This window comes from Mesorhizobium sp. CU3 (genome assembly GCF_006442965.1).
Classification (GTDB): Bacteria; Pseudomonadota; Alphaproteobacteria; order Rhizobiales; family Rhizobiaceae; genus Mesorhizobium.
The window spans coordinates 1-55983 of record NZ_VFWX01000026.1; the positions used below are offsets into that span (position 1 = coordinate 1).

The following is a 55983-nucleotide window of genomic DNA, read 5'->3' on the forward strand; positions in this document are numbered from 1 at the left end:
CGGGGTGTGCGCCGGGGCGCCCTTCTTGCGTTTGCCTGGCCCCCTACCCATCTGCGCCCGGCTTATCAGGCCTTTTCCTGCCGGGAAAAACCGATTAGACAGCGCCCAACAATCAAAGATGCGGACAGATTCCGCCCGCAACCGAAGGAAGAGCCTCTTGTCCACCACGTTCGAGAAAGTCGCCAAGATCATTGCCGACACCAGCGAGATCGATATCGACACCATCACGCCCGAGAGCCACACCATCGACGATCTCGGCATCGACAGCCTCGATTTCCTCGACATCGTGTTCGCCATCGACAAGGAATTCGGCATCAAGGTGCCGCTGGAGAAGTGGACGCAGGAAGTCAATGACGGCAAGGCTTCGACCGACGACTACTTCGTCATGAAGAACCTCTGCGCCAAGATCGACGCGCTGGTCGCGGCCAAGAACGCCTGAGGCAGTCGGGCGCACCTTGACGCGCCCGGCCTGCTGACCCAAAACAGCCGCCCATGAGCAGCCCGCACGACGTCGTCATCACCGGCATAGGCCTTGTCTCCTCGCTTGGAGAGGGTCCGGACGCGCATTGGCAAAAGCTGACCCAGCCCGGCCTGGAGCCGGTGCTGGAGGCGACGCGCTTCGCGCCCTATACCATCCATCCGCTACCCGAGATCGACTGGAACCTGCAGATCGCCAAGCGCGGCGACCAGCGCCAGATGGAGACCTGGCAGCGGCTCGGCACCTATGTCGCCGGCCTTGCGCTGGACGATGCCGGCATCAAGGGCAATGACGAGCTTTGCGCCACCATGGACATGGTGGTGGCGGCCGGCGGCGGCGAGCGCGACGAGGCGGTCGACGCCGCGATCCTCGCCGCTTCCGAGGCCCGCAACGACCGCGACGTGCTGCTCAACGAAAAACTGACCACGGAATTGCGGCCGACGCTGTTTTTGGCGCAGCTTTCCAACCTGCTCGCCGGCAACATCTCGATCGTCCACAAGGTCACCGGTTCCTCGCGCACCTTCATGGGCGAGGAAGGCGCGGGCGTCTCGGCCGTCGAGACCGCCGCCGCGCGCATCCGCTCGGGGCAGTCGACCCACGTGCTGGTCGGCGGCGCCTTCCAGACCGAACATTCCGACATGCTGCTCGGCTACGAGCTTGCCGGCTATCTGCATCGCGGCCCGTGGAAGCCGGTCTGGCAAAGGCAGGGCGGCGAAGGCGGCGGCGTGGTGACCGGTTCGGGCGGCGCCTTTCTGGTCCTCGAGCAGCGAGAGCACGCGCAAAGCCGCGGCCGCAAGATCTACGCTGAACTCGGCCCCGTGGCCTCCGGCCGCGCCCGGCGCCGGCGCGGCGAGTTGAACGCCGAGATCGCCACGCTGCTGAAGCAGGCAGCGTTGCCGAGCGGCGAGTTGCTGACGATTTCCGGCGCCTCGGGCGCCCATGCCGCGACGGCGGCGGAAAAGGCCGCGCTCGATGCCAACCCGGCCCTGGCCGTGCGCGCCTTCTCGACGTTGACCGGCCATATGAAGGAGGCGCAGTTCCCGTTCGCCGTGGCGCTGGCGGCATTGGCCGTCGATCGCAAGGCCGCCTATCCTGTCTTCGATGCCACAGTGGAGCGGGCTTTTGCAGGCGCCCCGACTTCCGTCCTTGCAACGGCGATCGGCTATCACCAATTCGAGGGCCTCGGGCTGGTTAAAGCCGCTTAGAAAGAGATAAAGCATGGCCAATCTCCGCGACCACATGGGCAGGCCGATCGTCGCCGTGACCGGCATCGGTGTCGTCACCTCGCTCGGCGTCGGCAAAAAGGACAATTGGGCAGCGCTGACCTCCGGCAAGTCGGGCATCCATCCGATCACCCGCTTTCCGGTCGATCACTTGAACACCCGCATCTCCGGCATGGTCGACTTCTTGCCGTCGAGCACGCAGGGCGCCAGCCCCCTTACCTATGAGCTGGCCGAGACGGCCGCGCAGGAAGCGGTGTCTGAGGCAGGCCTCGATTCGAGCGACTTCGGCGGTCCGTTGTTCCTGGCCTCGCCGCCGGTCGAGCTCGACTGGGCCGACCGCTTCTCGCTCTATAACTCCGACAACAAGGACGCCGGCGCCGAGCGGCTGCTGCGCGTGGCCCGTGCGCTGAAGGAGCTCGACGTTTTCGAGACCACGCAGTTCGGTTCGATCGCCGATCGTCTCGCCGACCGCTTCGGCACGCGCGGCCTGCCGATCACGCTCTCGACCGCCTGTGCCTCCGGCGCCACCGCCATCCAGCTCGGCGTCGAGGCGATCCGCCGCGGCGAATGCGACAAGGCGCTGTCGATCGGCGCCGACGGCTCGGCGACCGCCGAAGCGCTGATCCGCTTCTCGCTGCTTTCGGCGCTGTCGACCCACAACGACATTCCGGAAAAGGCATCAAAGCCGTTCTCCAAGGACCGCGATGGTTTCGTCCTCGCCGAAGGCTCCGGCGCGCTGGTGCTGGAATCGCTGGAGGCGGCCCTTGCCCGCGGCGCCACCGTCCTCGGCATCCTGCGCGGCTGTGGCGAAAAGGCCGACGATTTCCACCGCACCCGCTCCAAGCCCGACGGCTCGCCGGCGATCGCCGCCGTGCGCGCCGCCCTTGCCGATGCGGGCCTCGGCGAAGACGAGATCGATTACGTCAACGCCCACGGCACCTCGACGCCGGAAAACGACAAGATGGAGCATCTGTCGCTGTCGACCGTTTTCGGCGAGCGCATCGGCTCGATGCCGATCTCGTCCAACAAGTCGATGATCGGCCACACGCTGTCGGCCGCCGGCGCCGTAGAGGCCGCGTTCTCGCTGCTGACCATGCGCGAAAGCGTCATTCCGCCGACCATCAACTACGACAATCCCGATCCGGCGATCGTGCTCGACGTGGTGCCGAACAAGAAGCGCAATGCAGAGGTCGGCACGGTTTTGTCGAACTCCTTCGGCTTCGGCGGCCAGAACACTTGCCTTGTCATGGCGCGGGAACCGGTCTAAGCGACCTTTTTCAGCCCCACTGAACCGACAGGCCCAATGCGCGCATTGCAACTTATCGAGGACCGCCGTCTTGAAACGGTGGACCTGCCGCCTCCCCCGCCGCCTTCGCTCGGCGAAGTGACGCTCCGCATCAAGGCGGTGGCGCTCAACCACATCGATGTCTGGGGCTGGCGCGGAATGGCCTTCGCCAAGCGCAAGCTGCCGCTGGTCGTCGGCGCCGAAGCCTCCGGCGAGGTCGAGACCGTCGGACCCGGCGTCTCCAACCTCTTGCCCGGACAATTGGTGTCTATCTATGGCGCCCGTACCTGCGGGCTTTGCCGGGCCTGCCGCGAGGGCCGCGACAATCTTTGCGAGCACGTCTCCGGCGTCCACGGTTTCCATCTCGATGGTTTCGCGCAGGAGAAGATCAACCTGCCGGCCCGCCTTCTGGTGCCGGCCCCGCCCGGCGTCTCCGAAATCGGCGCCGCCGTGGCGCCCGTCACCTTCGGCACCGTCGAGCACATGCTCTTCGACAATGCCAAGCTGGAACCCGGCGAGACCATCCTCGTCCATGCCGGCGGCTCCGGCATCGGCACCGCCGCGATCCAGCTAGCCAAGAAGATGGGTTGCACCGTCATCACCACGGTCGGCTCCAACGACAAGATCGACAAGGCCAAGGCGCTCGGCGCCGACCATGTCATCAACTACCGCGAGGACCGTTTCGAAGGCGTCGTGCGCAAGCTGACCAAGAAAAAGGGCGTCGACGTCGTCTTCGAGCATGTCGGCGCCGACACGTTCGCCGGCTCGATGCTGTGCCTGAAGCGCGGCGGCCGGCTCGTCACCTGCGGCTCGACCTCCGGCGTGTCGACGCAGGTCAATCTGATGCAGCTTTTCCAGCAGCAGTTGAAGCTGCTCGGCTCCTTCGGCTGCCGCATGGAGAACATGGCCGATGCCATGCAGAAGATGGCGGCCGGCCTCGTCGCTCCGGTGATCGATACCGAGGTGGGTTTCGACGACATCGATGCCGCGCTGAAGCGCATGGAAGGCCGCGACGTCTTCGGCAAGATCATCCTGCGCGTTTCCTGAGCAATTCCGGGAAAAGCGGATGGTCGGCAAGGTGTTCAAGAAAGCCCGCCGGGACTTCATGTTCCGCTACGGCCGGCGGCTGCGCCAGATGGAGCACTGGCTGGTCGCCAAGCTGGCCATCGTGCTGCTCTCGCTGCTGCGCCTTCTGCCGGCGGATAGCGCGCTGAACTTTGCCGACCGCGTCGCCCGCCGCGTCGGCCCGAAGGTCGGGCGCCACCGCGTGGCGGTCGACAATCTGCGCCTGGCCTACCCTGAAAAGAGCGACGCCGAGATCGAGGCCATCGCGCTCGACATGTGGGGCAACATGGCCCGCCTCGCCGCCGAATACATCTTCCTCGATGCGCTTTTCGACTTCGACCCGAACGCGGCCAAGCCCGGCCGGGTCGAGGTGCGCGGTATCGAGCATTTCGTCGAGATCGCCGGCGAGAAGAAGCCGCATATCCTGTTCACCGGCCATCTCGGCAATTTCGAGCTGCTGCCCGTGGCCGCCGCCACCTTCGGCATGCAGATCACCGCGTTGTTTCGCCCGCCCAACAATCCCTATCTTGCCGACTACATCCACTCGACGCGCCGTTCCTCGATGGGCGGGCTGCTGCCCTCCTCCACCGGCGCATCCTTCGCACTGGCCGCCATCCTGGAAAACGGCGGCAATATCGGAGTGCTGGTCGACCAGAAATTCACCGGCGGCGTCGAGACGAATTTCTTCGGCCGTCTTTGCCAGAGCAATCCCGTGCTCGGCATGCTGGCGCGGCACTATGATTGCGACGTCTATCCCGCGCGCTGCGTCAGGCTGCCCGGCAACCGCTTCCGCCTGGAAATCGAGGACAAGCTTACTTTACCTCGCACCGAGGGTGGCAGCGTCGACGTCGAAGCCACCACCCAACTTCTCGCCGACGTCGTCGAGCGCTGGGTGCGCGAGGACCCCGGACAGTGGATGTGGTTCCACAAGCGCTGGGAAATCAGCGGCCGTCGCCGCCGCAAGCGCGGCCAGGCGAAACAAACCAGCCAGGACGCTCAATAGGGCCTTATGCATGTCTCCCAAAAGTGATCTCGGTTTTGGGGAGAACGACATGCATAAAAACAAGGACCTGAAGCGCGTCGCCTGACCCCGTTTCAACGCGACGCGCTGTAGTGGATCGCGCTCAGGAAATACGCGGTGCTCGCCTCCAAAAAGAAGGCCGCGAAGATTGGTCTCCGCGGCCTCGATTATTGGAATGTTGCGCGTCGATCTCAGAAGAGCGGCACCCCAAAATTCGGGCGATAGGTGTCCATCGTGGCGCCGCTGCGATCCTGGGAAAGCAAGGTATCCGAGCCGAAGCTGGCACTTAAGCCGACGACATATTTATGGACGTTCACGCTACCCGACGCCTCGGATATCGTCAGGTGATCCCATTGGTAGCGGCCAAACACGGACCAGGGCGTGCCCGCGAACCTGTATGTCGCCTGCAAGGCGCCGGTGACGGTGTCGAGATGTCCGCCTGTTGCCGACAGCCTGGAGAAGCCAAGCTCGCCATCAAAGCGAAGATTGTCCTGGGCAAAGAAGCGCACCACGCCGCGGCCGCCCCAATTGTCGAAATGCTCGGACTCGCCACTGGCCCGCAACTGGCCGTAGTAAACCTGACCGTAAACGGTCACGTTGCCGAAATAGGCCTGAGCTTCCGGGCCGATGGAAAAGCTGTAGAGGTTCGCGTCACTTAGGCCTTCGTCGCCGCCATATCCGTTAAGCGTGGCAAACCCGCCAAGCGCATAAGAGCTCGGATCGCGCCAGTAGGCATGCACGGCTCCGCCATAGCTGTAGATATTTGTGCCCTGCACCCAAAGCGAATCGACGACAGCATCGGTCTGGATGTTCCAGCGGGCGTCGATCGGGAAATTGACGCGAACGGCACCGCCAGCTCCGGTGCCGGTCTCATGATCGCCGGGGACTGAAAAATAGAGACCGCCGAGATAAAGCTCGCCATAGCCAGAGATATGCGGCTGTGCGAGTTCCTGATCCAGAATGACCGGCGCGTCGGCAGCGAAAGCCGATGTCGCTGTTGCGGCGAGCGCGGCGCCTAGAAAAAGTCGGTACATTTTTAATCCCCAAGCCATTGCACTAAACAACTCGCACTTAACATTGCAGCACCGGACAAACCAGCCTTTGTCGAGGTCCGGCAGGCCTAAGCCGTTGTTTTTCAGAGCTTGTGAGGTTTTGCTGCAACGCTCGACACGTTGCGCAGGCGGACAGCGCCACCTGCGCCTTCCTGATCACCGATCCTACCGGAGCTCAGTCGGTCACGACGATCCGCGTGTTTCCGTAGCCGGCTTCCTTGACCATCGAATAGAAGGTCGCGGCGTTGGCGGTGTGCAGGCGCACGCAGCCATGCGAGGCCGGACGTCCGAGATATTTCACCGCGCCGGTGCCATGGATGGCATAGCCACCCCGGAAAAACACCGAATAAGGCATCGGCGAATTGTCGTATTTGCGCGAATACCACATCCGCGCCGTCCATTGCGGCCGGTAGCTGCCGCGCGGCGTGAAGTAGCCTTTGCGCGCGGTCGAGACGCTCCAGCGGTAGAGCACCTGGCCGTATTGGCTGACGGTCATGGTCTGCGTGGAGACGTCGATATTGGCGACCAGCGTGGCCGCCCTGCTTGCGAGAGATGTGCCGAGCAGCGTGGTTGCCAGCACGGCTGCCATGAGAACGATTTTTTTCATGCGATCAAACCCCTTTGATTGCCCCTGCCATTCGCGCGGTTTTTCCATCTTTCTGTCGGCAGATGCGTTAAGTACCACACACTCCTTGACAATTTCGCCAATCCAATGCCGCGAATTTGAACGATTTTCCCGCCATAGTTGCCACTGCAACACGCGCCATCTGGAAGTATAGGCGCGGCATTGGGCCATGGACGTATGGCCGGTTGGCAATCAGCGAGAGGCTGCTTGCAAAACCCTCGCGTTGCTTCTTCAATCCGCCGAATGAATGAAAGCCTCCTCAAGGCGGTCGATGACCGGGTCGACGACCTGGTCCAGCTCACCGCCGACCTGATCCGCTTCCCGACCGTCAACCCGCCAGGCGAGGCCTATGGGCCTTGCGCCGAATTTGTCGGCGAGCGGCTGAGGAAGCTTGGCTTCGAGACCGAACTGATCCGCGCCGAAGGCACGCCGGGCGACACCGACCGCTACCCGCGCATCAATGTCGTCGCGCGCCGTGAAGGCCGTTCGCCGGGACCTTGCGTGCATTTCAATTCGCATATCGACGTGGTCGAGGCCGGCGAAGGCTGGACCGTCGATCCCTTTGCCGGCGTGGTCAAGGATGGCCGCGTCTATGGCCGCGGCGCTTGCGACATGAAGGGCGGGCTGGCGGCCTCGATCATCGCCGTGGAGGCTTTCATGGCGGCCTATCCCGACTTCCCCGGCGCCATCGAGATTTCCGGCACGGCGGACGAGGAATCCGGCGGTTTCGGCGGCGTCGCCCATCTGGCCCGGCTCGGCTATTTCTCCAAGCCGAGGGTCGACCACGTGATCATTCCGGAGCCGCTCAACAAGGACCGCATCTGCCTTGGCCATCGCGGCGTCTGGTGGGCGGAGATCGAGACCAAGGGCGAGATCGCGCATGGCTCGATGCCCTTCCTCGGAGACAATGCGGTGCGCCACATGGGCGCCGTGCTGCAGACCTTCGAGGATGAGCTCTTCCCGGCGCTCGACCGCAAGATGACGCGCATGCCGGTGGTGCCGGAAGGTGCGCGGCGTTCGACCATGAACATCAATTCCATCCATGGCGGCCAGACCGAGGATTTCCGGCCGGGCCTGCCCTCGCCCAACGTGCCGGATTCCTGCCGGCTGACCATCGACCGCCGCTTCCTGCTGGAAGAGGATATCGGCGCCGTCAAGGGCGAGGTCACATCGATCTTGGAGCGGCTGAAACGCGAGCGCAAAAAATTCGACTACGAGATCCGCGACCTGATGGAGGTGCTGCCGCTGATGACCGAGCGCGACGCGCCGGTGGTCAAGGCCGTCGCCAAGGGCATCATGGAGGTATTCGACCGTGAGCCTGACTATGTCATTTCGCCCGGCACCTACGACCAGAAGCATATCGCGCGCATCGGCCATCTCTATGACTGCATCGCCTACGGCCCGGGCATTCTCGATCTGGCGCACCGGCCCGACGAATGGGTCGGCATCGCCGACATGGTGGAATCGGCCAAGGTGATGGCGATCGGCCTCAACGTGCTTTTGAGAGGAACGACGGACTGAGCGGATCGACCGTGGGAAAAACATTTCCCCCGGCGCGCCAAGCCAGCACGAAACGCAATTTACTCGCGTGCAAAATCACGCTTCTATCCGCCACGCCTAGCTGAGTTGAGCAATGGGAGTTCAGCGATGAAACTGTGGAAGACCATCCTGGCCGCGAGCGTTCTGTCGCTTGCCGCCGCCACCTCGGCCTTTGCCGCGCGCACCGATCTCACGCTCGGCATCGTGCTCGAGCCGCCGCATCTCGATCCGACCGCCGGTGCGGCCGCGGCCATCGGCGAAATCACCTATGCCAATGTCTTCGAAGGGCTGACACGCATCGACGACAACGGCCAGGTTCAGCCTGGTCTCGCCGAGAGCTGGGCCGTATCCGACGACGGTAAGGTCTACACGTTCAAGCTGCATTCCGGCGTGAAGTTCCACGACGGCTCGGCCTTCAGCGCCGACGACGTGAAATTCTCGCTGGACCGGGCGCGCGCCAAGGATTCGCTCAATCCGCAAAAGCCGCTCTTTGCGCATATCACCGATGTCACGGCGGTCGATCCGGCGACGGTGAAGGTCACGCTCGACGGTCCGCAGGGCGATTTCCTCTATGACATGGGCCAGGTTGCGGCGGTGATCGTGGGCAAGGCATCGGCCGACGGCAACAAGGACAAGCCGATAGGCACCGGTCCGTTCAAGCTCGATCACTGGGCCAAGGGGTCCGAGATCACGCTCGTCAAGAACCAGGATTACTGGGGGACACAAGCCGCGCTCGACAAGGCAACATTCCGCATCGTTCCCGACGCCGCCGCGGCTGTGCCCGCCCTGCTCTCGGGCGACATACAGGCCTTCGCCAACATGCCGGCGCAGGACGCGCTTGCCCAGGTCCAGTCCGATCCGCGCTTCACCGTCGTGATCGGCGCGACCGAGGGCGAGACGATCCTGTCGATCAACAACAAGAAGCCGCCCTTCGACAAGCTGGCGGTGCGGCAGGCCCTCGCTTCGGCGATCGATCGCAGTGCCATCATCGAGGCAGCCTCGAACGGTCTTGGAAAGCCCATCGGCTCTCATTTCTCGCCTGGCGATGCGGGTTATGTCGACCTGACCGGCGTCTATCCGCACGACATCGCCAAGGCCAAGGCGTATCTGAAGGAAGCGGGGCTGGAGAACGGCTTCTCGGCCACGCTGAAGCTGCCGCCCGTGCCCTACGCGCGCGACGGCGGCCAGGTTATCCAATCCGAGCTGAAGGAAATCGGGGTCGACCTGCAGATCATTCCGGTCGAATGGGCGGAGTGGCTGAGCCAGGTCTTCACCAACAAGGACTACGACCTGACGATCGTTTCCCATGTCGAGCCGAACGACATCGATATCTATTCGCGGCCCGACTACTATTTCCAGTACGAGAATCCGAAATTCAACGACGTCATCAAGGAGCTCGGCAGCACGGTCGACAAGGACAAGAGGCTGGAGCTGCTGGGCGAAGCGCAGAAGATCCTCGCGCACGACGTTCCCGCCGTCTACCTGTTCGAGCTGCCGAAGATCGGCGTCTGGGACGCCAAGCTGCAGGGCATGTGGACGAACTGGCCGATAGAGGCGGATGACCTGACCAAGGTGAAGTGGACGGACTGAGGCCGGCGCGATCGGCCGATCGCCTCCCATGACCGCCTACCTCCTGAAACGCCTGATCATAGCGGCCCTCACTTTGGTGCTGGCCTCGATGGTGGTGTTCGCGGTGATGGAAATCCTGCCCGGCGATCCCGCGCGCCTGATGCTTGGCCTCAATGCCAGCGCCGATCAGGTCGAGGTGCTGCGCAACCAGATGGGGCTGAATGCGCCGCTTGTGCTGCGCTATCTGCACTGGGCAGGCGGGCTGCTCAGCCTCGATTTCGGCCGCTCCTATACCTATTCGGTGCCAGTCATCGATCTGGTGCGCGAAAGGGTGGCTGTGTCCCTGCCGCTGGCGCTGATTGCGCTCGCGCTGTCGACGATCATCGCCATTCCGGTCGGCGTCTTTTCCGCCAGCCGGCAAGGCCGCGCCGGCGACACGCTCACCATGGGCGCGGCACAGCTCGGCGTCGCCGTGCCGAATTTCTGGTTCGCGCTGATGCTGATCTATCTCTTTGCCGTCTGGCTCAGACTGGTGCCGGCCGGCGGCTTTCTCGGCTGGAGCGCCGGCATTTGGCCGGCGCTGAAATCCCTGATCTTGCCGGCGGTCGCGCTTGCCCTGCCGCAGGCGGCGATCCTCGCACGCGTCGCGCGCTCGGCACTGATCGAGGTGCTGAACGAGGATTACATCCGCACCGCCCGCGCCAAGGGCCTGCCCTATCGCACAGTGCTTTGGCGCCATGCGCTGCGCAACGCCATGATCCCGGTTCTCACCATCCTCGGCCTGCAATTCGCCTTCCTGCTTGCCGGCACCATCATCATCGAAAACGTCTTCTACCTGCCCGGCCTCGGCCGGCTGGTGTTCCAGGCGATCACGCAGCGCGACCTCATCGTCGTCGAGGGCGTGGTCATGCTGCTGGTCGCCGCCGTCATCCTCATCAACCTCCTCGTCGATTTCTCCTACGCCATCGTCGATCCGCGCCTCAGAGGCCGGCAATGACGGCGCGTATTTACCTCCCCGAGGAAACGCTGGCTGGCGTCCTGGCAAAAGCCTTCGGCAACCGATCGTTCCTGATCGGCTTCGCCATCACGCTGCTGGTGGCGGCCATCGCGCTGTTGTCCTTCGCTTGGACGCCCTACGACGTCACCAAACTGGTGATCGCCGACAAGACGCAGCCGCCCTCTTGGGCGCACTGGTTCGGCACCGACCATTTCGGCCGCGACATCCTGTCGATGATCATGGTCGGTGCTCGCAACTCGATCGCGGTTGCGCTGGTCGCGGTCGGCATCGGCATGGGGATTGGCGTGCCGCTCGGCACCTTCGCCGCGGCGCGCGGCGGACTGGCCGACGAGGCGCTGATGCGCCTCAACGACCTCGTCTTCGCCTTCCCGGCGCTGCTGTCGGCGATCATGATCACCGCGATCTTCGGCCCCGGCGCCGTCAACGCCATCATCGCCATCGGCATCTTCAACATCCCGGTTTTCGCGCGTGTCGCCCGCGCCGGCGCGCTGGCCATCTGGCCGCGCGAATTCATCCTCGCCGCGCGCGCCGCCGGCAAGGGCGCCACGCAGATCACCGTCGAGCACGTCCTGCCCAACATCGCGACGCTGCTCCTGGTCCAGGGCACGATCCAGTTCGCGCTCGGCATCCTCGCCGAAGCCGGGCTTTCCTATGTGGGCTTGGGCGCGCAGCCGCCGATGCCGAGCTGGGGTCGTATGCTGTTCGACGCCCAGACCCGGATGGTGACGGCGCCCTGGATGGCGATCTTTCCCGGCATGGCGATCGTCATCACCGTGCTGGGCCTCAACCTGCTCGGCGATGGCATCGCCGACATCCTCGACCCGAAATCGCGGCGGCGCCGATGACCCTGCTCGAGATCGAGAACCTGTCGCTGACGATCGGCGCCACGCCGATCCTGAAAGACGTCGATCTGACAATCGCGCCCGGCGAAGTCGTCGGCCTGGTCGGCGAATCAGGGTCGGGCAAATCGATGACGGCGCTCACCATCATGCAGTTGCTGCCGCATCTTGCGCGCGCCGAAGGCCGTGTCGCCTTCGACGGCATCGACATCCTCGCCGCCACCGAGGACCAGATGTGCGCGCTACGCGGCGACGACATCGGCATGGTGTTCCAGGAGCCGATGACGGCGCTCAATCCTGTGAAGACCATCGGCGAACAGGTTGCCGAAGGCATCCGCTGGCACACCAAGGCGAGCCGCGCCGAAGCCGAAGACCGTGCGCGGAAGATTCTCGACCGGGTCGGTTTGCCGGAGACAAAATTCCCGCTGTCGCGCTACCCGCATGAACTGTCCGGCGGCCAGCGCCAGCGCGTCGTCATCGCCATTGCCTGCGCGCTGAAGCCGAAGCTTTTGATTGCCGACGAGCCGACGACGGCGCTCGACGTGGTGCTGCAGGCGCAGATCCTTGACCTCTTGCGCGACCTCGTCCGCGAGAACCGCATGGGCCTGCTGCTCATCTCGCACGACCTCGCCGTCGTCACCGAGATGGCCGACCGACTGACCATCCTGCGCCGCGGCGAGGTGACGGAGGCCGGCGACACCGCCCGCACCTTGTCCGAACAGCTGCACCCCTACACGCGCGAGCTGGCGCTGGCCTCCATGCATGTGCCGGCACGCCCGAAAATTCACCAGGCGGGCTCGGCCAAGCCGCTGCTCGAGGTCGAAGGCGTCAGCCGCGACTATCCGGGACGGCGCACATCCCTGTTCCGGCGGGCGCCGCCGGTCCGCGCCGTCGACAATGTTTCGCTCGCCATCGAGCCTGCGCAATCGGTGGCGCTGGTCGGCCGATCCGGTTGCGGCAAGTCCACGCTCGCCCGCATGATCCTGGCGCTGGATAGGCCGACGGCCGGCGCGATTCGCTTCCGCGGCGAGACCGTCACCGGCAAGGCGGAGGCTGAGCTGAAACCGGCGCGGCGCGACATGCAGGTGGTTTTCCAGGATCCCTATGGCTCGTTCGATCCGCGCCAGAAGGTGGAGAAGCTGGTCGCTGAGCCGCTGCATCTCCTTGAGAAACAGCCGACCCGGACCGAGCGCCGGGACATGGTCGCGCATGCGCTGCAGGAAGTCGGCCTAGGGCCGCGCGACATGGACAAATACCCGCATGAATTCTCCGGCGGCCAGCGACAGCGCCTGTCGATTGCGCGGGCCATCATCACGCGGCCGAAACTTGTCGTCGCCGACGAGCCGGTCTCGGCGCTGGATGTCTCGATCCGCGCCCAGATCCTCGACCTTTTCGCCGAGCTCAACCAGAAGCTCGGCATCGCCTATCTGTTCATCACCCACGACCTGACGGTCGCCCGCGCCATGGGCGACGAGGTGCTGGTGATGCATGAGGGGCGGATCGTCGAGCGCGGCAAGGCGAGCGAGGTGCTCGATCATCCCCAATCGGAAGCGGCCAAGGCGCTCGTCTCGGCAGCGCCCGATCTGCACCGCGCCATCGCGCGGCGCATGCAGGAACAGGGGTGATAAACCTGTTCGCCCTATTCAGCCTTCGGGCTTCACCGCGTCGACAGGGCTGATGTCCAGCAAGTCGAGCGTGCGGCGCAAGAGCCGGATCTCGTTCTCGGCCAGCTTGGAATCCGCCTTGGCGATCTCGGCCATATGATAGGCAAGCAGCTTGCGGCGCTCGACATCGAGGTCGCGAAACAGCGCGATCGCCTGCGAGCCGTTTGTCTCGTAGCCATAGTCGTTGAGATATTCGATGACGCTGTCGATGCTGCTCTCGGGGATGCCGAAGGCTTCCTTGCAGATGCGCCGGAAGACGACCATCTCGCTCTCCGAGACCGAGCCGTCGGCCAGGATCATGCGGAACAGCATCAGGAGTTCCGCCGACAGCACCGGATCGTCCGCTACCTTGCGCACGCCCGGATCTCCATCGAAGATCGAGCGTATCTGATCGAGCAGCGCCATTGCCATCGGCTTCCCCTTCGCGATTCCGTGAGATTGTTAGCTCGGATTCGCCCTTGCGCAAACAGGGCCAGCGTGGTGGAAGCTCCAGTTTCCTTCCAAACCGCCCCTCCCTGATGATCGACCTTACCCTGCAGACTGTCCTTATCCTCGTCGGCGCCGCTTTTGCCGCGGGCTTTGTCGATTCGATCGCCGGCGGCGGCGGACTGATCACCATCCCGGCCCTGCTTATCGCCGGCTTCTCGCCGGTGGCAGCGCTTGGCACTAACAAATTGCAGGGCATGTTCGGCTCCGGCTCCGCCACCATCCATTACGCGGCGAACGGCCAGGTCGACCTGCGCCACCAACTGCCGTCCGCCGCCCTGGCGCTTGCCGGCGGCGCGATCGGCGCGCTGCTGGCGACGGTCGTGCCCGGCGATGTGCTGCGCGCCATCCTGCCGCTGCTCCTGATCGCGATCGCGCTCTACTTCGCCCTGAAACCCAACATGGACGACGTCGACCGCGCCGAGCGGCTGTCGCCTTTCCTGTTCGGATTGATCATCCCGCCGCTGGTCGGATTCTATGACGGTGTCTTCGGACCCGGCGCCGGCTCTTTCTACATGCTCGCCTTCGTCACCCTCGCAGGCTATGGCGTGCTCAAGGCGACCGCCCACACCAAGCTGCTCAACTTCGCCTCCAACATCGGCGGCTTCATCGTTTTCGCCGCCGTCGGCGTCATCGACTGGAAGATCGGCCTGATGATGGGCGTGGCGCAATTCCTCGGCGCCCGCGTCGGCTCGGGCCTTGCCATCAGGATCGGCGCCAAGCTGATCAAGCCGCTGCTGGTCGTCGTTTGCCTGGCGCTGGCGGTCAAGCTGCTCGCCGACCCGGCCAACCCCTTGCGCCAGCTGATTGGTGTGTGAACGCATCTCCTGCTAGACTTGGCCCATGTCCGACGAGACCGAGCGCCATCGACAGGACAATCGCTCACCCGCCCTCCATTTCGAGATGGTCCGGCGCAAGCCCGCGGCTGCGCTGGCCGGCGTCGTCACCGATATCTGCGGCTATCGCGAAATCTGGCCCGGCCATTTCCGCATCGTCGAATATGCCTCGCTGACCGTGCCGCTGGTGATCAGCTTCGCCGACGCCTTTGCCATCGGTCTCGGCCGCGCTCCGGGCGACAATGACCGCTACGCCAGCTTCGCCGCCGGGCTCTACGCCGGCCCAGTGATGATCGAATCCTTCGGCGGTTGCTGTTGCGTCCAAGTGAACTTGACTCCGCTCGGCGCCAGGCGGTTCTTCGGCTTGCCGATGAGCGAACTGCGGGACCGGATGGTCGGCCTCGACGATGCGCTGGGCTTTGAAGGCGTGGCCCTGCGCGAGCGACTGGGCGATGCGCGGGATTGGGACAGCCGCTTCGACATCGCAGAAGGCTTTGTTGCCGGCCGGCTCGCGGAAGCCAACGGGCTGTCGCCCGAGATCGCCTGGGCCTATCGCACGGTCATCGCCTCGGGCGGACGCACGCGCATCTCGGCGCTCGCCGGCGAGATCGGCTGGAGCCGCAAGCATCTGGCGCAAAGATTTTCAGACGCGATCGGCATCGGCCCGAAAACGCTGTCGCGCATCGTGCGCTTCAACCGCGCGCTCTCCCTGTCCAAGCGGCAAGACGACAATTGGGCCGGCATCGCCGCCGATTGCGGCTATGCCGACCAGGCGCATCTGGTGCGCGAGTTCCGCCAGCTCGCCGGCGAAACGCCGACGGCGCTTGCCGCTTTGATGTAGGCCTCGCGAGGTAACATTTCTTCAAGACGCCGGAACGGCCTTGGTCGAGACTGGGCTCATCGACCGAACAAGGAGGTTCTCATGCCCACGGAAGCACCGCGCATCTACCCGGCCCTGCGCTACAGGAATGCACCCAAGATGATCGACTGGCTCTGCGATGCCTTCGGTTTCGAAGTCCACGCCCGCTATGGCGAGGGCGACGTCATCCATCACGCCGAACTGACCTTCGGTTCCTCGATGATCATGCTGGGCAGTGCCCGCGACGACGACTACGGCAAGATGGTCGGCGATCCAGGCAGCGGCGGCGGCAAGTCGATCTACATCGCCGTCGACGATGCAGACGCCGCTTACGCGCGCGCCAAGAAGGCCGGCGCGACCATCATCCAGGAACTGGTCGACCGCGATTACGGCAGCCGCGAATTCATCTGCCGCGATCCCGAGGGCAATGTCTGGTCGTTCGGCACCTATTGGCCGAAGGCGGGTGAGAAGGCGTAGGTCTTCGCCGGCGCTCGATGTTGGCGAAAGCATCCCAACTTCGTCATCCACGGGCGGAGCGGCAGCGAAGCGGACGCGGAGACCCGAGGATCCATTCCGTGACCTTAATCGGAGGGCGCAGCGGAGCAGAATTCTGCATCGTTGCAACGCCTCAGCGTCACGGAATGGATCCTCGGGTCTGCGCCGCGTCGCTTCGCTCCTTGCTCCGCCCGTGGATGACGACGGGACATACGTTTCGGCCAATCGCCAAGACAGAGGTTCAATCAGGGGAAGCAAAGTCGCCGTCAAAGCGTCTATACCGACCAATCAGCGCGCCAGCCCGAAAATCGCGTCGCAGTCGAGATGCGCTTCCAGTTCAGCCGCCACCTCGTCCAGCGCCTTCTCGACCTCGGCGCGATAGTCGACGCCGCCGCCTTTGACGCCGAGGCTCTCCAGATAGGCGGCGCGAAAAGCGTCGGCGGAAAACAGACCGTGCAGATAGGTGCCGATCACCTTGCCATCGGCGGATACCGCGCCGTCCTCGACGCCGTTGATGATCGCCGAGGGCCGCGCGGTGTCGGGACCGGTGGTGCGGCCGAGATGGATCTCGTAGCCGTCCAGCGGCAGATCGAACTGCACAGAACGAGCGCTTGAATTGCGCACCGTCTTTTCCGGCTCCATCACCGTCTCGATGTCGAGCAGGCCGAGGCCTTCGGTCTCCCGCACGCTGCCCTCGATGCCGTCGGGATCGCGCACCATGCGGCCGAGCATCTGGTAGCCGCCGCAGATGCCGACGACATGGCCGCCGCGCTTGCGGTGGGCGGCGAGATCGCGATCCCAGCCATTCTCGCGGAACTTGATCAGGTCGCCGATGGTCGATTTCGATCCGGGGATGATCACCAGCCCGGCATCCGCAGGCAGCCTCTGGCCTGGCGGCACGAAGACCACCTCGACCTGCGGCTCCGCTTTCAGCGGATCGAGATCGTCGAAATTCGCGATGCGCGCCAGCATCGGCACCGCGACCTTCAGCGCCCGCTTCCCACCGGATGCCAGGCGTTCCAGCACGACCGAATCCTCGGCCGGCAGCCGGGCGGCGGCCTTCAGCCATGGCACGACGCCGAAGCAGCGCCAGCCGGTGAAGTTCTCGATCGCCTTGATGCCGTCGTCGAACAGCGAGACATCGCCGCGGAACTTGTTGATGATGTAGCCTTCGACCATGCGCCGGTCTTCCTCCGGCAGGATCAGATGCGTGCCGGCGACCGAGGCGATGACCCCGCCGCGGTCGATGTCGCCGACCAGCACCACCGGCACGTTGGCGCGCGTAGCGAAACCCATATTGGCGATGTCGCGGCTGCGCAGATTGATCTCGGCCGGCGAGCCGGCGCCCTCGACGATGACTAGGTCGGCGCCCTCGCCGACCTTGGCCCAGGAGTCCAGCACCGCGTCCATCAGCCCGACCTTCATCGCCTGGTAGTCGCGGGCGCGGGCCTCGCCGAAGACCTTGCCCTGCACCACAACCTGTGAGCCGATGTCGCTTTGCGGCTTCAGCAGCACCGGGTTCATATGCACCGTCGGCCTCACGCCACAGGCCAGCGCCTGCAGCCATTGCCCGCGGCCGATCTCGCCGCCGCCCGGCCTTTTGTCACCGGGGATATCGGCGACGGCGGCGTTGTTCGACATGTTCTGCGGCTTGAACGGCCGGACGTTCAGTCCACGCTTTTTGGCGGCACGGCACAGCCCGGCCACCAGCACCGTCTTGCCGACATCCGAACCGGTGCCTTGCAGCATGATCGCTTTGGCCATCGCCTACGCCCTGCCCTGTGCGACGGTGCCGGGAATGGTCGACTTCTGCGCCAGCGGCCCGCCACGCCAGAGATAGAGCGCCATCAGCGGCTCCTTGCCGGTGCGCATGGCGTGGCTGACATTGGACGGATGATGGATCACCTCGCCCGCCGCGCGAACATGAAAACCGCTGTCACCCTTGTGCCATTCCGTACCGCCGGTCAGCGGGATGTAGATTTCCTCGGCAATGTGATGATGGTCGGGATAGACGATTTCGGGTCCGAGAATAAGCAGGCCGCCGGCGACCTCGTCATTGACGAAATGCCCGCGCGCGCCGAACACTTCCAGCCACCCGTATCGGGTCAGGAAGTCCGCGCCGAAATCGGATGCATTGTAGGTCTGGCCCCAGCGCAGGTCGCCGCCATGCGTCGCCACAAAGCGCGCCAGAGGTCCGGCGTCCGGCGGCGCAAGGTCGGCGACACGGTCGAGATAGCGAAGGCAGGAAAGACGATGCGGTTCGAGCGGACGCGCCGGCATCTTCCAGTCGATCCGGGCAACGGCATCTTTGACGAGAGCGTCGCCAAAGCCGGCCAGATAGGCGTGGAACCGGTCCAGCAACTCATCGAAAATTGTCGGCACCGACGGCTCCGTTTATCAATCCGTGCACAGCCGGTCCGCGGGCGGCCGGGTTGCGCGGCGGCATCATTGGTCTAGATTGGGCCGCGCGCATAGCCAAAAACGACAGGCCAGCGACAGGCAGGCCGAGACATCAGGGAGCACGCCATGGACGCGGCAGTCGATGCGGGCGCTGGCCAATTCGAACTCAACGAGGAACAACGCGCCATCCAGGAGATGGCCCAGGCGTTCGCCGCCGACCGGGTCGCGCCCAACGCGCTCGACTGGGACAGGGCAAAGCACTTTCCCGCCGATGTAATCCGCGAGACCGGCCCGCTCGGGCTCGGCGGCATTTATGTGCGTGACGACGTCGGCGGCTCGGCGCTTGGCCGGCTGGATGCGGTGCTGATCTTCGAGGCGCTGGCGCATGCCGACCCCGCCTTCTCCTCCTTCATCTCGATCCACAACATGGCGGCCTCGATGATCGACCGCTTCGGCTCGGACGAACAGCGCCGGCGCTTCCTGCCGAAGCTGACCTCGATGGAATGGCTGGCCAGCTATTGCCTGACCGAGCCTGGCTCCGGCTCCGATGCCGCGGCGCTGAAGACGCGCGCGGTGAAAAACGGCGGCGACTATGTCTTGAACGGCGCCAAGCAGTTCATCTCCGGCGCGGGCGACAGCGACCTCTATGTCGTGATGGCGCGCACCGGCGCCGATGGGCCGAAAGGCATCTCGACCTTCGTCGTGCCGAAGGATGCGCCGGGCCTTTCCTTCGGCGCTAACGAGCACAAGATGGGCTGGCACATGCAGTCGACCCGTCAGGTCATCTTCGAGGACTGCAAGGTGCCGGCCGACAACCTGCTTGCCGCGGAAGGCGCCGGCTTCGGCATCGCCATGGCCGGCCTCGACGGCGGCCGGCTCAATATCGCCGCCTGCTCCCTGGGTGGCGCGCAATCGGCGCTCGACAAGGCGCTGGCTTACACGGGTGAGCGCAAGGCGTTCGGCTCGAAGATCAACCAGTTCCAGGCCCTGCAATTCAGGCTGGCCGACATGGAAACGGAGTTGCAGGCCGCGCGCATCTTCCTCTATGCCGCCGCCTCGAAGCTCGACCGCAAGGCGCCCGACGCTGGCAAATGGTCGGCGATGGCCAAGCGCTTCGTCACCGATATCGGCTTCGACATCGCCAACCAGGCGCTGCAATTGCATGGCGGCTACGGCTACCTGCACGATTACGGCATCGAGAAGCTGGTGCGCGATCTTCGCGTTCACCAGATCCTCGAAGGCACCAACGAGATCATGCGTGTGATCATCGCGCGCACGCTGATTGGCCGCTGACACAACATTTGGGAGAAAACGATGGCAACCATCGCCTTCATCGGCTTGGGCAACATGGGCAATCCCATGGCTGCCAACCTGGTAAAAGCGGGGCATGCGGTGCTCGGGTTCGACCTGATGCCGGAAAACCTCACCGTCGCTCGTGAACACGGCGTAACGGTTATGGCTAACGCAGCCGCCGCGGTGAAGGACGCGGACGTGGTCATTACCATGTTGCCGGCCGGCAAGCATGTGCTCTCTGTCTACGAGGACATTGCGCCGAACGCAAAAAACGGCGCTCTCTTCATCGACTCCTCGACCATCGACGTCGAATCGGCCCGCAAGGCCCACGCGATTGCAGCAAAGCACGGCTTGCCCTCGATCGACGCGCCCGTCTCCGGCGGCACCGGCGGTGCGACGGCCGGGACGCTGACCTTCATGGCCGGCGGGTCCGACGCAGCTTTCGCCGCCGCCGAGCCGATCCTGAAGCCGATGGCCGGCCGCATCGTCCATTGCGGCGGCGACGGCGCCGGCCAGGCGGCCAAGATCTGCAACAACATGATCCTCGGCATCTCGATGATCGGCGTCGCCGAGGCCTTTGTGCTCGCCGAAAAGCTTGGGCTTTCGCACCAGGCGCTGTTCGACGTCGCCTCGACTTCATCGGGCCAATGCTGGTCGCTCACCACCTATTGCCCGGTGCCGGGCCCGGTTCCGGCCTCGCCGGCCAATCGCGACTACAAGCCCGGCTTTGCCGCGGCGCTCATGCTCAAAGACCTGAAACTGGCGCAGGAAGCGGCCGAGGGCGCGGGCGCCGTAACGCCGCTCGGCGCCGAGGCGACGCAGCTTTACGCGCTTTTCAACGCGCAGGGCCACGCCGGCGTCGATTTTTCCGGCATTATTAATTTCCTGCGCGGCAACCGGGCATAAGCTACTGCTTTCAAAAGATTATTTTTAGAGTTAGCGGGCATGAAGCCGGCAAATTTAGATTTGCTTAAGGTCTCGCTAACGCACCGGTAACGATGTGCCTCTAAAACGGACTGCGAGGCGGACATTCACGCCGCCCGGCGCTCCGGATCAGGTCTCGCGTACCGGAGCCCGTAAGTTTCGCAAGTATCTTGTAGCGAAATGCCAAGCGTATTCTGGCAGAGCCGCGTTCCCGTTGGGACGCGGTTTTTGCTTTAGAAGCATCCCGCAAGAGAGCCAGAAATTGGACCGGGCGCCCAATCGATGAGCGCCCGAAGTGATTCGTTTATCGCTTGCGCAGATCCGCATCAGCCAGATCGAGCGCCTTGGCGATGCGCTCGCAGGCCATGTCGATCGTGTCGCGAGTCCAGATCAGCGGCGGCGACAGGATCATCGTGTCGCCGGTGGCGCGCAGCATCATGCCGTTGGCGATCGCATGGTCACGCACCACGACGGCAGCACTTCCGGACGGCAGATAGCGTTCCTTGGTCGCCTTGTCCTTGACGATCTCGATCGCGCCCATCAGGCCGATCGAGCGCACCTCGCCGACCAGCCTGTGGCCGGCGATCCGCTCCTGCAGCGCCTGCGCGAAATAGGGACCGGTATCGTTCTTGACGCGCTCGACCAGGCCTTCCTTCTCGATGATCTCGAGGTTCTTCAGCGCCACCGCGCAGGCCACCGGATGACCGGAATAGGTGTAGCCGTGATAGAACTCGCCGCCCTTCTCGACCAACGTCTTCGCGATACGATCGCCGACCAGCAGCGCCGAAAGCGGCTGGTAGCCGGAGGTCAGCGCCTTGGCGGTGGTGATGGTGTCGGGCTCGATGCTGAAGGTCTGCGCGGCGAACCATTCGCCCGTCCTGCCATAGCCAGTGATGACTTCGTCCAGCATCAGCAGCACGTCGTATTTGCGGCAGATGCGCTCGACTTCCGGCCAGTAGCTCATCGGCGGGATTTTGACGCCGCCGGCGCCCATTACCGGCTCGCCGATGAAGGCGGCGACTTTGTCGGCGCCGGCTTCGAGGATGGCGTCCTCGACCGCCTTGGCAGCGCGGATGCCGAAATCATGGTCGCTCTCGCCGGGCAGCGCCAGCTCATAGGCGTAGGGCATCATCACATGGACGATGTTGGGCACCGCCCCGCCGAGCTGCTTGTGCATCGGCTCCATGCCGCCGAGGGACGTGCCGGCGATCGTCGAGCCGTGATAGGCCGACTTGCGCGAGATGACGCGGTTCTTCTCCGGCTTGCCTTCGAGCGCCCAGTAGTGGCGCACGAGCCTGAGCGCGGTGTCATTGGCCTCCGAGCCCGACGAGCCGTAAAAAACCTGGCTGACATGCTTGGGAGCCAGCTCCGCCAGCTTCTTCGACAGAAGCACCGGCGTCGGCGTCGAGCATTTGAAGAAGGAGTTGTAGTAAGGCAGCTCCTTCATCTGCGCGTAAGCCGCCTCGGCCAGCTCGTCACGGCCATAGCCGACATTGACGCACCAAAGGCCTGCCATGCCGTCGAGGATTTCGGTGCCGTCGGCGTCGTAGATGAACGGCCCCTTGGCGCTCGTGATGATGCGCGAGCCCGCCTCGCGCAGTTCCTTGTGGTCGGTGAAGGGGTGCAGGTGATGCGCGGCGTCGATCTGCTGAAGCTGCTTCAGCGAATAGTTCTGATAGGTCATGGATTTGATCTTTCCTCTTTGAATCAATCCGGCAACGGCCGGGGCGGATTCGTCAGAGGCAGCGAGGCGGCGAATAGCCTATTCGGGCGCATAGACGCAAAAGCTCGGCGCGAAGGGTCCGCGGCGACGGCGTCACCGCGCCCCCGAAGGCGCTATGTATGCTGATGCGGACCATGCAGGCAGCTTATGCCGCCTGAGGCCCAAAATTCAAGCCATGCCGGTCAGGCATCGCCTCCTAGCGCCCGTTTCAGGAACATATAGCGCATCGCCGTCTGCGCCGCTTGCGGCAGGCGGTCGCCGCGCCCGCCATGACCGCCCTCGGTCTCTTCATAGAGAAGCGTCCTGGCATGGCCCGTCTCCTGCAGCTTCGCCGCCATCTTGCGGGCATGTCCGGGATGGACGCGATCATCGGCGGTCGAGGTCATCAACAGCACCGGTGGATAGGCAACACTCGCCACGACATGCTGATAAGGCGAATAGGCGCTGAGCCAGGCAGCCTCCTCCGGCTTCGCGGGATCGCCATACTCGGCGATCCACGAGGCGCCGGGCGGCAGTTCGGTGTAGCGCAGCATGTCGAGCAGCGGCACGTCGATAATGACGGCGCCGAACAGTTCCGGCCGCTGCGTCAGCGACACGCCGGTGAGCAGGCCGCCATTGGAGCCGCCCTGGATGCCGAGCTGTGCCCCCGTGGTGATGCCGCGCGTGACCACATCCTCGGCAACCGCGGCGAAATCGTCATAGGCGTTCTGGCGCTTGCCCTTCAGCGCCGCCTGGTGCCAGGCCGGACCGAACTCGCCGCCACCCCGGATATTGGCCTGGATATAGGCGTTGCCCTTCTCCAACCAAAGCCGGCCGCGCACGCCGGCATAGCCTGGCAAAAGCGGCACTTCGAAGCCGCCATAACCATAGAGCAGCGCCGGCACCGGTCCCTTCTGGTCGCGACGCCTGACCACGAAATACGGGATCATCGTGCCGTCCTTCGAGCGCGCCTCGAACTGTTCCGAAACAAAAGGCGAGGCATCGAAGCGGGCCGGCTGCGACTTCACCGTCGCCAGCGTCTCGCCATCGTCGTCCGACCAGATGATCGAGCTCGGCGTTAGGAAATCGGTGAAGGAGAAGGACACGCTGGAGCCGAAATGCTCGGCATGGCTGATGCCGACATTGCCGTTGTCGGGCAGCGCAATCGGCTTCAACGACCAGCCCCCGGCCGTGCGGTCGCAGGCGATCACCTTGCCGCGCACATTGTCCATCAGGTTGATGAACAGCCGGTCCTGCGTCCTGGCAAGCCCGGCGACCGAAACGCGATGCGATGGCGTCAGTACGGTTTCGAAAGGACCGAATTCGCCGGTCTCGATCCAGCGGTCGAAATCGACGGAGTAAAGCCCGTCCGGCAGGCAATGCGTGCCGTCCGGCGCCGTCCATGGGCTGCGCACCCCGAAAACGAGTTGCCCTTTGAAGATCGCCGTGTCGCTGGCGTCGTCGGGCAGCGGAATGCGCCTGTTCTCACCCGAGGCCGGCCGCAGAAAGCTGTGCGAGGTAAAGAAGTCGATCGTCCTGCCGAGCAGCACATGCCGCTTGTCGCCGTCATATTCGACGCCGGCACCGACCGCGAGGTCCTGCTTCCCGGCCTCGAAGATCGGCGTCGCATCCTCCAGCTTGGCGCCGCGCCGCCAAAGCTTGATCACGCGCGGATATCCGGACTGGGTCTTGTCTTCTTCCTCGAAGGCCGCCGAGACGATCACCGTGTCCTTGTCCAGCCAGGAGAAGCCCGACTTCGAGGCGCGCGCGGAAAAACCGCCATCGACGAAGGACTTTGTCGCTATGTCGAACTCGCGCATCTCGCTGGCGTCGCCGCCATCCGGCGACATGTAGAGCAGGCAGCGGTCGAAATCAGGATAGAGCCGGCTCGCCCCACCGAACACCCATTTCACGCCCTCCCTGGCCGATAGCTGGTCGAAGTCGAGGATCGTTTCCCAGTCCGGCTTGTCGGTCTTGTAGGACGCGACCGTCGTGCGCCGCCAAAGTCCAAGAGCATTGGTCTTGTCCTGCCAGAAATTATAGACGTAGCCGGCAAGTGCGGCCCCGACCGCGATATTGTCCTCGGCCGTCATCAGGTCGAGCGCAGTCTCGAACGCGGCCTGATAGGCAGGGTCGCCCTGCAATTCGCCGACCGTCAGCTCATTCTGGCCGTGGACCCAGTCCAGCGCTTCCTTGCCGTTGCGGTCCTCCAGCCACAGGAAAGGATCATCGGCCGCCGATTGGGGCTGGGCTTTGCTTATCTTGCTGGTCATGCGGGTCTCCGGATTATCGTCTGGCGGGTTGTTGCCTACATCGCGTCCGCCGCGCGGATATTCAAGTCCGCCAGGCGAGATCGGCTCGGTCGCCAGCGACGCGTCAGGAGCGGCGGCGCTGGAATGATCGATACAGCGCGAAGCTGACAAGCAGCGCGTCGAGGCCAACGATCACCACGGGCAGTCCAAGCGGCCCTATCGCCTGCATCAGCGCGCCTGCCCCCGGCGGGCCGACGATGCCGCCGACGCCCCACATCAGGGCGAAGGCGGCATTGCCGGCGACCAGGGTCGTGCCCTTGAAGCGGTTGCCGAGCTCGATCAGCGCCATGGTGTAGACGCCGTAGCCGACCGCCCCCATCACCACCAGCACCGGCCAGACGAAGGACGTGGCGATCAGCAGCGGCAGCGAGATGGCGCAGCTGGCGGTCGCGAGCGCACAGACAATGATCATCGCCCGGCCGCCGAAACGCTCGGCCATCAGCCCGAGCGGAATCTGCAGGATGATGTTTCCGAGCGACAGCGCCGTCACCAGCGCCGCCTGCCTGGCTTCCGGCAGGCCGAAACCGGAACCGAAGACCGGGATCAGCGAATAGGTGCTCTGCTGCACCGCCGCCGACACCAGCACGGCCAACAGCAGCGCCGGCGCCAGCCTGGCAAAACCGGCGACTCCGCCCGACGATTGCCCGTCATCCTCGAAGCCGGTCAGCTTCGCGGAGACGGCGCGTAGGATCAGCGCGCAGAGCAGAAAACCCGCTATCACGGCGATGAAGGGCGGCCAGCCACGGCTGCCGACCGCAATCAGGATTATCGGACCGGCTGCATAGCCGGCTCCCATCAGCGCATTGAACACGCCCATCACCCGGCCGCGTCGCGACGGCGGCGCCAGCGACAGCGCCCAGACTTCGCCCAGCACATAGAGCGGATTGATGGCAAAGCCGACCAGGAAGCGGATGACGAACCATGCCGCCCAGTTCTGCAGATAACCGATGGCAAGGAAGCAGAGCGCGCCGGCAAGCGCGCAGCCGACGCCGAGATTGCGCGCGCCGAAGAGGCGCACGGCAACCGGCACGAAAGAGGCCGACAGGATGAGGCCGACCGGCATCATCGCCGCCGAAAGCCCGATCAGCGCCGGCGAAATCCCCTGCCGCTGCATGAGCAGCGTGAACAGCGGATAGGAAAGCCCCTGCGCCGCGCCGAACATGGCAAGCGCCGCCGTGACGCCGGCAAGCGCTGCCCATTGCGGGGATTTTTCTGCGGTCTGGGTGGAAGCGGTCATCGTGGCTCGCGGGTCGTGGTCACCGCCCATATCAGCGCCGAAGCCCCGCCGGATGCCTCAGCAAAGGCAATTCGGCAAGCCAGCCGGCTGCCCTTCCGGCATGTCGCTTCCCTCGCTGTAGTGGTCGCCGCCTCCTTACCGGCTGCATTGCCGCCGGTCCATTATGCCGCCAAATTCGGACCCTCACGAGGCATTTCATGACCGCCGCCCTTCATCCCGCCGAGCCGGCATTGGCAACCGATCGCGCCCGCCGTGGCGGCCGCGCGGGCAAGCGCGCCGGCGGCTCGGCCGCTTTCGAGCAGCCGGCCTTCCGGCAGTTGAAGAACCCGCTGACGCCGACGAAGCTGGTCTCCGACGACGAGCTGGAATCGATCCACCTCGCCTCGCTGCGCGTCTTGAAGGAAATCGGCGTCGACGTGCTGCATGACGAGGCCCGCCGCATCATGAAGGCGCATGGCGCTGACGTGCGCGAAGGCTCGGAGCGCGTGCGCTTCGACAGCGACATGATCCTCGAGCTGATCGCGCACTGCCCGTCCGAATTCACGCTGCATGCCCGCAACCCGGCGCACAATCTGCGCTTCGGCGGCAACAACGTCATCCTGTCGATGATGGCCTCGGCGCCGAACTGCTCCGACCTCGACCGCGGCCGGCGGCCCGGCAACCAGGCCGACTACCGCAACTTCCTGCGGCTGACGCAGATGCACAACATCCTGAACTGCACGGGCGGCTATCCGGTCGAGCCGATCGACATCCATCCCTCGGTGCGGCACCTGGAATGCATCCGCGACCTCAGCCTGCTGACCGACAAAGTCTTCCACATCTATTCGCTCGGCAAAGAGCGCAATGTCGACGGCATCGAGATCACCCGCATCGCCCGCGGCATCAGCCGCGAGCAACTGATGGCCGAGCCGTCGGTCTTCACCATCATCAACACCAACTCGCCGCTCAAGCTCGACGTGCCGATGATGGAAGGCATCATCCAGATGTCGAGCATGGGCCAGGTCGTCATCGTCACCCCGTTCACGCTGTCGGGCGCCATGGCGCCGGTCACCATCGCCGGCGCGCTGGTGCAACAGAACGCCGAGGCGCTGTCCGGCATCGCCTTTGCCCAGATGGTGAAGAAGGGCGCGCCGGTCGGCTATGGCGGCTTCACCTCCAATGTGGACATGAAATCCGGCGCACCGGCCTTCGGTACGCCCGAATACATGAAGGCGCAACTCGTCGGCGGCCAGTTGGCGCGACGCTACAACATCCCCTACCGCACCTCTAACACCTGCGCCGCCAACACGGTCGACGCGCAGGCCGCCTATGAAAGCGTCTTCTCGCTGTGGGGCGCCATCCAGGGCGGCGGCAATCTGATGATGCACGGCGCCGGCTGGCTGGAAGGCGGCCTGCGCTGCTCCTATGAAAAGACCATCCTGGACATCGACCTTCTGCAGATGGTGGCCGAGTTCCTGACCCCGCTCGACATGTCCGAGGACGCGCTCGGCTTCGACGCCATCCAGTCGGTCGGTCCGGGCGGGCATTTCTTCGGCACGCCGCACACACAGGCGCGCTACAAGACCGCCTTCTATTCGCCCATCGTCTCCGACTGGCGCAATTTCGAGAGCTGGACCGAAGCCGGCTCGCCGACGGCGATGGAACGGACCAACAAGGTCTGGAAGGAGCGCCTTGCCTCCTACGAGGAACCCTACATGGACCCCGCCATCCGCGAGGAGCTCAACGACTTCGTCGAAAAACGCCGTGCCGAAGGCGGCGCGCCGACGGATTTCTGATCATCTGGGTTGGGTGGCCGCCCGACCCTCATTTCTGACTCCACATTGCACAAGACGGACCTATCTTCATGAAATCCCACGTAAAAGCGGTTGTCATCGGCGGCGGCGTCGTCGGCTGTTCGGTGCTCTATCATCTGGCCAAGGCCGGCTGGACCGACATCATGCTGATCGAGCGCTCGGAACTGACCTCCGGCTCGTCCTGGCACGCGGCCGGCGGCTTCCATACGCTGAACGGCGATCCCAATGTCGCCAAGCTGCAGGCCTATACGGTCCAGCTCTACAAGGAGATCGAGGAACTATCCGGCCAGTCCTGCTCGCTGCATCTCACCGGCGGCGTGATGATGGCCGATACGCCGGAGCGCATGGACTTCCTGCGGCTGGCGCATGCCAAGGGCCGCTATCTCGGCATGGACACCGAGTTGATCACGCCTTCGGAAGCCAAGGCTATGTTCCCGCTGATGGACGAGACGAACTTCGTCGGCGCCATGTGGGATCCCGTCGAAGGTCATCTCGATCCGTCGGGCACGACAATCGCCTACTCCAAGGCGGCGAAGAAGCTTGGCGCCGAGATCGTGCTGCGCAACCGCGTCGTTGATCTCACCCAGCAGCCGGACGGCACCTGGAACGTCGTCACCGAACAGGGCACGGTGCATGCCGAGCATGTCGTCAATTGCGGCGGCCTGTGGGCGCGCGAGATCGGCCGCATGGTCGGTGTCGAATTGCCGGTGCTGGCGATGGAGCACATGTATCTCTTGACCGAGCCGATGCCGGAGGTCGAGGAGTTCAACAAGTCGACCGGCCGCGAGATGATCGGCGTGCTCGACTTCAAGGGCGAGATCTACACCCGCCAGGAGCGCAACGGCATCCTGCTCGGCACCTATGAGAAGGCCTGCAAGCCGTGGTCGCCGGTCAACACGCCCTGGGATTTCGGCCACGAACTCCTGCAGCCCGACATCGACCGCATCGCGCCGTCGCTGGAGATCGGCTTCAAGCATTTCCCCGGCATCGAGAAGGCCGGCATCAAGCAGATCATCAACGGCCCCTTCACCTTCGCGCTGGACGGCAACCCGCTGGTCGGCCCGGTGCAGGGTCTGACCAATTTCTGGTGCGCCTGCGCCGTCATGGCCGGCTTCAGCCAGGGTGGCGGCGTCGGTCTGGCACTGTCCAACTGGATGGTGCATGGCGATCCGGGCTTCGACGTCTGGGGCATGGACGTCGCCCGTTTCGGCGAATGGGCCGGCCTGCGCTACACCAACGCCAAGGTGCGCGAAAACTATTCGCGCCGCTTCTCGATCCGTTTCCCCAACGAAGAACTGCCGGCCGCCCGTCCGGCGCAGACGACGCCGCTCTACGACACCATGCTCGCCAACAACGCGGTCATGGGCGACTCCTGGGGCCTGGAAACCCCGCTCTGGTTCGCGCCCAAGGGCTCGGAGCCGAAGGACATCGTCTCCTTCCACCGCTCCAACGATTTCGGCCCGATCGGCGAGGAAGTGCGTGCCACGCGCGAAAACGTCGGCGTCACCGAGATCGCCAACTTCGCCAAATACGAAGTGTCGGGACCGGGCGCCGAAGATTTCCTCAACCGGCTGATGACCAACCGCATGCCCAAGGCCGGCCGCATCGTGCTGACCCCCATGGTCAACGAATTCGGCAAGCTGATCGGCGACTTCACCATCGCCAAGTCGGGCGAGGACCGCTTCATGATCTGGGGCTCTTCCGCAGCGCAGAAATACCATATGCGCTGGTTCGAGAAGCATTTGCCCAAGGACGGTTCGGTGCGCATCCACCGCTTCGACCAGACGCTGGTCGGCCTGTCGATCGCCGGTCCGAAGTCGCGTGACCTGCTGCAGAAACTCGTCGATGTCGACGTCTCGACCAAGGCCTTCCGCTTCATGGATTTCCGCGAGATGGCGGTCGGCGGCGCGCCCTGCATGGTCAACCGCATCACCTATACCGGCGATCTCGGCTACGAGATCTGGATGGCGCCGGCCTATCAGCGCCTGGTCTACAAGGCGATCAAGGATGCCGGCGCCGAATTCGGCCTGGTCGACTTCGGCATGCGCGCGCTGCTCTCGATGCGTCTCGAAAAGAACTTCCCGACCTGGTTCCGCGAGTTGCGTCCGATCTACGGCCCGTTCGAGGGCTCGATGGACCGCTTCATCAAGCTGGAGAAGAACGACTTCATCGGCCGCGAGGCATCCGCCAAGGAGCACGCTGAGGGGCCAAAACTGCGCCGCGTCTCCTTCATTGTCGATGCAGCCGACGCCGACGTGATGGGCGACGAGCCGATCTGGGCCAAGGTCGGCAAGGACTATGGCACGGTGGAAAAGCCGCATGGCTATGGCGCGCCGCGCTTCGACACCTCCGGCAAGGAAGTGCGCGGCTCCAAGGCCGCCGAAGGCGCGTCCGCGGTGCGCGGTATCGTCGACGGCGAATGGCGCGTGGTCGGCTGGGTGACGTCCGGCGGCTATGCGCATTACGTCCAGAAGTCGATGGCGCAGGGCTATGTGCCCGCCGCCCTTGCCGAGGACGAAAGTGCGGGCCTGTTCGAGATCGAGATCCTCGGCCACCGCCGCCCGGCCCGCATCAATGTCGAGCCACCCTTCGATCCGAGCGGCGAGAAGATGCGAACCTGAGGTCTAACCATGGACGGCGCAGCGCCCAAGGGAGGCTTCGGCCGCCACCGCAAGATCATGCCCTTCGAGCCGGGCTCGGTCGAGGCGCTGCGCGAGGCCTCACGCGAGAAGGCGGCCTCGCTCAACCAGCATGTGCTGGGCTATGGCGCGCAAGCGGAAGCCGAATGGGCGGCCGCCGGCATCGGCGCGCCCGATCTGCCGGCGATGCGCAAATACCGGCTGGAGCGCATCCGCGCCGAACTGAAGCGCCGCGGCTATGCCGGCGCCCTGCTCTACGACCCGGTCAACATCCGCTATGCGACCGACTCGACCAACATGCAGCTCTGGGTCGCGCACAATCCGACCCGCCACTGCTTCGTCGCCACGGAAGGGCCGGTGGTCCTGTTCGACTATTTCTCCTGCGAGCACCTGTCGGACCATTCCGGCGTCGTCGACGAGGTGCGGCCCGCCGTCTCGTGGATGTATCTTTACGGCGGCGAGCTGACCGAGCAGAAGGTGCGCCGCTGGGCCGGCGGCATCGCCGAGCTTGTCGCCGAACATGGCGGCGGCAACCGCCGCATCGCCATCGACCACGTCAATCCGGAAGGCGTCGAGGAACTCGCCCGGCGCGGCATCACGGTCGGCAATGGCGAAGCGGTGATGGAGAACGCCCGCCTCATCAAGTCGCCGGACGAGATCCTTGCCATGCGCCGCTCGATCGTCGCCTGCGAGGTGGCGATGGGCGAGATGGAGACGGCGCTCAAGCCCGGCATTTCCGAAAACGAGCTGTGGGCGGAGCTGCATCGCGGCAACATCGCGCGCGGCGGCGAGTGGATCGAGACGCGGCTGCTGTCGTCGGGTCCGCGCACCAATCCCTGGTTCCAGGAATGCTCCTCGCGCATCATCGAGAATGGCGACCTCGTCGCCTTCGACACCGACCTGATCGGTCCCTATGGCTTCTGCGCCGACCTTTCGCGCACCTGGCTCTGCGGCGACAAAAAACCATCGAACGAGCAGCGCGACCTGTTCCGCATCGCCGCCGACCAGATCGCCCACAACACCGAATTGATGCAGCCGGGCGTCTCTTTCCGCGATCTTGTCGAGCGCTCCGCCGTGCCGCCGGGCGACTGCTTCCCGACCCGCTACGGCGTGCTCTATCACGGCGTCGGCCTGGCCGACGAATACCCGACGCTGCCGCATGCCGCCGACTGGACCGCCGACACGCCGGACGGCGTGCTCGAGCCCGGCATGGTGCTGTGCGTCGAAAGCTATATCGGCAGGCTGGGCGGGCGCGAGGGCGTCAAGATCGAGGAGCAGATCCTGATCACCGGGACCGGCAACGAGAAGCTGTCAGCCTATCCGCTGGATGAGCGGCTGCTCTGAGCCGCCTTCGACCGCCGCGACTGCATCGCGCATCGCGGCAACGATCTTCGCCGGTGTCGTCCTGGCGGTGATGTAAGGCAGGCCCTTGCGCTTTGCCGTCCAGCCGACCACCTTCACGCCCTTCGCCGCCGGCTCGAAACGCCGCGCCAGCGCCCAGCTCTCGCAGTCGATGGCGGCGATATCAGCCCTGCCCTCGGCGACCGCGACGATCGAGGCGCGGTGGCCGCCGCTCTCGCTGCGCGAGGAAAAGATGTCCAGGCTTTCGCCCATCGCTTCGAGGTCACGCGTCAAGCCGAGCAATCCCGACATCGAATCCGGATTGTTGAAGGCGAAGCGCCTGCCGCGGATGAGATCGAGCGGGATCAGGGCCTTGCCATCCTTGGGCGAAGGGGTCGAGGGCCCGCCATCGGCAGGCATGACCAGCGCGCTGGAGTAAAGTTCTCCTTGTCCGCCCTCATACGCATAGTAGTTGGGTTGGGCGATCACCTGCACATGCCGGGCAAGGCCGAGTTCCATCGGTCCCCAGCAGGTCTGCCCGAAGAGCAGCGCCGGGCTCAGCCAGAACGCGTGAAAATCGAACTCGTCCGGGGGCAGCGTTGCCGGATCGGGCGCCATGATGGCGCCTGCGGCATCGCGAATTCCGCCCGGCGTCGCCGGCAGGTCGCCATTGCGCCGCACGACCGTCTCAGGCGCATCGATGCCTCTCTGCCGGAAGGCGTCGCGAAGCCTGGCCCACTGCGCGTCGACGTCTTCGCGCACCTCAGGCCAGTCATACATCGGCAGAGCCGCAACGAATTCACTCATGCCGGTATCCAACCGTAATGTCTTGAAAAAGGAGCGCTGAAACACGGCATCGGGTCACAGATATTCGACGCCGCAGGCCGCTGCGGAGTTCATTCCTTCGGTGGCTCGGCCGGCACCGGCGCCGTGCCCAGGCCGTTGACGTTGCGCGCCCGGATGCGCGGCTTGAAGGCGCGGCCCGGCTCCGGCGCGCGCCGCAGCACCGGATGTACCAGCGGCTCCTTGGCCTTGAAGGCATGCGCCTTGAGCAGCGCGAAGTAGTTCGGATAGGCATAACCGTTGTTCATCCGCAGCCACTCCTCGCGGCGCTCGCGGAACAGCTTCGGCAGCCTGTACCAGGCAATCGTCGGGCTCTTGTGATGAACGAAATGCAAATTGTTGTTGAGGAACAGGAAGGACAAAGGCGAACGCTCGACGATAACCGTGCGCCCTTCCGGATGCTCCGACCATTGGTGCTCGGCATAGGTGCGGATCGAGATCAGCGACTGGCCGAGCCACACCGGCACCAGAATGTAGAGCCAGAGCGGGATGCCGAAGCCGAAGGTCACGATCGGGACCACGATCGCAATGCCGATGGCGTGCAGCAGCCAGGCGTTGCGGATCGCCTTGTCGCCGGCGGCGATCTGCTTGGCATCGTCGATGAAGAAACCGACCGACGAGAGCCATGGGCCGAGGATGAAACGGCCGACCATGGTATTGTTGAGCTTCAGCAGGAATTTCATCGCCGGCGGCAATTCCTCATGCATCCACAGCGCCTGATAGTAGCTTTCCGGATCGTCGAGCGGGTCGGTCAGCCGCTCGTCGGCATGGTGACGCAGATGAATGGTCTTGAAGCGGCGGAACGGCCAGACCAGGCCGATCGGCAGGAAGACGAAGGCCTCGTTGATGCGCGCGTTGCGAGTCGGATGGCCATGCAGCACTTCATGCATGATCGAGGATTGCAGCGCTGCGAGAAGCGCCAGGGCGCCGAGCGCCAGAAGCGGGTAAGAGGGCCAAAGCAGGAAGCCGGTGGCAAGCCAAGCGCCGTAGCAGAAGAGTGTGACAAAGACCGTCGGCCATTCGATGGCCGGTGCACTGCTGCGTCTCTTGTTCATGCCAGGATTCATGCTTGCCATGCTATCGACCACTGCCTTCCAGTCGCCGGAACCCGTTTGATTCCTGACAGCATTGTGTCAGGAGCCTTCCGTTGCCGCAACGCGACAATGCGCACAAACTGTTGCGAATGCGCATTTTTGGCTGCATATGTTATGCATTGTAAACAAATATGGGGATTCATTTCCGCCTGAGCCATGTTCAATACGGCTCCGGCGCAAATTTTTCCTCTCCGAAGCGGGAGCGGCGTGATGGACAAGCGCGATCTGTCGACGACCTTTCGAGAGCGCCTGAAAATGCTCTTGACACGCTCCGACTTGAACCAGTCGGCCTTCGCCACGGCGGTGGGCATCGATCGCTCGGCGCTGTCGCAGCTGCTGTCCGGCGCCTCGACCCGCCTGCCCCGCGCCGAAACGCTTCTCAACATCGCCGCCGAGTTCAAGGTCTCGCTCGACTGGCTGCTGGGGCTCTCCCAGGACGAAGGCGTCACCGGCGAAATCCGCGAGAGCCTTGAGATCGAGGAAGCGCCGGACGGCTTCGACCGCACGCTGCTTGCCAAATGGCATTCAGAGGCGGCGGGCACCAAGATCCGCTACGTGCCCGCGGGTATCCCCGACCTTCTGCGCACCGAAGCCCTGGTCGAATACGAGGCCGGAATAACCAACAAGAGCCGCGAGGCGCAGGCCGGCGAAACGCAGTACCGCATCGACTACAACCGTCGGCCGGAGACCGACATGGAGGTCTGCATGCCGCGCCACACGCTCGAGATCTTCGCGCGCGGCCTGGGTGTATGGGACCGTTTTCCCGAAGCCGAGCGCCGCGAACAGCTGCTGCACATGGCGACGCTCCTCGATGACCTGTACCCGACCTTCCGCCTGTTCCTCTATGACGGCCGCATGCGCTATTCGATCCCCTACACTATCTTCGGCCCCTACCGCGCCGCGATCTATGTCGGCGACATGTATCTGGTGCTGAACGCCACCCAGCCGATCCGTACCTTGACCAGCCATTTCGACAATCTGATCCGCGCCGCCGACATCAACGCGCACGAGGCGGCGAGCTTCGCGCAGAAACTGGCCGCAATGTCCTTCCCTTCAGGCTCTGCCTGAGAGTCGCCGATCTCGGGTAATCCTGCAGGAATACCGCTCAAACGGAGGACGGATACATGGCGCTCAAGCGGATGGACAATGTCGGCATCGTCGTCGAAGACCTCGGTGGGGCGATCGATTTCTTTCGTGAGCTCGGCCTCGAGCTCGAAGGACAGGCCATGATCGAGGGTGAATGGGCCGGACGCGTCACCGGACTGGGCGACCAGCATGTCGAGATCGCCATGATGCGCACGCCGGACGGCAACAGCCGGCTCGAGCTCTCCCGCTTCCTCAGGCCGGCTGTCGTCGCGGATCACCGCAACGCCCCGGTCAACGCCCTGGGCTATCTGCGCGTCATGTTTGCCGTCGACGACGTCGACGAGACGATTCAAAGGCTCCGCAAGCGCGGCGCCGAGCTCGTCGGCGAAGTCGTCCAATATCAGGACGCCTACCGGCTATGCTACATCCGCGGGCCTGAAGGCATTCTGATCGGATTGGCCCAGGAACTCCGCTGAGCGGAATTCAGGAAAACCCATGTACGACAAAACGCGCATCGTCGTTCCGCCGCAGTCGGGCCGCGCCATGCGCGTTAGGCGCGGCGATCTCATCCGCATCATCGATCCCCGGGGCCAGCAGGTCTCCGACCTCTGGGCTTTCTCGACGGGTGAGAAACTCGACTGGCTAAGCACGTCGCAAACCCGCGACATCGTCGAGCGACTTTTCCCGAAACCAGGCGACCATTTCTACAGCGCCACAGGCAAGATCATGCTGACGCTGGTCGAGGACGCCTCGCCAGGCCCGCATGACATGCTCTACCCGGCCTGCGACCGTGCGCTCTACGAGCGGGCCGGCTTGTTCAACCACCCGAACTGCCGCGACAATCTGATGAAGGCGCTGAGGGGCGAAGGCATCGAGCTGCCTTTCACGCCCGACCCGGTCGACCTTTTCCAGAACTCCATGCCGCAACCGGACGGCACGCTGGTGGTCGAGGCTTCGATCAATCCGCCGGGCGGCTCCGTGACCTTGCGCGCCGAACAGGACCTTCTGCTCGTCGTCACCGCCTGCTCGGTCGACCACCACCCGACCAATGGCGATGCCTGCACCGAGATCGAGGTCGAGATCACGCCGGCCGGGTAATGGTGCCGCAAATTCGTTGACTGGACATAAAGACTTCTTTATATCGTTATTCGAAATCCAGAGATGAAAGCCGCTCCCATGACCGCGACCAACCCGATCGACGCATTGCTTGCCGAAAAGGGCGTGCTTCTGGCCGACGGCGCCACCGGCACCAATCTGTTCGCCATGGGGCTAGAGGCCGGCGAAGCGCCCGAGTTGCTCAACGAGACGGCTCCAGAGACCATTGCCAGCCTGCACCAGAATTTCGTCGACGCCGGCGCCGACATCATCCTGACCAATTCCTTCGGCGGCACCCGCCACCGGCTGAAGCTGCACCACGCGCAGGACCGCGTTTTCGAGCTGAACAAGCGCGCCGCCGAGATCGCTCGCTCCGTCGCCGACAAGGCCGGCCGCAAGGTCATCGTCGCCGGCTCGGTCGGCCCGACCGGCGAGTTGCTGGTGCCGCTTGGCGCCCTGACCTATGACGACGCGGTCGAGGCTTTCGCCGAACAGATCGAAGGCCTCAAGGCTGGCGGCGCAGAAGTCGCATGGATCGAGACCATGTCGGCGCCCGACGAGATCCGCGCCGCGGCCGAAGCCGCGATCCGCGTCGGCCTGCCCTACACCTATACCGGCTCCTTCGACACCGCCGGCCGCACCATGATGGGTCTCCTGCCGAAGGACATCCACGGCGTCGTCGACGGGCTGTCGCAGGCGCCGCTCGGCGTCGGCGCCAATTGCGGCGTCGGCGCTTCCGACATCCTCGCCTCGCTGCTCGACATGACCGACGCGAAGCCGGAGGCGACCGTGATCGTCAAGGGCAATTGCGGCATCCCGGAATTCCGCGGCACCGAGATCCACTATTCCGGCACGCCGGAATTGATGGCCGATTATGTGCGGCTGGCGGTCGACGGCGGCGCAAGGATCGTCGGTGGCTGTTGCGGCACCTCGTTCGCGCACCTCGCCGCCATGCGCAAGGCGCTCGACGCGCACACCAAGGCTACGCGCCCGACCATCGAGACGATCGTCGAGCGCATCGGCCCGATGCGCAACAAGGTTGCGACGGCAAATACCGCCGAGACCAGCGAAGGCCGCCGCGAGCGTCGCCGCGGCCGCGCCTGACGCTTTCCTTTATTTGCTGTTTTCGTCGTAGCGCGACAGCGCGGTGTTGAAATCGACGACGTTCTGGCTGTTTGAGCCCATCGTCATCAGCGCGCCGGAAGCGCTCGGATCGCTGATCTGCTCCAGCATCGACCAGAAGCGGTCATTGTTGAGGGCCGAGCGCGCCGTGTTGCGCGCTGCGTCGACATCGTCCCTGATGCGCGCGGATTCCGCCGTGGGAGCAGAAGCTGCCCGGACCGGCATGTCATATACCGTCGCGCCAACGTTCCCAGTCGTATTGATATGCAATGCTTATCCCTCACCCTTTGTCAGCATGGACTAACAGAGGGTCGTTGCGATGAGGTTCAGGAAAAGCCACGCAATTTAACGATTGCAAAAAGGCCGGCGGGATTCCTTCCCGCCGGCCTTTTTCACATGAGATGTCCTACTTGCTGCCACCCAGCGATGATGCCAGCCGCACCAGCGACAGGAACTCGGCCCGGTAGCCGAACGGATCGGCGCCGCGCGCCGCGTTGGCGATCTCGGCGATCCGCTCGTAGCCGAAATTCGCCGTCTGGTCCTCGTCGCGCAGCTTCTGCCCGAACGCCGCGACAGCGACCGAGAAGCGCTGGTCGGCGCCGGCCTCGTCGAAGGACTTGACCTCATTGGCTGGTGTCACCGGCGTGGTGATCAGCTTCGAGACGTTCTCGTCCGGCAGCTTGTAGCGGATCTTGACGAAGGCATATTCATCCGCATTGGCGACGCCGCCATTGTCGACCTTGGCTTGGCCGTAGCGCAGCGGATCGACCTGCTCGCCGCCGCTGCCCTTCGGCGTGATCTCGTAGATCGCCGTCACCGAATGGCCGGAGCCGATATCGCCGGCATCGACGCGGTCGTTGTTGAAGTCCTCGCGCTTGAGCGCCCGGGTCTCGTAGCCGACCAGGCGATATTCCGACACCGTCGCCGGGTTGAACTCGACCTGGATCTTGACGTCCTTGGCGATCGGGAACAGCGTCGAGGACGCATCGTCGACCAGCACCTTCTGCGCCTCGGCAAGCGTGTCGATGTAGGCGGCCGTGCCGTTGCCGTTCTGGGCGATGGTCTGCATCATCTGGTCGTTCAAATTGTCGCGACCGAAGCCGAACACCGACAGGAATACACCGGTCTTGCGCTCCTTCTCGATCAGACGCTTGAGGTCGCCGTCATCGGTCTGGCCGACATTGAAGTCGCCGTCGGTGGCCAGCATCACCCGGTTGACGCCGCCCTTGACGAAGGACTGCTGGGCAAGCTTGTAGGCCTCGCGGATGCCTTCCTCGCCGGCCGTCGAGCCACCCGGCGACAGATTGTCGATGGCAGAAAGGATCTTCTCCTTCTCCGTCGCCTTGGTCGGCATCAGCACCGTGCCGGCATTGCCGGCATAGGTGACGATCGAGACGGTGTCGTCGGCCTTGAGCTTGTTGACCAGCATCCGGAAGGCCGATTTCAAGAGCGGCAGCTTGTCCGGCTCGTCCATCGAGCCCGACACGTCGATCAGGAACACCAGATTGGCCTTCGGCTGCTCGGCCGGCTTCACGTCGAAACCCTTGATCGCGACATGCATGAGCTTGGTGTGCTCGTTCCACGGCGTCGGCATGACGGTGACGGTCGAGTTGAACGGCGTCTTGGCCGAATCCGGTCCCTTCCAGTCATAGGGGAAGTAGTTGATCATCTCCTCGACGCGGACCGTGTCCGGATCAGGCAGCGCGCCTTCCTTGAGCGAACGCCGCACGAAGGAATAGGAGGCCGTGTCGACGTCGATCGAGAAGGTCGAGACCGGATCCTGCGCGGTCTCGTGCACCGGATTGGTTTTGAAGGTCTCGATGCGATTGCGGTTTTCCTCCTGCGGCTGCATCTGGTCGGCCGGCACGGGCGCAGGTTGCGCCATCAGCTTGGAATCGGCGACAGCCGGCGGAGACGCCGGAATCGCGGCAGCTGCTCCCGCGGGCGCCTTGTCGGCTCGCTCCAACGCGTCGGCGCTCCGCTTCGGGGAATAGCCCGCAATTACCCCGACCCCGTCTTTGCCGCCGGCAGCAAGCTGGTCGCTTTCCGCCGGCGCCGGTGCCGGCAGCGCGTCGGGGGACTGCTTGTTGGTCTGCAGCGTAGCGTACTCGGTTTGGTTGGTTGTTGCCGGGGCCTCGGTCTTTGGCGGCGACGCCGGCGCAACCTGTGCCTCATCTTCGACACGCCGTTCACTGTCGGCGTCGGTCTTCTTCTCCTTGGCCGGCGCCGCGGCCAGCGGCTCGTTGACCGCCGGTTGCTGCGGCGCGGGCTTCTGGGCCAACGGCTTGTCGGCCAGCGTCTCGGTGATCTTGCCGTTGTTGACGGGAACCGGCGGCTGCTCCTTCAGAAGCTGCAAAGTGGCGTAACCGGCAATCGGCAGGGCGACCAGCGCGGTGATCGCCGGCGTGGCAATGAGTTTGCGTTGCATGATGTCTCTCCAGAGCTTTCTTGCTCGCTCGGTGAGACGACGGCCTGTTGCCGATCCTTGGGCCGCCGTGGATTTTTTTTCATCCATGTCGAAGGCCTGCATGGCGGTCGCCAACGCGCGCGCCTTCGCTGCGCCGTCCGGCGCCGGTACCGCGATGTCGCGCAGCCTTTCGAGTTCGTTGTCGTCGACCATGGTTACACTTCCCCGGCTGAGCGCATCAGCACTTTCAGCCGTTTCTTCGCTTCATGGATGTGCCAGGAAACCGTCGTCTCCGAGATTGCCATCACCTCCGCCGCCGCCGCGTGGTTCAACCCTTCGCCATAGACCAGAAGCACCGCGTCGCGCTGCTTGTCCGGCAGCATCCGCACCGCCGCCCACAGGGCCTCGGCCGGATCCTCAGCCTCCGCCGCCCCGTCCCCGGAAATCAGCGCATAGGCGCCGTAGGCATCGGTCTTGGCGGTGTCGCGGGCGCGCTTGCGCATCATGTCGCGCGCCGCGTTCAATGTCATCGCATAGAGCCAGGTGGTGAAGGCGCCGCTGCCCTGATAGTCGCGGATGGCGCGGCCGAGCCGCACGCAGACGTCCTGGGCGATGTCCTCGGCATCGGCCTTTTTTCCGCACCAGCGATAGGCGGCGCGATAGACAAAGCCATAGTGCCTTTCGAGCAAAGCGCCGAAAGCCCCTCTGTCTCCGCCCCTCGCCCGCCCGATCAACTCGGCATCGGAGGCTTCGCTGTCGTCCAGCATCATCGCCATCATTTGCCTGTTGGACGAAGGCTAATGGCCAATCCTTGGGGCGATGGAAAGATTTTTTTGTGGCGCTATCTTCCTTCTCCACGCTTGCGGGCGGATGAGGGGCGGCGCCGACGCCCCGAGATGGTGGTTCAGCCCAACGTCTCGCCAAAAAACGTCGTCAGCCGCTTCCAATGCCGCTCCGCGCCGGCCTCGTCATAGGCGCCATGATCCGCCACACACCAGCCATGGCCGGACCCGACATAATTCTCGATGGCATGGTCGACCTCGGCCACGCGCAGCGCTTCCGCCAGCCGCGCCGACTGTTCCGGCGGAAAGCTGCGGTCGACGCCGGCGACGCCGACATAGACGCGCGCCTTGATCGAGGCCGCCTTGCGGTGCGGGCTGTCGGCCGCATCGCTGGCGAGGTTGCCGCCGTGGAAACTTGCCGCGGCGGCGATACGGTCGGGATAGGTCGCGGCGGCGTTCAACGCCCGCGCGCCGCCCATGCAATAGCCGACCAAGCCGACCGGCCCGTCAATGCCTTCGGCCTTCAGCGCATCCAGAAACGCCTCGCTGTCGCGGATCGTCATCTCCTGCGTCGTGCCGGTCACCAGCGCCATCAGCCTGGTCTTGGTCTCCTCGACCGTGAAGGCGGTCTTGGCATCGAACGGCCCATAGGGCGCGTTGCGATAGAACAGATCGGGCACCAGCACGGCATAGCCATGGCCGGCAAGGCGCTCGGCCATCTCGTCCAGCACCGGCCGCGGCCCGAACGCGTCCATATAGAGGATGACGCCGGCCTTGGCCGTTCCGGACGGTCGGAAAAGCCCGGCTTTCGCCTTGCCGTCCCTGGTTTCGATCTCGATCTGCTTTCCCGCCATGATGTTCTCCGTTGGCTGTCGCGCGATAGATATCGGCACAGTCCGTTTCGACAAGACAATCCCGGGGCCCGATGTTCAAGATTTCGTGCGAGCGGAGGCCTTCCCATTACAGCTTGGCAAAGGCCGCCATGTGAAAAGCCTGCGCATTCGGCGGATAACGATGATCCGTGCCATAGGGGCAGGCGTTACGGTCGAGGCAGCCGCCGCTCCGGCAAGGCTCGCCCCAGGGTCCGCGCACATGCGCAAGGCAGGCTTCATGGGCAAAGCCCTGCCCGGAATAGGCGTCGACCGGGCAGGATTTCAGGCAGGGTTTATCGACACATGCGTCGCAAAGATGAATCACTGCATGAGGTTCTGCGATCTCAAGTTCATGCTCGAACAGCAACGCGCCGCGATAGGCATGCCAGAGCCCGTAGGTCGGATGCATGAGGATGCCGAGCGGCGACGGCTTCAGCCCCTCCGCCCACATCGCCCATTGCTGGAACGGCAGATAGGGCCGGTCGGAAGGCGACACGGCGCGTGCGCCGAATTCATCCGCCACCGCGCCGATCACCTCGCGTGACCAGGTGTCGAGCGGATTGGCGATATCCTTTGCCTGCTGTCCTCGCCACTTCACGAAGTACGGCCAGGGCGCGGCACCCGCCTGCCCGACCAGCAGCGCAGACTTGGCGGCAACACCGGAAAGGCCTGCAGGCGCTTCATCACCGCCGAAGTTGAATCCGCCACGCAGGATCAGCCCGTTGGCCGCGAGCGCGTCCGCGATCTCATCAATCGTGCCGCGCGAAAAAATCATCCCTTCCGGTCCGGATCGGAGAACGCGCTCCGCCAGACTTCCTTGTGGATGATGTTGGCCACTTTAGCCCGGCCTGAATCGGGCTCCTTTCAGGTGAAGGCGTCGGGCATCGAGCCCTTCTTCTTGGCGATGAAGTCCTTCAGTGCCTCGTCGATCGCCGGATCGAGATGCGGCGCTTCGTAGCTTTCCAGCCAACGGCGGGCGAGTTCGTTGGCGCGCTGCGGCGCGGTCTTCTCGCCTTCGGCCAGCCACTGCTCGAAGGAATTGTTGTCGGCGATGTTGGAGCGGTAGAAGGCGGTCTGGAAATTCGCCTGGGTGTGGTCGCAGCCGAGATAGTGGCTGCCCGGACCGACCTGGCGGATGGCATCCATCGCTTGGCCGTTTTCCGACAGGTCGACGCCTTCGGCAAACTTCTGCTGCATGCCGAGCTGATCGATGTCCATCATGAATTTTTCATAGCAGGAGGCGAGACCGCCCTCGAGCCAGCCGGCCGAATGCAGCACGAAATTGGTGCCGGCCAGGATCGTCGAGTTCAGCGTGTTGGCGCTCTCATAGGCCGCCTGCGCATCCGGGATTTTCGAGGCGCAGAGCGAGCCGCCGGTGCGGAACGGCAGGCCGAGCCGGCGAGCCAGCTGCGCGGCGCCGTAGGACACCAGCGACGGCTCCGGCGTGCCGAAGGTCGGCGCGCCCGACTGCATCGAGATCGACGAGGCGAAAGTGCCGAACAGCACCGGTGCGCCGGGCCGGATCAGCTGCGTGAACGATGCGCCGGCGAGCACTTCGGCCAGCACCTGCGTCAGCGTGCCGGCAACCGTCACCGGGCTCATCGCGCCGGCAAGGATGAAGGGCGTGACGATGCAGGCCTGATTGTGACGCGAATAGACTTTCAGCGCGCCGAGCATGGTCTCGTCGAACACCATCGGCGAGTTGGCGTTGATCAGGCTGGTCAGCACGGTGTTGTTCTCGACGAAGTCGTCGCCGAACACGATCTTGGCCATCGCCACCGTGTCCTCGGCCCGCTCCGGCGCGGTGACCGAGCCCATGAACGGCTTATCCGAGTAGCGGATGTGGCTGTAGACCATATCGAGATGACGTTTGTTGACCGGCACGTCGACCGGCTCGCACACCGTGCCGCCCGAATGGTGGATCGACGGCGCCATATAGGCGAGCTTCACGAAATTCTGGAAATCCTCGATCGTGGCGTAGCGGCGGTTGCCGTCGAGGTCGCGCACAAAGGGCGGGCCGTAGACCGGCGCGAACACGGTGGCGTTGCCGCCGATCTGCACCGAGCGCTCGGGATTGCGCGCATGCTGGGTGTAGATCGAAGGCGCGGTCTTGAGCAGCGAACGGCAGAGCCCCTTCGGAAAATGCACGCGCTCGCCCTTGACGTCGGCGCCCGCCTCTTTCCACAGCGCCAGCGCCTCGGCGTCGTCTCGGAAGATGATGCCGATCTCTTCGAGCACCGTGTCGGTGTTCTTCTCGATCAGCGCCAGGCCCTCCTCGTTGAGGACCTCGTAAACGTTGATCTTGCGCTTGATGTAGGTGAGCTGGGTGCCCGGACCGCCGCCCGAACGGGCCGCGCGCCTTGCCGCCGCTCCGCTGCCGGCGCCGCGCCCGCGCCTTCCGCCCGTCGCTTCCTGGTCGACTGCCGCGTTATCGCTCATGATCGTGCTTCCTATAAACATGGCCTGGATTGGCTCGCGGCCCGTCGCTGCCGCTTGTTCGCCGGATCGTAGCCATGCACCCTATTGGAAACGGCCAGCCAGCGCCAACGCCTGTCGCAAAATCGACAAGAAAAGCGCTAATTTTTCAGTCGCTTTCCTTTTGCGGGAAGTCGCAAATCAGCTATGGATGCGAGGCGCTGACGGGTTAGGTATTGGCGCGTTGATTTTTAAGCTGCCGCGGTCACTCCGAGCGGCAAGGAGCCCGAGAAAAATGTCCGACGACGAGATCATCCTTTCCGAGCTTTCCGACGAGGAACTTGTGCAGCAGATGCACGACGACCTCTATGACGGGCTTAAGGAAGAGATCGAGGAAGGCACCAACATCCTTCTCGAGCGCGGCTGGGCGCCCTACAAGGTTCTGACCGAGGCGCTGGTCGAAGGCATGCGCATCGTCGGCGAGGATTTTCGCGACGGCATCCTGTTCGTTCCTGAAGTGCTGCTCTCTGCCAACGCCATGAAGGCCGGCATGGCCATCCTGCGTCCGCTGCTCGCCGCCACCGGCGCGCCGAAGCAGGGCAAGATGGTCATCGGCACCGTCAAGGGCGACATCCACGACATCGGCAAGAACCTCGTCGGCATGATGATGGAAGGCGCCGGCTTCGACGTCATCGATCTCGGCATCAACAACGCGGTCGAGAAATATCTCGACGCCATCGAACAGCACCAGCCCGACATCATCGGCATGTCGGCGCTGCTCACCACCACCATGCCCTATATGAAGGTCGTCATCGACACGATGAAGGAAAAGGGCATCCGCGACGACTATGTCGTGCTGGTCGGCGGTGCGCCGCTCAACGAGGAATTCGGCAAGGCCGTCGGTGCCGACGCCTATTGCCGCGACGCGGCCGTGGCCGTCGAGACCGCCAAGGATTTCATGAAGCGCAAGCACAACGTTCGCGCTTCCGCCTGACCCGAGGCATCAGGATGGATCGAAAAAGCCGCGCCTTGCAGCGCGGCTTTTTTGTTCCCAGATGATGGAAGAGGCTGGAGATCAGTTGACAGTGTCTTTGACCGCTCTTGCCGTCGATTTGACGTCCTTGCCGACGCCCCGAATGGTGTTGGCGCAGGCGGTAAGTGCAAGCGCGCAGGCAAGGATCGCTACAGGCGCGATGCGTAGCAGTTTCATGGATAGCGTCTCCCTCGACAGATATTAGCCCCGCAGCGAAAGCCGGCCCGACTTGGTCAAGACGAAAAAAACCGAACCGAATCAAACAGACAGGCTGCTCGTCATCGCCTGCGGAATGATTGCGCGCGAGGTTCTGGCCGTCAAGCAGCAGCTGAAGCTCGACCATCTCGATCTGACCTGCCTGCCGGCGGAGTTCCATTTCTATCCCGACCGCATCGTTCCGGCGATGGACAAGGCAATCGAAAAGGCCAGGACCGAAGGCTATGAGCGCATCTTCGTCGGCTACGCCGATTGCGGCACCGGCGGCCTGCTCGACCGCGTGATCGAGAAGCACGGCGTCGAGCGCATGGCCGGGCCGCATTGCTTCGCCTTCTACCAGGGTATGGACGCCTACGCTAAGGTCGCTGACGACGACATGATGTCGTTCTATATGACCGACTTCCTCTGCCGTCAGTTCGAGGCCTTCTTCATCAAGCCGCTCGGCTTGGACAGGCACCCCGAACTGATCAAGGACTATTTCGGCAATTACGAGAAGCTGATTTATCTCGCCCAGACCGACGATCCCGAACTCGACAAGGTCGCCGAGAAGGCCGCGGCTCTGCTTGGCCTTGCCTATGAGCGCCGCTCTACCGGGTATGGCGATCTGACGAGCGAGTTGGCGCGGGCATCGGCCACCGGCTGAGGTGCCGGCCAACAGAGGGGAATTCGATGTCCGCCAGGCTTTTGCTTCTGTCTTTCTGCGCGAGCCTCGCCTTCGCCCTGCCGGCACATGCCGATGGCGAGGTGCAGAAGCTCATCACCGCCGCCGACAAGTCGCGGCTCGACAAATATGGCGAAACGCGCAAGGCGGCCCTCGACGAGGCGAAGGCCGGCGATCCGGCCGAGGTCAAGCAACTGGACGAGCTGCTCGCGAGGCCCCTGGTCGCCTTCTCCGACAAGGACCTCACCGGCAATTGGAAATGCCGCACCATCAAGGTCGGCGGCTTGAGCCCGCTGATCATCTATGGCTGGTTCAAGTGCAAGGTGAGCGACGACGGTTCCGGCTGGAAGCTGGAGAAGACCACCGGCTCGCAACGCACCACCGGCCGCTTCTTCGACGACAACGAAAAGCGCGCCATCTATCTCGGCGCCTTCTCGGTCAATGACGACAAGCCCAAGCCCTATGGCAGCGGCCCGGAGAGCGACCAGGTCGGCTACGCCTTCCGCAACAGCGCCACCCAATGGCGCATCGAATTCCCGGCGCCCTATTACGAATCGAAGCTCGACATCATGGAATTCAAGCGCTGAGCACGCCTGGTTAAGGCTGCTGGCACACCAAGGGTTAACCCGCGCCAAATAGCATCCGCCGGTCTCCAAAGCGGGTGCTTGCCATGGCAGCGTCGGAATCAAGTGCGCGACCGATCGTCGTCGTGACTGAAGGCGGCCCGCATATCTGGGCTATCATCAATGCGATTGCCGACCGCGTCGGCTCCGTCAGCGTCGTCCTCGAAGAGCCTGAATCCAAAAAGCGATTGCTGCTCGGCCGCGCCCGCCGGCAAGGCTGGATCTCGGCCGTCGGCCAGCTCGGCACCATGGTGCTCACCAGGCTCGGCAAGCGCGCCTTGGCCAGTCATGCCGCCCAGCTGATTGCCGAAGAGAAGCTCGACACCGAACCGCGGCAAGGCCAGGCGATCGTCCGTGTGCCGTCCGCCAACGGGCCGGAATGCCTCGAGGCGATCGGCAAGATCAAGCCGGGCGTCGTGCTACTCGCCGGCTGCCGGCTCTTGTCCAAGGGCACGCTGGCAAAAATGCCTTGCCCGGTGCTCAACTATCATGCCGGCATTGCGCCCAAATATCGTGGCATGAATGGCGGCTACTGGGCGTTGGCGTCCGGGGATCAGGAGAATTTCGGCACAACGGTGCATTTGGTCGATGCCGGTGTCGACACCGGCGGCGTGCTGAAGCAGGCGCGCGGCATCTCGAAACCCGGCGACACCATCGCCAGCTACGCGCTGCGCCAGGCGGCGTTTTCGCGCGATATCTGCGTCGAGTCGGTTCAGAATGCGCTGGCCGGTAAACTCGATACGATCGAGCCTGGCCTGCCGTCGAAGCAATGGTATCACCCGACGATCTGGTTCTACCTCTGGACGGGCCTGACCAAGCGGGTCTGGTAATCAGCCATTCCCGATAGCCACACCTTTCTTTTTGCGACCTCCGACAGCGTCGCTTTTGAAGGCGCGCGCGTCGTCCCATAACAAGCGGCTCAGCGGCGCATGCGGCAATGCTCGACAACTTCGAGGAGTTGAGAATTCATGGCCGATCTGATCGTCGTCTACTGGCGCGACATCCCTGCCCAGGTCATCGTCAAGAAGGGCCGGCAGAACGCCAAGCGCGAACTGCCGCTGCGCTTCACCGAGGCGATAGACATGTGCGCCATGCGCACTGGCGCCGGCGGCACCGACGATTATCTCGCCGAATGGCGCAAGGCCGACCCCGTTCCGGTCGGCGACGATCTTGAAGCCGAGGTCGAGAAGGCCTTCCACGAGTTCGATGCAAAATATGACCGCGAGCGGCTGGTGGCCCTCGTCAAGGCGGGCGGAAAAGAAAATGTCTGAGAAACAGCCGGCGGTTACCCAGGCCACTTTGGTCAAGAAGGCAGCGCCGAAATCCGACTACAAGCCTGCCGACGTGTCGCCGCAGCGGCGCGTCCAGCGCACTTTTGCGGTGCGGTTGTGGTCGATCCGCCATTCGCGCCTGCTCGAATGGTTCTACGCTCGCTTCGCCGACATGTTCCTTTTGCTGCATCCGCTGTGGAAGGGCATCGGCTACGGTCGCGTCGAAGCGCCGGTCAAGTTCGTCGAAAAGCGCGTGAAAGGCTTCATGTTCGACTGCCGCATGTGCGGCCAGTGCATCCTGTCCTCCACCGGCATGTCGTGCCCGATGAACTGCCCGAAGCAGTTGCGCAACGGCCCCTGCGGCGGCGTGCGCGCCAACGGCAATTGCGAGGTCGAGCCGGACATGCCCTGTGTCTGGGTCAAGGCCTGGGAAGGTTCGCAGAACATGGTGCACAACGAAAAGATCCTCACCGTGCAGAAGCCGGTCGACCAGTCGCTGCGCGAGACCTCCGCATGGCTGAGGGTCACCGCTCAGTCGGCCGCGGCGCGTGAAGTCGCGCAGAATCCCGGAGCTTCGGCATGACCGGACGCCAGCGCGACGAGAACCCGGCCGGCATCCATCTGCCGCTCGATCCCCTGCCCGGCCATTCCTCGCGCGGCCGGCTGGAGCGCGTGCTGCGCCGCGGCGAGTTCGCTGTCACCACCGAGCTCAATCCGCCCGACAGCGCCGATCCGGAAGACGTTTACAACCGCGCCAAGATCTTCGACGGCTGGGTCGACGCCATCAACGCGGTCGATGCCTCGGGCGCCAACTGCCATATGTCGTCGGTCGGCATCTGCGCGTTGCTGACCCGCATGGGCTATGCGCCGATCATGCAGATCGCCTGCCGCGACAAGAACCGCATCGCCATCCAGGGCGACGTGCTGGGCGGCGCCGCCATGGGTGTGGCCAATATGCTGTGCCTCACCGGCGACGGCGTGCAGGCCGGCGATCAGCCGGGCGCCAAGCCGGTGTTCGACCTCGATTCCATGTCGCTGCTTGAGACCTGCCGCATCATGCGCGACAACGGCAAGTTCCTGTCCGGCCGCAAGCTGACGACGCCGCCACAGATCTTCCTCGGCTGCGCCGTCAATCCCTTCGCGCCGCCTTACGATTTCCGGCCGATCCATCTCGGCAAGAAGATCGCCGCCGGTGCCCAGTTCGCGCAGACGCAGTACTGTTTCGACGTGCCGATGTTCAAAACCTTCATGCAGAAGGCGCGCGACCTCGGCCACACCGAAAAGCTCTTCCTGCTTTGCGGCGTCGGTCCGCTGGCTTCCGCCAAGACGGCGAAATGGATCCGCTCCAACGTACCTGGCATCCACATCCCCGACGCGGTGATCAAGCGGCTGGAAGGCGCGCAGGATCAAAAGAAGGAAGGCAAGCAGCTCTGCATCGACATCATCAACGAGGTGAAGGAAATCCCGGGCGTCGCCGGCATCCATGTGATGGCCTACCGCCAGGAAGAGTACGTCGCCGAGATCGTCGATGAATCGGGCGTGCTCAAGGGCCGCCAGCCGTGGAAGCGCGAAATCCGCCGCGACGACCAGATGGTCGCCGACCGGCTCGACCACATTCTGCACGACGAGATTACCGAAACCCAGGTGGACATGGTGAAGACCGCGCATTGACGGCGCGAGCGGCGACCATTTGCTTGAACGAAATCAGATAACGATATAAAGAACTCTTTATATCCCGACGGAGAGATCGCATGACCCGCACCATCGTCGCCTCGGCGACCCGAGAAATCATCATCGGCTTCGATCAGCCCTTCTGCGTGATCGGCGAACGCATCAACCCGACCGGCCGCAAGAAGCTGGCCGCCGAGATGGTGGCCGGCAATTTCGAAACCGTCATCAAGGACGCGCTGGAGCAGGCCGCCTGCGGCGCCACCATGCTCGACGTCAATGCCGGCGTCACCGCTGTCGACCCCAACGCCACCGAGCCGGCGCTTTTGGTGCAGACGCTGGAAATCGTGCAAGGCCTGGTCGACCTGCCGCTGTCGATCGACTCTTCGGTCACCGCCGCCATCGAGGCAGCGCTGAAGGTCGCCAAGGGCCGGCCGCTGGTCAACTCGGTCACCGGCGAGGAAGAAAAGCTCGAGGCCATCCTGCCGCTGGTCAAGAAATACAACGTCCCGGTCGTCGCCATCTCCAACGACGAGACCGGCATCTCCATGGATCCGGACGTGCGCTTTGCCGTCGCCAAGAAAATCGTCGAGCGCTGCGCCGATTTCGGCATTCCCGCGCATGACGTCGTCGTCGATCCGCTGGTGATGCCGATCGGCGCGCTGGGCGATGCCGGCCGCCAGGTCTTCGCACTGCTGCGCCGGCTGCGCGAAGAGCTCAAGGTCAACACCACCTGCGGCCTCTCCAACATCTCCTTCGGCCTGCCGCACCGCCACGGCATCAACGCCGCCTTCATCCCGATGGTGATCGGCGCCGGTATGACCTCGGCCATCATGAACCCGGTGCGTCCGCAGGAAATGGAGGCCGTGCGCGGCGCTAACGTGCTCAACGGCACCGACGAGAACTGCACCAACTGGATCCGCACCTACAAGGACTACAAGCCGGCCGAAGGCGGCCATGCCGTTGCCGCGCCGGTCGCGGTGACAGCACCTGGCGACGGCGCTGGCGCCGGCGGTCGTCGCCGCGGCGGCCGCGAAGCCCGCATGGCCAGGGGATAAGCGCGCAATCGTGAGCCGCATCGCAAACAGCGCCGATCCGACCGCATCTTGGATGCGGTCGGAGAGGTCTGCTTTGCGTTCAGGCGATGCCCACTATGGCGTCGAACAGCGCCATGCCCGCCCACGACCCGAAAATGCCGGTCACGCCACCGACGATGAAATCATCGTCATAGGCGGGCCAGTAGGCGTGGAGCACCAGCGTTCCGACGATTGCGCCGAGGATTCCGGTCGCCAGATATTGCGGGTTGCGCAGCCACGGGCCTTTGATCACGCGCACAACGGTGAACGCGGTGAAGACGGCGGAGAGCAGCAATTCCGACATGGTTGGTCCCTGGACCAGCAGACTCTCCACCCAACAGTAAAACGATCCGTTAAACGGCATCGGCAATTGCCATCGAGACACGTGCCAGCATGAACCCGCCTGCCAACATCACCGATCCACTCGTGCTGTTCATGCCGTCCGGCAAGCGCGGGCGTTTCCCCGTCGGCACGCCGGTGCTCGATGCCGCGCGCCAGCTCGGCGTCTATGTCGAAAGCGTGTGCGGCGGCCGGGCCACCTGCGGGCGCTGCCAGATCGAGGTGCAGGAAGGCAATTTCGCCAAGCACAAGATCGTCTCCTCCAACGACCACATTTCGCCCAAGGGCGCCAAGGAAGAGCGCTACGAGCGCGTGCGCGGCCTGCCCGAACGGCGGCGCCTGTCCTGTTCGGCCCAGATCCTCGGCGATCTCGTCATCGACGTGCCGCAGGACACGGTCATCAACGCTCAGACCATCCGCAAGGACGCCGACACCAGGGTCATCGCTCGCGATACCGCGATCCGCATGTGCTATGTCGAGATCGAAGAGCCCGACATGCACAAGCCCCTCGGCGATCTCGACCGCCTCAAGATCGCGCTGATGAAGGATTGGGGTTTTAAAAACCTCGAATTCGATTTCTATCTGCTGCCGCAGGTCCAGGGCATATTGCGCAAGGGCAACTGGACCGCCACCGCGGCCATCCACAAGGACGCGGAGAGCGACATCGCCCGCGTCATCGCTTTGTGGCCGGGCCTGAAGAACGAGGCCTATGGTCTTGCCTGCGACATCGGCTCGACTACGATTGCCATGCATCTGGTGTCGCTGCTGTCGGGCCGCGTCGCCGCTTCCTCCGGCACGTCCAACCCGCAGATCCGCTTCGGCGAGGATCTGATGAGCCGCGTCTCCTATGTGATGATGAACCCGGACGGCCGCGAAGGCATGACGGTGGCTGTGCGCGAGGCGGTTTCCAGCCTTGTCGACAAGGTCTGCGCCGAAGGCAACGTTCAGCGCGCCGACATCTTGGACAGTGTCTTCGTCGGCAATCCGATCATGCACCACCTGTTCCTCGGCATCGATCCGACCGAACTCGGCGGCGCGCCCTTCGCGCTCGCCGTCTCGGGTGCGGTGCGCATCAAAGCCTCAGACATCGGCCTGAAGCTGAACCAGGGCGCGCGGCTCTACATGCTGCCTTGCATTGCCGGCCATGTCGGCGCCGACGCTGCCGCCGTCACGCTGTCGGAAGGCCCGCATCGCCAGGACGAGATGATGCTGATCGTCGATGTCGGCACCAATGCCGAGATCGTGCTCGGCAATTCGACGCGTGTCGTCGCTGCTTCCTCGCCCACCGGCCCGGCCTTCGAGGGCGCCGAAATCTCCGGCGGCCAGCGCGCCGCGCCCGGCGCGATCGAGCGCGTCCGCATCGATCCCGACACGCTGGAGCCGAAATACCGCGTCATCGGCTCCGAGCTATGGTCCGATCAGCCGGGCTTTGCCGAAAGCGTGCAGGCGACCGGCGTCACCGGCATCTGCGGCTCCGGCATTATCGAGATCGTTGCGGAAATGTACCTTGCCGGCATCATCTCCGAAGACGGCGTCGTCGACGGCTCGCTGGCCGCACGCTCGCCGCGCATCGTCGCCAACGGCCGCACCTTCTCCTATGTGCTGAAGGAAGGCGAACCGAGGATCACCATCACCCAGAACGACGTGCGCGCCATCCAACTCGCCAAGGCGGCGCTCTATGCCGGCACCAAGCTCTTGATGGAAAAGCAGCACACCGAGCATGTCGACCGCATCCACTTCGCCGGCGCCTTCGGCTCCTTCATCGATCCGAAATACGCCATGGTGCTCGGCCTGATCCCGGATTGCGACCTCGACAAGGTCTCGGCCGTCGGCAACGCCGCCGGCGCCGGAGCGCGCATGGCGCTGCTCAATCGCGGCTACCGCCGCGAGATCGAGGAGACGGTGAGCCGTATCGAGAAGATCGAAACCGCCCTGGAGCCCAAGTTCCAGGAGCACTTCGTCTACGCCATGGCGCTGCCCAACAAGGTCGATCCGTTCCCGAAGCTGGCGGCCGCGGTGAAGCTGCCGCCGCGCAAGGCGATGAGCGAGGACGGAGCTGTCGGCGACGCCACCCCGCGCCGGCGTTCACGCGAGGAACGCGCGGCGCGCCGCGGCCGCGACTGATTTTGCGGCATCATTCCGCGGCCCCTGCGGCCACGGCCTTGCCTGCCTTCACGGCCACCTCGGCACGTTTCGGGTGCAGCAGCCCGATCAGCGGCTTTTCGACGATCAGATAAAGCACGGACGAGAGGGCGAGGGTGACGACTAGGATCGTTGTCGGCTGCAAGATCGCCGGCAGGCCGGTCCTCAGGACAAGGCCCGTTGCCAGAACGCCGACGACGACATGCCATAGGTAGATCGAATAGGACGCATCGCCGAGAAAGCTGGGCAAGGCTCCGGGCTTGAACGGCCTCGCCCGCTCGGCGAACACCGCGCCCGCCACGATCAGCGTTGCCGGAAGCCCCCAACGCAAGACGCGAGCCACGTCGGCATCGAACAGCGGACTGGCCGCAAGGAGCAGAAATCCCGTGACGGCCATTGCCAGCCCCGCCCAGAGCGGGAGCCTGGCGCCCTGGAGCCACAAGCGACCTACGACGACGCCGGCCGCGAACTCGAGCACGACAGGATCGGTGAAGGCACGCGCATATCCCGCGGGCAAGACGAAATGCAGCGCGACGATGGCCACAAGGGCGCCCACGAGAACACCGAGCCGCCAGCGCCCCCCAAGGAACAGGACCAGGGTGAAAACGAGATAGAACATCATCTCATAGCAAAGCGTCCAACCCTGTATGACGACGGGATGCAGCGCACCCTCCTGCAGGACTGGCAGGAAGAACAGCGATCCGACGAAATTCGCTACACTGAAGATATGGCCGTAGAAGAATTGCGGTTTGATCAGGATGCCCGCCGCGGTCAGCAGCGTGACGATCCAGTAGAGAGGCACGATGCGGGTGATCCGGCGCCACATGAAACGCCACGGATCAGCCGTCCTGCCGGCCGTCGTAACCCACATGATGAAGCCGCTGATGACGAAGAAGACATCGACACCGGCTGCGCCGACGTGGAACGGGCCGCCGAACTGCTCGCTGACGTGAAAGCCGACCACGGCGCAGGCGGCGAGGCCCCGCAAATATTGGATACTGTGGATGCTCGTCACGGTGCTGTGACCCAACTCGCGCAATGCTGCAGCGCATACAGTCGATATCGCATTGCACAATAACAGTACAGCTGCCTACTGCTGTCAACTGCTGAAGGCTGCCTTCCGGATAAAATCTTGGGGTACCCTCCGGGATCAACTCATTTGCATGCAAATGTTTCCGAATGCGCGCGATCCGGAAACCAAAGCGCTGTTTTCGTGAAATTGATCCGATACATGCGTGAGCCATTTAACGGACATCGAACGGCGGCCAGGAATAACCCTCGGCCGCCGCTGCACTTCAAGGGAGAAGCAAATGTCGATGTTCGACAACCTCAGCCGTTTCGGTGTCACCATCAGGCAGGCGCATTCGCGCAATAAGGCTATCCGCCAGCTGAACAGCCTGCCGGCGCATGTCCAGAAGGATATCGGCTGGCCGGCCTCGCCGCCGAGCGACCCGCAGGCAGCCCTGCATCAGCTGCTGTTGGGCACTGCGCGCTGATGACCTTTGCCGACAAATGCAAGCTGCTCGGCAAGCGCCGGGGCCAGAACGCGGCCCCGGCTGCAAGCGACAACAAATTGCGCGCGGCATTGCTGCCGCAGCGGTGACTGGAGCAATTCCAGCAAAAGAGCGTAGCGGTTATCGTCCGGAGTTGCTTGAAAACAAAGAGATAAAGCGGTCATCGGTCCGATGAAACGCTCCTAGGGACTAGGCCACATTAGGGGCTTGATGCGGCACAAACCTTGACATTTTTAACCAAGGTACAAATCTTCCGAAGAGTGGGGGAACTCTTTTAGTCGGCTTTGCCGAAATCAGTGTATCCGCATGCCCAGTTTGAAAAGCCACGTCGTCTCGTTCGTGCTCAGGCACAGCCGCAAAAAGGCCTTTTCCAGCCCGGAAAACCTGCAGCGCTGGATCGCTTACGCCCGCAAGACCGAGGACTACCATCCGCCGGCGCTGCTCAAGGCCCGCCTGGACATCGCCGAGACCAACGTCGACGGCTTTCCGGTCTACGAGATCGCGCCGAAAAAGGGCGAGCGCCGCCGCATCCTCTACATGCATGGCGGCGCCTATGTTTTCGAGATCACATCCTATCACTGGGGGCTGATCGCCGAGATGGCCGAGCGGCTGGGTTTTGGCATCACCGTGCCGATCTATCCGATCGCGCCGGAGCACAATTTCCACGATATGTTCGGCATGGTCGGCGACGTCTACCGGCGCATGCTCGAGGAAACCGATCCCGAGGACATCGTCTTCATGGGCGATTCCGCCGGCGGCAACATGGCCGTGGTGCTGACCATGATGGCGGCCGAGGACGGCCTGCCGTTGCCCTCACGCCATGTGCTGATCTCGCCCGGCCTCGACGTCTCGCTCGCCAATCCCGAAGTTTTCGAGGCGGAACGGCATGATCCGTGGCTGGGCATCCCCGGCGGGCTCGAGGCCGTCCGGCTCTACAGTGCCGGCTTCGACCGCAACGATTGGCACATCAGCCCGCTCTATGGCGACCTCTCGGTGTTGCCGAAGACGCTGCTCCTGACCGGATCGCGCGACATGCTGACGCCCGACAATCTGATCTTTGCGCAAAAGGCGCGCGCCGCCGGTGTCGAGGTCGAAATGGTCTACGAGGAAGGCATGTTCCACGTCTGGCCGTTGATCGAGATGCCGGAAGCGCGCCGCGCGCGCGACCGCATCGTCGCCTTCCTCGCCGATCCGGCACCGCGGCGCGCTCACGCGAGACGCGGCACAAGACCCGCTTTTGCGGCGCGCGCCGCGCAGGCCGCAGAATAACTCAGAACTTGCCGGTTTCGCGGAACAACTCGAACGTCGCGCGAATGTGGTCCGCGACCGCCCTGACCGGCGCGCTGGCGTCCGGCGCCACCACCATGGCGAGATTGTAGGTGCCGATATCCGGCATGCCGTCCTTGGCGCCGAGCGAAACCATCTCGTCGCCGAGGAACGACTTCGGCAGCGGCGCCACCGCGAGATCCGCCATGATGGCAGCGCGCTGGCCGGCGGTGTGGGCACTCATATAGGCGATGCGGTAGTTGCGGCCTTCGCGTCCGAGCGCCTCAAGCGCACCGGCCCGCCAGGCGCAGCCCTCTTCCCACAGCGACACCGGCAACGGTTCGCGCAGATGCGCGCAGCCGCCCTTGGCGCCGGCCCAGACGATCGGCTCTGTGAGCAGCACCTCGGCGCCAATGGCGCTGGTCTTGTAGGAATTGGTAAGAAGCGTGATGTCGAGCGCGCGGTCGTCCATGCGGCGGCGCAGGTTGATGCTCTGGTCGATGGTGACGTCGACGGCGATCGAGGGATGCGACTGAGCGAAGCGCTTGAGGACATGCGGCAGCACGCGCTCGCCATAATCGTCCGGCGAACCCAGCCGCACAACGCCGACGATATCGGGGATGATGAATTTCGACACCACCTCGCGGTTGATCGACAACAGCCGGCGAGCATAGCCGAGCAGCATTTCGCCATCGGTGGTCAGCGTTACAGAACGCGCGTCGCGCGCGAAGACGGACCTGCCGAGAATATCCTCCAGCTTCTT

General features: G+C 64.2%; 53 protein-coding genes (1 of these 53 only partly in view). 33 read left to right on the top strand and 20 right to left on the bottom strand.

What is annotated here, in order from left to right:
* Positions 1–157: 157 nt before the first annotated feature.
* Genes FJ988_RS29055 through FJ988_RS29075 form a run of 5 tightly spaced genes read left to right on the top strand, consistent with a single transcriptional unit; the run spans position 158 to position 5054 of the window.
* A complete protein-coding gene (locus FJ988_RS29055; protein WP_040981809.1) occupies positions 158–439 on the top strand; it encodes an acyl carrier protein in 282 nt (93 codons plus the stop codon).
* Between the two features lie 53 nt (positions 440–492).
* Positions 493–1683 carry a beta-ketoacyl-ACP synthase gene (locus FJ988_RS29060; RefSeq protein WP_140822540.1) on the top strand — a complete coding sequence of 397 codons (1191 nt, stop codon included), beginning with the start codon at positions 493–495 and terminating at the stop codon, positions 1681–1683.
* A gap of 13 nt (positions 1684–1696) precedes the next feature.
* A complete protein-coding gene (locus tag FJ988_RS29065; protein ID WP_140822542.1) occupies positions 1697–2968 on the top strand; it encodes a beta-ketoacyl-ACP synthase in 1272 nt (423 codons plus the stop codon).
* A 36-nt stretch (positions 2969–3004) separates the two neighbouring features.
* Positions 3005–4033, top strand: coding sequence for a zinc-binding dehydrogenase (locus FJ988_RS29070; RefSeq protein WP_140822544.1), 1029 nt, complete (start codon positions 3005–3007; stop codon positions 4031–4033).
* Positions 4034–4052: 19 nt separating this feature from the next.
* Positions 4053–5054, top strand: a complete 1002-nt coding sequence (locus FJ988_RS29075) for a lipid A biosynthesis lauroyl acyltransferase (protein ID WP_140822546.1) — start codon at positions 4053–4055, stop codon at positions 5052–5054.
* Between the two features lie 209 nt (positions 5055–5263).
* On the opposite strand, the gene FJ988_RS29080 is transcribed toward FJ988_RS29075, so the two are convergent.
* Both FJ988_RS29080 and FJ988_RS29085 read right to left on the bottom strand, forming a co-directional pair.
* On the bottom strand, positions 5264–6106 hold the full coding sequence (locus FJ988_RS29080; protein WP_140822548.1) for a hypothetical protein: 843 nt from the start codon (positions 6104–6106) through the stop codon (positions 5264–5266).
* A gap of 193 nt (positions 6107–6299) precedes the next feature.
* Positions 6300–6731 (bottom strand): L,D-transpeptidase, encoded by a 432-nt coding sequence (locus tag FJ988_RS29085; RefSeq protein ID WP_140822550.1) that lies wholly within the window; start codon positions 6729–6731, stop codon positions 6300–6302.
* Positions 6732–6992: 261 nt separating this feature from the next.
* Here FJ988_RS29085 and FJ988_RS29090 point away from each other — a divergent pair, with 261 nt between their 5' ends.
* The 5 genes from FJ988_RS29090 to FJ988_RS29110 all read left to right on the top strand — a co-directional run bounded on the left by FJ988_RS29090 (position 6993) and on the right by FJ988_RS29110 (position 13339).
* Positions 6993–8270, top strand: a complete 1278-nt coding sequence (locus FJ988_RS29090) for an acetylornithine deacetylase/succinyl-diaminopimelate desuccinylase family protein (protein WP_140822552.1) — start codon at positions 6993–6995, stop codon at positions 8268–8270.
* Between the two features lie 126 nt (positions 8271–8396).
* The gene (locus FJ988_RS29095; RefSeq protein WP_140822553.1) at positions 8397–9878 is read left to right on the top strand and encodes an ABC transporter substrate-binding protein; all 1482 of its coding nucleotides are present in this window, start codon (positions 8397–8399) and stop codon (positions 9876–9878) included.
* Between the two features lie 28 nt (positions 9879–9906).
* Positions 9907–10854, top strand: a complete 948-nt coding sequence (locus tag FJ988_RS29100; protein WP_140822555.1) for an ABC transporter permease — start codon at positions 9907–9909, stop codon at positions 10852–10854.
* Positions 10851–11720 (top strand): ABC transporter permease, encoded by an 870-nt coding sequence (locus FJ988_RS29105; protein WP_140822557.1) that lies wholly within the window; start codon positions 10851–10853, stop codon positions 11718–11720. Before FJ988_RS29100 ends, FJ988_RS29105 begins: the two co-directional genes overlap by 4 nt.
* A complete protein-coding gene (locus FJ988_RS29110) occupies positions 11717–13339 on the top strand; it encodes an ABC transporter ATP-binding protein (protein WP_140822559.1) in 1623 nt (540 codons plus the stop codon). The genes FJ988_RS29105 and FJ988_RS29110 overlap by 4 nt, the downstream gene beginning before the upstream one ends.
* 18 nt (positions 13340–13357) lie before the next feature.
* On the opposite strand, the gene FJ988_RS29115 is transcribed toward FJ988_RS29110, so the two are convergent.
* Positions 13358–13789, bottom strand: coding sequence for a TerB family tellurite resistance protein (locus tag FJ988_RS29115; RefSeq protein ID WP_140822561.1), 432 nt, complete (start codon positions 13787–13789; stop codon positions 13358–13360).
* 107 nt (positions 13790–13896) lie between these two features.
* Between FJ988_RS29115 and FJ988_RS29120 the strand changes: the two genes are divergently transcribed.
* The 3 genes from FJ988_RS29120 (at position 13897) to FJ988_RS29130 (ending at position 16036) form a co-directional block, all read left to right on the top strand.
* On the top strand, positions 13897–14682 hold the full coding sequence (locus FJ988_RS29120) for a TSUP family transporter (protein WP_140822563.1): 786 nt from the start codon (positions 13897–13899) through the stop codon (positions 14680–14682).
* Between the two features lie 25 nt (positions 14683–14707).
* Positions 14708–15541, top strand: a complete 834-nt coding sequence (locus FJ988_RS29125; protein WP_140822565.1) for an AraC family transcriptional regulator — start codon at positions 14708–14710, stop codon at positions 15539–15541.
* Positions 15542–15622: 81 nt separating this feature from the next.
* Positions 15623–16036 carry a VOC family protein gene (locus FJ988_RS29130; protein ID WP_140822566.1) on the top strand — a complete coding sequence of 138 codons (414 nt, stop codon included), beginning with the start codon at positions 15623–15625 and terminating at the stop codon, positions 16034–16036.
* Between the two features lie 306 nt (positions 16037–16342).
* On the opposite strand, the gene FJ988_RS29135 is transcribed toward FJ988_RS29130, so the two are convergent.
* The gene (locus FJ988_RS29135) at positions 16343–17818 is read right to left on the bottom strand and encodes a cobyric acid synthase (protein WP_140822568.1); all 1476 of its coding nucleotides are present in this window, start codon (positions 17816–17818) and stop codon (positions 16343–16345) included.
* Between the two features lie 3 nt (positions 17819–17821).
* Positions 17822–18436 (bottom strand): dimethylsulfonioproprionate lyase family protein, encoded by a 615-nt coding sequence (locus FJ988_RS29140; RefSeq protein WP_140822570.1) that lies wholly within the window; start codon positions 18434–18436, stop codon positions 17822–17824.
* A gap of 144 nt (positions 18437–18580) precedes the next feature.
* Here FJ988_RS29140 and FJ988_RS29145 point away from each other — a divergent pair, with 144 nt between their 5' ends.
* Both FJ988_RS29145 and mmsB read left to right on the top strand, forming a co-directional pair.
* Entirely contained in the window at positions 18581–19747 is a 1167-nt protein-coding gene (locus FJ988_RS29145; protein ID WP_140822571.1) for an isobutyryl-CoA dehydrogenase, read from the top strand.
* 21 nt (positions 19748–19768) lie between these two features.
* Positions 19769–20653, top strand: coding sequence for a 3-hydroxyisobutyrate dehydrogenase (mmsB, locus tag FJ988_RS29150; RefSeq protein ID WP_140822573.1), 885 nt, complete (start codon positions 19769–19771; stop codon positions 20651–20653).
* A gap of 322 nt (positions 20654–20975) precedes the next feature.
* On the opposite strand, the gene FJ988_RS29155 is transcribed toward mmsB, so the two are convergent.
* From FJ988_RS29155 to FJ988_RS29170, 3 genes are all read right to left on the bottom strand, one after another.
* Positions 20976–22355 (bottom strand): aspartate aminotransferase family protein, encoded by a 1380-nt coding sequence (locus tag FJ988_RS29155; RefSeq protein WP_140822575.1) that lies wholly within the window; start codon positions 22353–22355, stop codon positions 20976–20978.
* A gap of 221 nt (positions 22356–22576) precedes the next feature.
* Positions 22577–24646, bottom strand: a complete 2070-nt coding sequence (locus FJ988_RS29165; RefSeq protein WP_140822579.1) for a prolyl oligopeptidase family protein — start codon at positions 24644–24646, stop codon at positions 22577–22579.
* Between the two features lie 103 nt (positions 24647–24749).
* Positions 24750–25922, bottom strand: a complete 1173-nt coding sequence (locus FJ988_RS29170) for an MFS transporter (protein WP_140822581.1) — start codon at positions 25920–25922, stop codon at positions 24750–24752.
* 197 nt (positions 25923–26119) lie between these two features.
* On the opposite strand from FJ988_RS29170, the gene FJ988_RS29175 reads away from it, so the two are divergent.
* The 3 genes from FJ988_RS29175 to FJ988_RS29185 all read left to right on the top strand — a co-directional run bounded on the left by FJ988_RS29175 (position 26120) and on the right by FJ988_RS29185 (position 31698).
* Entirely contained in the window at positions 26120–27697 is a 1578-nt protein-coding gene (locus FJ988_RS29175) for a trimethylamine methyltransferase family protein (RefSeq protein ID WP_140822583.1), read from the top strand.
* 68 nt (positions 27698–27765) lie between these two features.
* Positions 27766–30336: an FAD-dependent oxidoreductase gene (locus tag FJ988_RS29180; protein WP_140822585.1), complete on the top strand. Its 2571-nt coding sequence runs from the start codon at positions 27766–27768 to the stop codon at positions 30334–30336.
* A 9-nt stretch (positions 30337–30345) separates the two neighbouring features.
* Positions 30346–31698 carry a Xaa-Pro peptidase family protein gene (locus FJ988_RS29185; protein WP_140822587.1) on the top strand — a complete coding sequence of 451 codons (1353 nt, stop codon included), beginning with the start codon at positions 30346–30348 and terminating at the stop codon, positions 31696–31698.
* On the opposite strand, the gene FJ988_RS29190 is transcribed toward FJ988_RS29185, so the two are convergent.
* Positions 31666–32502, bottom strand: a complete 837-nt coding sequence (locus FJ988_RS29190) for a phosphate/phosphite/phosphonate ABC transporter substrate-binding protein (protein WP_140822589.1) — start codon at positions 32500–32502, stop codon at positions 31666–31668. The two genes, FJ988_RS29185 and FJ988_RS29190, sit on opposite strands and share 33 nt — an antisense overlap.
* An 89-nt stretch (positions 32503–32591) precedes the next feature.
* Positions 32592–33593, bottom strand: coding sequence for a fatty acid desaturase (locus FJ988_RS29195; protein ID WP_140822591.1), 1002 nt, complete (start codon positions 33591–33593; stop codon positions 32592–32594).
* Between the two features lie 249 nt (positions 33594–33842).
* Between FJ988_RS29195 and FJ988_RS29200 the strand changes: the two genes are divergently transcribed.
* The 4 genes from FJ988_RS29200 (at position 33843) to bmt (ending at position 36917) form a co-directional block, all read left to right on the top strand.
* Complete coding sequence (locus FJ988_RS29200; RefSeq protein WP_140822593.1) at positions 33843–34700, top strand: helix-turn-helix domain-containing protein; 858 nt, start codon at positions 33843–33845, stop codon at positions 34698–34700.
* Positions 34701–34756: 56 nt separating this feature from the next.
* Positions 34757–35194, top strand: a complete 438-nt coding sequence (locus FJ988_RS29205) for a VOC family protein (RefSeq protein ID WP_140822595.1) — start codon at positions 34757–34759, stop codon at positions 35192–35194.
* A 19-nt stretch (positions 35195–35213) separates the two neighbouring features.
* Positions 35214–35816 (top strand): DUF1989 domain-containing protein, encoded by a 603-nt coding sequence (locus FJ988_RS29210; protein ID WP_140822597.1) that lies wholly within the window; start codon positions 35214–35216, stop codon positions 35814–35816.
* 78 nt (positions 35817–35894) lie between these two features.
* Entirely contained in the window at positions 35895–36917 is a 1023-nt protein-coding gene (gene bmt / locus FJ988_RS29215; RefSeq protein WP_181183715.1) for a betaine--homocysteine S-methyltransferase, read from the top strand.
* Between the two features lie 9 nt (positions 36918–36926).
* Here the strand turns inward: bmt and FJ988_RS29220 are convergent, their stop codons facing one another.
* The 6 genes from FJ988_RS29220 to FJ988_RS29245 form a co-directional block, all read right to left on the bottom strand.
* Entirely contained in the window at positions 36927–37160 is a 234-nt protein-coding gene (locus FJ988_RS29220; RefSeq protein WP_140822601.1) for a hypothetical protein, read from the bottom strand.
* A gap of 181 nt (positions 37161–37341) precedes the next feature.
* Entirely contained in the window at positions 37342–39555 is a 2214-nt protein-coding gene (locus FJ988_RS29225; protein ID WP_140822603.1) for a VWA domain-containing protein, read from the bottom strand.
* 2 nt (positions 39556–39557) lie between these two features.
* Entirely contained in the window at positions 39558–40118 is a 561-nt protein-coding gene (locus tag FJ988_RS29230) for an RNA polymerase sigma factor (protein ID WP_140822636.1), read from the bottom strand.
* Between the two features lie 128 nt (positions 40119–40246).
* Positions 40247–40978, bottom strand: coding sequence for a dienelactone hydrolase family protein (locus tag FJ988_RS29235; protein WP_140822605.1), 732 nt, complete (start codon positions 40976–40978; stop codon positions 40247–40249).
* A gap of 106 nt (positions 40979–41084) precedes the next feature.
* On the bottom strand, positions 41085–41771 hold the full coding sequence (locus FJ988_RS29240) for a 4Fe-4S dicluster domain-containing protein (protein ID WP_140822607.1): 687 nt from the start codon (positions 41769–41771) through the stop codon (positions 41085–41087).
* Between the two features lie 89 nt (positions 41772–41860).
* Entirely contained in the window at positions 41861–43435 is a 1575-nt protein-coding gene (locus FJ988_RS29245) for a trimethylamine methyltransferase family protein (RefSeq protein ID WP_140822609.1), read from the bottom strand.
* A gap of 271 nt (positions 43436–43706) precedes the next feature.
* On the opposite strand from FJ988_RS29245, the gene FJ988_RS29250 reads away from it, so the two are divergent.
* On the top strand, positions 43707–44405 hold the full coding sequence (locus FJ988_RS29250; RefSeq protein WP_140822611.1) for a B12-binding domain-containing protein: 699 nt from the start codon (positions 43707–43709) through the stop codon (positions 44403–44405).
* A gap of 81 nt (positions 44406–44486) precedes the next feature.
* Here the strand turns inward: FJ988_RS29250 and FJ988_RS29255 are convergent, their stop codons facing one another.
* The gene (locus tag FJ988_RS29255) at positions 44487–44621 is read right to left on the bottom strand and encodes an entericidin A/B family lipoprotein (protein ID WP_127859805.1); all 135 of its coding nucleotides are present in this window, start codon (positions 44619–44621) and stop codon (positions 44487–44489) included.
* A 52-nt stretch (positions 44622–44673) separates the two neighbouring features.
* Here FJ988_RS29255 and FJ988_RS29260 point away from each other — a divergent pair, with 52 nt between their 5' ends.
* The 7 genes from FJ988_RS29260 (at position 44674) to FJ988_RS29290 (ending at position 49941) form a co-directional block, all read left to right on the top strand.
* A complete protein-coding gene (locus FJ988_RS29260; RefSeq protein ID WP_140822613.1) occupies positions 44674–45303 on the top strand; it encodes a DUF1638 domain-containing protein in 630 nt (209 codons plus the stop codon).
* Positions 45304–45329: 26 nt separating this feature from the next.
* Positions 45330–45908 (top strand): DUF4893 domain-containing protein, encoded by a 579-nt coding sequence (locus tag FJ988_RS29265; RefSeq protein WP_140822615.1) that lies wholly within the window; start codon positions 45330–45332, stop codon positions 45906–45908.
* Between the two features lie 83 nt (positions 45909–45991).
* Positions 45992–46774, top strand: a complete 783-nt coding sequence (locus tag FJ988_RS29270; protein WP_140822616.1) for a formyl transferase — start codon at positions 45992–45994, stop codon at positions 46772–46774.
* 138 nt (positions 46775–46912) lie between these two features.
* Complete coding sequence (locus FJ988_RS29275; protein ID WP_140678762.1) at positions 46913–47215, top strand: virulence factor; 303 nt, start codon at positions 46913–46915, stop codon at positions 47213–47215.
* On the top strand, positions 47208–47798 hold the full coding sequence (locus FJ988_RS29280) for a methylenetetrahydrofolate reductase C-terminal domain-containing protein (RefSeq protein WP_140822617.1): 591 nt from the start codon (positions 47208–47210) through the stop codon (positions 47796–47798). Before FJ988_RS29275 ends, FJ988_RS29280 begins: the two co-directional genes overlap by 8 nt.
* Complete coding sequence (locus tag FJ988_RS29285; protein WP_140822618.1) at positions 47795–48886, top strand: methylenetetrahydrofolate reductase; 1092 nt, start codon at positions 47795–47797, stop codon at positions 48884–48886. Before FJ988_RS29280 ends, FJ988_RS29285 begins: the two co-directional genes overlap by 4 nt.
* 80 nt (positions 48887–48966) lie before the next feature.
* Positions 48967–49941, top strand: a complete 975-nt coding sequence (locus FJ988_RS29290; RefSeq protein WP_140822619.1) for a methyltetrahydrofolate cobalamin methyltransferase — start codon at positions 48967–48969, stop codon at positions 49939–49941.
* A 79-nt stretch (positions 49942–50020) separates the two neighbouring features.
* Here FJ988_RS29290 and FJ988_RS29295 read toward each other — a convergent pair whose 3' ends face one another.
* Positions 50021–50263, bottom strand: coding sequence for a hypothetical protein (locus FJ988_RS29295; protein WP_246688693.1), 243 nt, complete (start codon positions 50261–50263; stop codon positions 50021–50023).
* Between the two features lie 89 nt (positions 50264–50352).
* Between FJ988_RS29295 and FJ988_RS29300 the strand changes: the two genes are divergently transcribed.
* A complete protein-coding gene (locus FJ988_RS29300; protein WP_140822621.1) occupies positions 50353–52422 on the top strand; it encodes an ASKHA domain-containing protein in 2070 nt (689 codons plus the stop codon).
* A 10-nt stretch (positions 52423–52432) separates the two neighbouring features.
* On the opposite strand, the gene FJ988_RS29305 is transcribed toward FJ988_RS29300, so the two are convergent.
* On the bottom strand, positions 52433–53479 hold the full coding sequence (locus FJ988_RS29305) for an acyltransferase (RefSeq protein WP_246688694.1): 1047 nt from the start codon (positions 53477–53479) through the stop codon (positions 52433–52435).
* A 271-nt stretch (positions 53480–53750) separates the two neighbouring features.
* On the opposite strand from FJ988_RS29305, the gene FJ988_RS29310 reads away from it, so the two are divergent.
* Both FJ988_RS29310 and FJ988_RS29315 read left to right on the top strand, forming a co-directional pair.
* Positions 53751–53936: a hypothetical protein gene (locus FJ988_RS29310; protein WP_140822622.1), complete on the top strand. Its 186-nt coding sequence runs from the start codon at positions 53751–53753 to the stop codon at positions 53934–53936.
* Positions 53937–54260: 324 nt separating this feature from the next.
* On the top strand, positions 54261–55223 hold the full coding sequence (locus FJ988_RS29315; RefSeq protein WP_140822623.1) for an alpha/beta hydrolase: 963 nt from the start codon (positions 54261–54263) through the stop codon (positions 55221–55223).
* Between the two features lies 1 nt (position 55224).
* Here FJ988_RS29315 and FJ988_RS29320 read toward each other — a convergent pair whose 3' ends face one another.
* On the bottom strand, positions 55225–55983 hold the 3' portion of the coding sequence (locus FJ988_RS29320) for a LysR substrate-binding domain-containing protein (RefSeq protein WP_140822624.1). 141 nt of this gene lie beyond the right edge of the window; the window shows 759 of its 900 coding nt (coding positions 142–900); its start codon lies beyond the right edge, outside the window; the stop codon is at positions 55225–55227.

Bases quoted from the DNA above. Each gene is read 5' to 3' on its own strand.
- FJ988_RS29255 (WP_127859805.1), bottom strand. From the start codon at position 44,621: ATGAAACTGCTACGCATCGCGCCTGTAGCGATCCTTGCCTGCGCGCTT.
- FJ988_RS29210 (WP_140822597.1), top strand. From the start codon at position 35,214: ATGTACGACAAAACGCGCATCGTCGTTCCGCCGCAGTCGGGCCGCGCC.
- FJ988_RS29135 (WP_140822568.1), bottom strand. From the start codon at position 17,818: ATGGCCAAAGCGATCATGCTGCAAGGCACCGGTTCGGATGTCGGCAAG.
- FJ988_RS29205 (WP_140822595.1), top strand. From the start codon at position 34,757: ATGGCGCTCAAGCGGATGGACAATGTCGGCATCGTCGTCGAAGACCTC.
- FJ988_RS29185 (WP_140822587.1), top strand. From the start codon at position 30,346: ATGGACGGCGCAGCGCCCAAGGGAGGCTTCGGCCGCCACCGCAAGATC.
- FJ988_RS29235 (WP_140822605.1), bottom strand. From the start codon at position 40,978: ATGGCGGGAAAGCAGATCGAGATCGAAACCAGGGACGGCAAGGCGAAA.
- FJ988_RS29105 (WP_140822557.1), top strand. From the start codon at position 10,851: ATGACGGCGCGTATTTACCTCCCCGAGGAAACGCTGGCTGGCGTCCTG.
- FJ988_RS29295 (WP_246688693.1), bottom strand. From the start codon at position 50,263: ATGTCGGAATTGCTGCTCTCCGCCGTCTTCACCGCGTTCACCGTTGTG.
- FJ988_RS29240 (WP_140822607.1), bottom strand. From the start codon at position 41,771: ATGATTTTTTCGCGCGGCACGATTGATGAGATCGCGGACGCGCTCGCG.
- FJ988_RS29225 (WP_140822603.1), bottom strand. From the start codon at position 39,555: ATGGTCGACGACAACGAACTCGAAAGGCTGCGCGACATCGCGGTACCG.
- FJ988_RS29300 (WP_140822621.1), top strand. From the start codon at position 50,353: ATGAACCCGCCTGCCAACATCACCGATCCACTCGTGCTGTTCATGCCG.
- FJ988_RS29120 (WP_140822563.1), top strand. From the start codon at position 13,897: ATGATCGACCTTACCCTGCAGACTGTCCTTATCCTCGTCGGCGCCGCT.
- FJ988_RS29275 (WP_140678762.1), top strand. From the start codon at position 46,913: ATGGCCGATCTGATCGTCGTCTACTGGCGCGACATCCCTGCCCAGGTC.
- FJ988_RS29115 (WP_140822561.1), bottom strand. From the start codon at position 13,789: ATGGCAATGGCGCTGCTCGATCAGATACGCTCGATCTTCGATGGAGAT.
- FJ988_RS29230 (WP_140822636.1), bottom strand. From the start codon at position 40,118: ATGGCGATGATGCTGGACGACAGCGAAGCCTCCGATGCCGAGTTGATC.
- FJ988_RS29060 (WP_140822540.1), top strand. From the start codon at position 493: ATGAGCAGCCCGCACGACGTCGTCATCACCGGCATAGGCCTTGTCTCC.
- FJ988_RS29245 (WP_140822609.1), bottom strand. From the start codon at position 43,435: ATGAGCGATAACGCGGCAGTCGACCAGGAAGCGACGGGCGGAAGGCGC.
- FJ988_RS29090 (WP_140822552.1), top strand. From the start codon at position 6,993: ATGAATGAAAGCCTCCTCAAGGCGGTCGATGACCGGGTCGACGACCTG.
- FJ988_RS29080 (WP_140822548.1), bottom strand. From the start codon at position 6,106: ATGTACCGACTTTTTCTAGGCGCCGCGCTCGCCGCAACAGCGACATCG.
- FJ988_RS29180 (WP_140822585.1), top strand. From the start codon at position 27,766: ATGAAATCCCACGTAAAAGCGGTTGTCATCGGCGGCGGCGTCGTCGGC.
- FJ988_RS29270 (WP_140822616.1), top strand. From the start codon at position 45,992: ATGGCAGCGTCGGAATCAAGTGCGCGACCGATCGTCGTCGTGACTGAA.
- FJ988_RS29285 (WP_140822618.1), top strand. From the start codon at position 47,795: ATGACCGGACGCCAGCGCGACGAGAACCCGGCCGGCATCCATCTGCCG.
- FJ988_RS29065 (WP_140822542.1), top strand. From the start codon at position 1,697: ATGGCCAATCTCCGCGACCACATGGGCAGGCCGATCGTCGCCGTGACC.
- FJ988_RS29125 (WP_140822565.1), top strand. From the start codon at position 14,708: ATGTCCGACGAGACCGAGCGCCATCGACAGGACAATCGCTCACCCGCC.
- FJ988_RS29315 (WP_140822623.1), top strand. From the start codon at position 54,261: ATGCCCAGTTTGAAAAGCCACGTCGTCTCGTTCGTGCTCAGGCACAGC.
- FJ988_RS29155 (WP_140822575.1), bottom strand. From the start codon at position 22,355: ATGACCTATCAGAACTATTCGCTGAAGCAGCTTCAGCAGATCGACGCC.
- FJ988_RS29145 (WP_140822571.1), top strand. From the start codon at position 18,581: ATGGACGCGGCAGTCGATGCGGGCGCTGGCCAATTCGAACTCAACGAG.
- FJ988_RS29290 (WP_140822619.1), top strand. From the start codon at position 48,967: ATGACCCGCACCATCGTCGCCTCGGCGACCCGAGAAATCATCATCGGC.
- bmt (WP_181183715.1), top strand. From the start codon at position 35,895: ATGACCGCGACCAACCCGATCGACGCATTGCTTGCCGAAAAGGGCGTG.
- FJ988_RS29170 (WP_140822581.1), bottom strand. From the start codon at position 25,922: ATGACCGCTTCCACCCAGACCGCAGAAAAATCCCCGCAATGGGCAGCG.
- FJ988_RS29085 (WP_140822550.1), bottom strand. From the start codon at position 6,731: ATGAAAAAAATCGTTCTCATGGCAGCCGTGCTGGCAACCACGCTGCTC.
- FJ988_RS29250 (WP_140822611.1), top strand. From the start codon at position 43,707: ATGTCCGACGACGAGATCATCCTTTCCGAGCTTTCCGACGAGGAACTT.
- FJ988_RS29265 (WP_140822615.1), top strand. From the start codon at position 45,330: ATGTCCGCCAGGCTTTTGCTTCTGTCTTTCTGCGCGAGCCTCGCCTTC.
- FJ988_RS29100 (WP_140822555.1), top strand. From the start codon at position 9,907: ATGACCGCCTACCTCCTGAAACGCCTGATCATAGCGGCCCTCACTTTG.
- FJ988_RS29095 (WP_140822553.1), top strand. From the start codon at position 8,397: ATGAAACTGTGGAAGACCATCCTGGCCGCGAGCGTTCTGTCGCTTGCC.
- FJ988_RS29220 (WP_140822601.1), bottom strand. From the start codon at position 37,160: ATGCCGGTCCGGGCAGCTTCTGCTCCCACGGCGGAATCCGCGCGCATC.
- FJ988_RS29165 (WP_140822579.1), bottom strand. From the start codon at position 24,646: ATGACCAGCAAGATAAGCAAAGCCCAGCCCCAATCGGCGGCCGATGAT.
- FJ988_RS29175 (WP_140822583.1), top strand. From the start codon at position 26,120: ATGACCGCCGCCCTTCATCCCGCCGAGCCGGCATTGGCAACCGATCGC.
- FJ988_RS29070 (WP_140822544.1), top strand. From the start codon at position 3,005: ATGCGCGCATTGCAACTTATCGAGGACCGCCGTCTTGAAACGGTGGAC.
- FJ988_RS29130 (WP_140822566.1), top strand. From the start codon at position 15,623: ATGCCCACGGAAGCACCGCGCATCTACCCGGCCCTGCGCTACAGGAAT.
- FJ988_RS29280 (WP_140822617.1), top strand. From the start codon at position 47,208: ATGTCTGAGAAACAGCCGGCGGTTACCCAGGCCACTTTGGTCAAGAAG.
- FJ988_RS29110 (WP_140822559.1), top strand. From the start codon at position 11,717: ATGACCCTGCTCGAGATCGAGAACCTGTCGCTGACGATCGGCGCCACG.
- FJ988_RS29075 (WP_140822546.1), top strand. From the start codon at position 4,053: ATGGTCGGCAAGGTGTTCAAGAAAGCCCGCCGGGACTTCATGTTCCGC.
- FJ988_RS29200 (WP_140822593.1), top strand. From the start codon at position 33,843: ATGGACAAGCGCGATCTGTCGACGACCTTTCGAGAGCGCCTGAAAATG.
- mmsB (WP_140822573.1), top strand. From the start codon at position 19,769: ATGGCAACCATCGCCTTCATCGGCTTGGGCAACATGGGCAATCCCATG.
- FJ988_RS29190 (WP_140822589.1), bottom strand. From the start codon at position 32,502: ATGAGTGAATTCGTTGCGGCTCTGCCGATGTATGACTGGCCTGAGGTG.
- FJ988_RS29310 (WP_140822622.1), top strand. From the start codon at position 53,751: ATGTCGATGTTCGACAACCTCAGCCGTTTCGGTGTCACCATCAGGCAG.
- FJ988_RS29195 (WP_140822591.1), bottom strand. From the start codon at position 33,593: ATGAACAAGAGACGCAGCAGTGCACCGGCCATCGAATGGCCGACGGTC.